This is a genomic window from Flavobacterium lacus, assembly GCF_003268815.1.
Taxonomy (GTDB): domain Bacteria; phylum Bacteroidota; class Bacteroidia; order Flavobacteriales; family Flavobacteriaceae; genus Flavobacterium; species Flavobacterium lacus.
In genome coordinates, this window is record NZ_QLSV01000014.1 from 1 (window position 1) to 57671 (window position 57671).

At 35.9% G+C, this 57671-nt stretch carries 40 protein-coding genes; 15 read left to right on the top strand and 25 right to left on the bottom strand.

Annotated elements, in window-relative coordinates; translation table 11 throughout:
- A partial coding sequence (locus B0I10_RS12760; protein WP_181456952.1) for a putative metal-binding motif-containing protein occupies positions 1 to 4787 on the bottom strand: 4787 nt, incomplete at its 3' end.
- 554 nt (positions 4788 to 5341) lie between these two features.
- On the opposite strand from B0I10_RS12760, the gene B0I10_RS12765 reads away from it, so the two are divergent.
- On the top strand, positions 5342 to 6274 hold the full coding sequence (locus B0I10_RS12765) for an ABC transporter ATP-binding protein (RefSeq protein WP_112086902.1): 933 nt from the start codon (positions 5342 to 5344) through the stop codon (positions 6272 to 6274).
- Positions 6275 to 6500: 226 nt separating this feature from the next.
- Here the strand turns inward: B0I10_RS12765 and B0I10_RS12770 are convergent, their stop codons facing one another.
- Together B0I10_RS12770 and B0I10_RS12775 are read right to left on the bottom strand one after the other, a co-directional pair.
- Positions 6501 to 8903 (bottom strand): alpha/beta hydrolase family protein, encoded by a 2403-nt coding sequence (locus B0I10_RS12770; RefSeq protein ID WP_112086903.1) that lies wholly within the window; start codon positions 8901 to 8903, stop codon positions 6501 to 6503.
- Between the two features lie 102 nt (positions 8904 to 9005).
- On the bottom strand, positions 9006 to 9635 hold the full coding sequence (locus B0I10_RS12775; RefSeq protein ID WP_112086904.1) for a hypothetical protein: 630 nt from the start codon (positions 9633 to 9635) through the stop codon (positions 9006 to 9008).
- 187 nt (positions 9636 to 9822) lie between these two features.
- Between B0I10_RS12775 and B0I10_RS12780 the strand changes: the two genes are divergently transcribed.
- Complete coding sequence (locus B0I10_RS12780; RefSeq protein WP_112086905.1) at positions 9823 to 10833, top strand: 3-oxoacyl-ACP synthase III family protein; 1011 nt, start codon at positions 9823 to 9825, stop codon at positions 10831 to 10833.
- A gap of 304 nt (positions 10834 to 11137) precedes the next feature.
- Here the strand turns inward: B0I10_RS12780 and B0I10_RS12785 are convergent, their stop codons facing one another.
- Entirely contained in the window at positions 11138 to 13561 is a 2424-nt protein-coding gene (locus tag B0I10_RS12785; RefSeq protein ID WP_245942996.1) for an outer membrane beta-barrel family protein, read from the bottom strand.
- Positions 13562 to 13708: 147 nt separating this feature from the next.
- Positions 13709 to 18301, bottom strand: a complete 4593-nt coding sequence (locus B0I10_RS12790; protein WP_112086997.1) for a T9SS type B sorting domain-containing protein — start codon at positions 18299 to 18301, stop codon at positions 13709 to 13711.
- Between the two features lie 269 nt (positions 18302 to 18570).
- Here B0I10_RS12790 and argS point away from each other — a divergent pair, with 269 nt between their 5' ends.
- The 4 genes from argS to B0I10_RS12810 all read left to right on the top strand — a co-directional run bounded on the left by argS (position 18571) and on the right by B0I10_RS12810 (position 24832).
- Positions 18571 to 20349, top strand: a complete 1779-nt coding sequence (argS, locus tag B0I10_RS12795) for an arginine--tRNA ligase (protein ID WP_112086906.1) — start codon at positions 18571 to 18573, stop codon at positions 20347 to 20349.
- Positions 20350 to 20485: 136 nt separating this feature from the next.
- Entirely contained in the window at positions 20486 to 21925 is a 1440-nt protein-coding gene (locus B0I10_RS12800) for a GDSL-type esterase/lipase family protein (RefSeq protein WP_245942997.1), read from the top strand.
- On the top strand, positions 21915 to 23321 hold the full coding sequence (locus B0I10_RS12805) for a GDSL-type esterase/lipase family protein (RefSeq protein WP_112086908.1): 1407 nt from the start codon (positions 21915 to 21917) through the stop codon (positions 23319 to 23321). Before B0I10_RS12800 ends, B0I10_RS12805 begins: the two co-directional genes overlap by 11 nt.
- Positions 23322 to 23347: 26 nt before the next feature.
- Positions 23348 to 24832: an MBOAT family O-acyltransferase gene (locus B0I10_RS12810; RefSeq protein WP_112086909.1), complete on the top strand. Its 1485-nt coding sequence runs from the start codon at positions 23348 to 23350 to the stop codon at positions 24830 to 24832.
- A 208-nt stretch (positions 24833 to 25040) separates the two neighbouring features.
- Here the strand turns inward: B0I10_RS12810 and B0I10_RS12815 are convergent, their stop codons facing one another.
- Positions 25041 to 25232, bottom strand: a complete 192-nt coding sequence (locus B0I10_RS12815) for a cold-shock protein (protein ID WP_112086910.1) — start codon at positions 25230 to 25232, stop codon at positions 25041 to 25043.
- A 482-nt stretch (positions 25233 to 25714) separates the two neighbouring features.
- On the opposite strand from B0I10_RS12815, the gene B0I10_RS12820 reads away from it, so the two are divergent.
- Complete coding sequence (locus tag B0I10_RS12820; protein ID WP_112086911.1) at positions 25715 to 27556, top strand: SBBP repeat-containing protein; 1842 nt, start codon at positions 25715 to 25717, stop codon at positions 27554 to 27556.
- Positions 27557 to 27646: 90 nt separating this feature from the next.
- Here the strand turns inward: B0I10_RS12820 and B0I10_RS12825 are convergent, their stop codons facing one another.
- The 7 genes from B0I10_RS12825 to B0I10_RS12865 form a co-directional block, all read right to left on the bottom strand.
- A complete protein-coding gene (locus tag B0I10_RS12825) occupies positions 27647 to 28411 on the bottom strand; it encodes a peroxiredoxin-like family protein (RefSeq protein ID WP_245942998.1) in 765 nt (254 codons plus the stop codon).
- A gap of 309 nt (positions 28412 to 28720) precedes the next feature.
- A complete protein-coding gene (locus B0I10_RS12830; protein ID WP_146740356.1) occupies positions 28721 to 29125 on the bottom strand; it encodes a hypothetical protein in 405 nt (134 codons plus the stop codon).
- Between the two features lie 130 nt (positions 29126 to 29255).
- Complete coding sequence (locus B0I10_RS12835) at positions 29256 to 29630, bottom strand: hypothetical protein (protein ID WP_112086913.1); 375 nt, start codon at positions 29628 to 29630, stop codon at positions 29256 to 29258.
- Between the two features lie 916 nt (positions 29631 to 30546).
- Positions 30547 to 30996, bottom strand: a complete 450-nt coding sequence (locus B0I10_RS12845; protein WP_112086915.1) for an ankyrin repeat domain-containing protein — start codon at positions 30994 to 30996, stop codon at positions 30547 to 30549.
- A 184-nt stretch (positions 30997 to 31180) separates the two neighbouring features.
- Entirely contained in the window at positions 31181 to 31597 is a 417-nt protein-coding gene (locus B0I10_RS12850; protein WP_112086916.1) for a hypothetical protein, read from the bottom strand.
- A 692-nt stretch (positions 31598 to 32289) separates the two neighbouring features.
- Complete coding sequence (locus B0I10_RS12860) at positions 32290 to 33006, bottom strand: suppressor of fused domain protein (RefSeq protein ID WP_112086918.1); 717 nt, start codon at positions 33004 to 33006, stop codon at positions 32290 to 32292.
- A 368-nt stretch (positions 33007 to 33374) separates the two neighbouring features.
- Complete coding sequence (locus B0I10_RS12865; protein ID WP_146740357.1) at positions 33375 to 34082, bottom strand: hypothetical protein; 708 nt, start codon at positions 34080 to 34082, stop codon at positions 33375 to 33377.
- A 533-nt stretch (positions 34083 to 34615) separates the two neighbouring features.
- Between B0I10_RS12865 and B0I10_RS12870 the strand changes: the two genes are divergently transcribed.
- On the top strand, positions 34616 to 35575 hold the full coding sequence (locus B0I10_RS12870) for a hypothetical protein (RefSeq protein WP_112086920.1): 960 nt from the start codon (positions 34616 to 34618) through the stop codon (positions 35573 to 35575).
- Positions 35576 to 35964: 389 nt separating this feature from the next.
- On the opposite strand, the gene B0I10_RS12875 is transcribed toward B0I10_RS12870, so the two are convergent.
- The 5 genes from B0I10_RS12875 to B0I10_RS12895 all read right to left on the bottom strand — a co-directional run bounded on the left by B0I10_RS12875 (position 35965) and on the right by B0I10_RS12895 (position 40742).
- Positions 35965 to 36543: a hypothetical protein gene (locus tag B0I10_RS12875; protein WP_112086921.1), complete on the bottom strand. Its 579-nt coding sequence runs from the start codon at positions 36541 to 36543 to the stop codon at positions 35965 to 35967.
- Between the two features lie 77 nt (positions 36544 to 36620).
- Complete coding sequence (locus B0I10_RS12880; RefSeq protein WP_112086922.1) at positions 36621 to 38465, bottom strand: ATP-binding protein; 1845 nt, start codon at positions 38463 to 38465, stop codon at positions 36621 to 36623.
- Positions 38462 to 38932 (bottom strand): ABC-three component system middle component 2, encoded by a 471-nt coding sequence (locus B0I10_RS12885; protein ID WP_112086923.1) that lies wholly within the window; start codon positions 38930 to 38932, stop codon positions 38462 to 38464. Before B0I10_RS12885 ends, B0I10_RS12880 begins: the two co-directional genes overlap by 4 nt.
- Positions 38922 to 39983 carry an ABC-three component system protein gene (locus B0I10_RS12890; RefSeq protein WP_112086924.1) on the bottom strand — a complete coding sequence of 354 codons (1062 nt, stop codon included), beginning with the start codon at positions 39981 to 39983 and terminating at the stop codon, positions 38922 to 38924. Before B0I10_RS12890 ends, B0I10_RS12885 begins: the two co-directional genes overlap by 11 nt.
- A 351-nt stretch (positions 39984 to 40334) precedes the next feature.
- Positions 40335 to 40742, bottom strand: a complete 408-nt coding sequence (locus B0I10_RS12895; RefSeq protein WP_112086925.1) for a helix-turn-helix domain-containing protein — start codon at positions 40740 to 40742, stop codon at positions 40335 to 40337.
- A gap of 432 nt (positions 40743 to 41174) precedes the next feature.
- Here B0I10_RS12895 and B0I10_RS12900 point away from each other — a divergent pair, with 432 nt between their 5' ends.
- From B0I10_RS12900 to B0I10_RS12920, 4 genes are all read left to right on the top strand, one after another.
- The gene (locus B0I10_RS12900) at positions 41175 to 42743 is read left to right on the top strand and encodes a hypothetical protein (protein WP_112086926.1); all 1569 of its coding nucleotides are present in this window, start codon (positions 41175 to 41177) and stop codon (positions 42741 to 42743) included.
- A gap of 560 nt (positions 42744 to 43303) precedes the next feature.
- On the top strand, positions 43304 to 44644 hold the full coding sequence (ffh, locus tag B0I10_RS12910) for a signal recognition particle protein (RefSeq protein WP_112086928.1): 1341 nt from the start codon (positions 43304 to 43306) through the stop codon (positions 44642 to 44644).
- 73 nt (positions 44645 to 44717) lie between these two features.
- Entirely contained in the window at positions 44718 to 45605 is an 888-nt protein-coding gene (locus B0I10_RS12915; protein WP_112086929.1) for a bifunctional 5,10-methylenetetrahydrofolate dehydrogenase/5,10-methenyltetrahydrofolate cyclohydrolase, read from the top strand.
- 70 nt (positions 45606 to 45675) lie between these two features.
- A complete protein-coding gene (locus B0I10_RS12920; RefSeq protein WP_112086930.1) occupies positions 45676 to 45909 on the top strand; it encodes a hypothetical protein in 234 nt (77 codons plus the stop codon).
- Between the two features lie 340 nt (positions 45910 to 46249).
- Here the strand turns inward: B0I10_RS12920 and rluF are convergent, their stop codons facing one another.
- Positions 46250 to 47029 (bottom strand): 23S rRNA pseudouridine(2604) synthase RluF, encoded by a 780-nt coding sequence (gene rluF / locus B0I10_RS12930; protein WP_112086931.1) that lies wholly within the window; start codon positions 47027 to 47029, stop codon positions 46250 to 46252.
- Positions 47030 to 47140: 111 nt separating this feature from the next.
- On the opposite strand from rluF, the gene B0I10_RS12935 reads away from it, so the two are divergent.
- Complete coding sequence (locus B0I10_RS12935) at positions 47141 to 48808, top strand: S8 family peptidase (RefSeq protein ID WP_112086932.1); 1668 nt, start codon at positions 47141 to 47143, stop codon at positions 48806 to 48808.
- On the opposite strand, the gene B0I10_RS12940 is transcribed toward B0I10_RS12935, so the two are convergent.
- Genes B0I10_RS12940 through B0I10_RS12950 form a run of 3 tightly spaced genes read right to left on the bottom strand, consistent with a single transcriptional unit; the run spans position 48798 to position 51550 of the window.
- On the bottom strand, positions 48798 to 49643 hold the full coding sequence (locus tag B0I10_RS12940; RefSeq protein WP_112086933.1) for an alpha/beta fold hydrolase: 846 nt from the start codon (positions 49641 to 49643) through the stop codon (positions 48798 to 48800). The genes B0I10_RS12935 and B0I10_RS12940 overlap by 11 nt on opposite strands.
- Positions 49644 to 49672: 29 nt before the next feature.
- Positions 49673 to 50452 carry a zinc ribbon domain-containing protein gene (locus B0I10_RS12945; RefSeq protein WP_112086934.1) on the bottom strand — a complete coding sequence of 260 codons (780 nt, stop codon included), beginning with the start codon at positions 50450 to 50452 and terminating at the stop codon, positions 49673 to 49675.
- Between the two features lie 3 nt (positions 50453 to 50455).
- Entirely contained in the window at positions 50456 to 51550 is a 1095-nt protein-coding gene (locus B0I10_RS12950) for a Nif3-like dinuclear metal center hexameric protein (protein ID WP_112086935.1), read from the bottom strand.
- Between the two features lie 224 nt (positions 51551 to 51774).
- Here B0I10_RS12950 and lpxK point away from each other — a divergent pair, with 224 nt between their 5' ends.
- Positions 51775 to 52809, top strand: coding sequence for a tetraacyldisaccharide 4'-kinase (lpxK, locus tag B0I10_RS12955; protein ID WP_112086936.1), 1035 nt, complete (start codon positions 51775 to 51777; stop codon positions 52807 to 52809).
- Complete coding sequence (locus B0I10_RS12960) at positions 52772 to 53584, top strand: purine-nucleoside phosphorylase (RefSeq protein WP_112086937.1); 813 nt, start codon at positions 52772 to 52774, stop codon at positions 53582 to 53584. Before lpxK ends, B0I10_RS12960 begins: the two co-directional genes overlap by 38 nt.
- Before the next feature lie 268 nt (positions 53585 to 53852).
- Here B0I10_RS12960 and B0I10_RS12965 read toward each other — a convergent pair whose 3' ends face one another.
- From B0I10_RS12965 to gap, 3 genes are read right to left on the bottom strand one after another with little or no spacing between them, the layout of a single operon-like run.
- Positions 53853 to 54383, bottom strand: a complete 531-nt coding sequence (locus B0I10_RS12965; RefSeq protein ID WP_146740359.1) for a hypothetical protein — start codon at positions 54381 to 54383, stop codon at positions 53853 to 53855.
- Between the two features lie 27 nt (positions 54384 to 54410).
- Positions 54411 to 56591, bottom strand: coding sequence for a tetratricopeptide repeat-containing hybrid sensor histidine kinase/response regulator (locus B0I10_RS12970; protein WP_112086939.1), 2181 nt, complete (start codon positions 56589 to 56591; stop codon positions 54411 to 54413).
- A gap of 38 nt (positions 56592 to 56629) precedes the next feature.
- Complete coding sequence (gene gap / locus B0I10_RS12975; RefSeq protein ID WP_112086940.1) at positions 56630 to 57622, bottom strand: type I glyceraldehyde-3-phosphate dehydrogenase; 993 nt, start codon at positions 57620 to 57622, stop codon at positions 56630 to 56632.
- Positions 57623 to 57671 lie beyond the last annotated feature (49 nt).

The window sequence follows — 57671 nt, forward strand, 5'->3', positions numbered from 1 at the left end:
AAGTACGTACCATCTGTATTTCTAACCGCTACTTCCACATTATACGTCGTGTTGAACTGGATGTTGGACAACGAACTCATTCTGAAATCTCTAATCGGACGATCAATCGTTTGTACGTCAATTGGATTCAACGTATTCGTGATTCTGAATCGGTACCCGGTTGCAAACGGTACAATATTGGCAATAATTGAATTATTCAAATTACTCAACGTAGTGTTACACTGTGAAGCCTGAACTTGTGTAGTAGTATCCGGTGTGGAAACTGTACATGGGGTTCCGTAGAACGGTTGCCATACGTTGTTAATTCGCACTGAAACTTCTACGGAGTAGGTTGTGTTAAAGGCATAATTGGTCAATTGTGTAAAACGGAAACCTCGTAACAATTGATCGATGGTTTGCACATCATTCGTAGCAGTATTAGTTACTCTAAATCGGTAACCTTGAGCTCCGGGCACTAAAGCAGCATACACATAACTATTTACAAACTCCAAAGTAACTCCACACTGATTTGGTAATACCACTGAAACAATCGGCGTACAACCGTTATCGATGATACCATCACAATCGTTGTCTAAACCATCGTAGCAGATTTCTGCTGCTCCGGGATTGATTGCTGGATTGGTGTCGTTGCAGTCAACTTGAGCATTAATTGCAGGACTTAAACCAGGGAATTCAGGCAATACCGCTCCGTAACACACTGTTGTAACTATTGTGCTAGGGGTAGCTGAATAGCCATCACCATCTACATCTGCATAAAAATCAGTATTTCGGTATACCGTGGCATCAAAATCATTACAATCGATTCCTAGTGAAGTGGTGTTGTAAAATTCAGGGGTAGTTGCACCATAGCAAATTGGGTAGACTACACCATCGAAACTATAGCCATCTCCATCAATATCAATGTAGAAATCACCAATTTGCCAAACAAGTTCGTTTGTGTCATCACAATCGGTACTATTGGTTACATATCCCTCTGGTGCGGTTTCTGCCAATATAGTTGAAGCTAAATCACCAAAACCATCACCATCTGCATCAGCATAGAATGTGAATAGATCATTACTGAAATAGATATTATCAATAAACAAACGGAATGGTGCAGCATAATTCTGCTCAATTTTTAACCCGTAAATATCATTCAAAGCACCAGGATAGGCAGTCAGAGGAATTCTTAATCTGTTCCAACCTGCTGCAAGCGGACCTGTATTGTGAAGTCTATCCCCAGGGGCTAGTAAAACTACAAACAAATTAGGTCTTGGCGTGTCTAAATAGATATCAATATTTAAGTGTGACATTCCAGTTTCAACCAGGTTAATACGTCTTTCTCTGTTTACTGGTGGAGGATTACCTATATCGATTAATCCCATAAAACCAAGACCATCTATACGTAGAGCAGTGTTATCTCCATTAGGAACTGTTGTCAAAATTCTACCGCCACCTTCAGACCAAAATGCTTGCCCAAGGTTATAATTAGGTGCATTGGCATATACTGACGGAGTTCCTGTAAATAAAGAAATAACTCTTCCTGGTTCTCTTTCCGGAAGTGCCGGCGAAGGAGTAGGATCAGGAAAATTAACAACTAAAGTTGCACTTGTAGTTGCAGGTCCAAAAACACCGGGAACAGCTGCTTGCGTAGCCGTAATGGTTGTTGTACCGCCACCTACGATGGTTACAGTATTTCCACTAATAGTTACGACACCTGTAGGATTTGCACTGTATGTCCAAGCACCACTGCTATCAGAGGTAGGATTCGTTAGTGTAAAAGGAGCATTACCTAATACTTGAGGTGTTGGTAAAGTTAACGCACCTATAGTTGGTGGCTGATCGGTTGCTGGCCTGTAGAAATAGATATTATCTAAATAAACTACTTTAACCGGTGCCTGAGCCCCCGTAGGATTGTTTAAATCAAAAAAGCTGATGTTTGCTAAATTTAAGCCAGTGAAAACAGTTAATGGAATATCAAAGCTAACCCAGCCATTGAGAGGAATACTTGATTCCACTCTTCGATTACCTTGAACTTCGAACCATAACTGGTTTTGATTAACAGTATAAACATCAATATGCAATGTAGTCATTGCTGCTATGCTAGTAGGAGCAAAAGCCAAACGTGCTAATGTAAAACCGTTAAATAATCTTGTATTATTTCCGGCAATGTCTACATTCGTACCAGCTTGCCATGTTGCACCTGCTGTTGAGGCGTAGGAATCGCTATATAAAGAAACCACATCCCAAGCATTTCTGGTAGGAGGCGTTGGTGCAGCAGTTCCTAAACTTACTACCAACTGTGCAGTTGTTGTAGCAGAGCTAAACAAACCAGCTGCCGCTTGAGTTGCCGTAATAGTTGCTGTACCAGGACCCAAAATAGTTACAGTGGAACCACTTATAGTAGCAATACCAGCAGGTAAAATACTATAAGTAAACGTACCCGGGCTATCAGAGGTTGGTGCTGTCAATTCAAAAGGAGCATCACTCGTTACTTTTGCTGGTACTGTAAATCCTGTTATGGTTGGAGTTAAAAGTACATTAAAAGTGGCAGCAATACTTCCGCTGTTATATCCTGGAGCTGCAGCTTGTGTTGCAGTAATAGTACAAGATCCAGCAACGCCTACTTGTATTTCATTCCCATTCACAATAGTTCCAATAGTATCATCACTACTAGTATAACTCCAAGCACCCGGACTATTAGAAGTAGGTGGGGTTATTGTAAAAGTAGCATCCCCTGGCGCTTTAGTTGGTATTGTAAATCCAGAAATAGTTGGATTTATGGTTAAAGGAACATTACTAAAATAAATGTTATCCAAATAAAGAACTCCTCCTGCTGTCCAGCTTGGAGCAGTAAGCGAAGCTACATTTTCGTATTTAATTTCGGCTATGTTTGCTAAACTAAACCCACCTTGTGAAGACCAATCTGTCAATAAGATATCTACACTATTCCATGTATTTGGTGTAACAGGAATTGTTACTGGTCGTTCTCCTCCACCTGCAGCTCTAATAAGGGATATCCTCAAGAAAGAAACATTTGGTGTCCAAATATCTAAGTGCATAGAAGTGTAGGAAGTTAAATTTTGAGTAGACAATGCATTGCCTTGATAATTAAAGTTTGGATAAAATAAAGTACTATTTCCAGCAACTGTGAAACTAGAAACATTGGCAGAACCAAATCCTTGTTGACCCCAATTCGGATTTAAATTAGTTGCCACATTTGGTGTATAAGCATTACTATAATGCGAAATTACATTGGCAGAAGGTACCGTTGGTGTTGGCGCTGCAACAGTTGGTGCTTGAAAATTAACCACTAAAGGCGCAGAAACACTACCGGCACCAAAAACACCAGGTACGGCAGCCTGAGTTGCAGTAATAGTTGTGGTACCTCCACCTATTATGGTCACAGTATTACCACTAATAGTGACAACTCCTGCAGGACTAGCACTATAAGTAAAAGCACCTGAACTATTAGAGGTAGGATTGGTTAAAACAAAAGGAGCGTTACCTACTGTTTGAGGAGTTGGTACTGTCAAAGCACCAATGGTTGGTGGTGCATCGGTTGCTGGTCTATAAAAATAAATGTTATCTAAATAAACTACTTTAACAGGTGCGGCAGCTCCTGTAGGATTGTTTAAATCAAAGAAACTAACGTTACCCAAATTTAATCCAACATAATCGGACAATGGGATATCAAAACTTACCCAGCCATTTAAAGGAATACTAGAAACAACTTTTCGGTTGCCATTTATTTCAAACCATAACTGATTTTGATTGACAGTGTAAACATCAATATGCAAAGTTGTCATTGCAGATATACTTCTGGCTGCAAATGCCAATCGAGCTAAGGTAAAACCATTAAAAAGCCTTGTGTTATTACCATCTATAATTACATTTGTTCCTGCTTGCCAGGTTGCACCAGCGGTTGGAGTGTATGAGTCACTATATAGCGAAACCACATCAAACGAATTTCTTGCGGGTGGTATTGGTGCAGCAGGAGGTACTACATTAAAACTAGCGGTTGTAGATGTAGATGCAAATGTTCCATCAGAAACTTGTGCAGCAGTGATAGTAGCAGAACCTAGAGAACCAACTTGTATCTGATTGCCATTCACAATAGTACCTACAGAATTGTTATTACTAGTATAGGTAAAAGGACTAGTATTGTTAGAAGTAGGTGGTGTTATTGTAAAAGTAGCATCACCTTGAGATTTAGTCGGTATTGTAAAGGCACCAACTGTTGCACTAGGGAGTGCAAGAGGACCTACAATATTATCTACATAAAGCGTTCTTGCAGTTGCATTACCTGCAGGAAAAGTTGTAGCAGTTGCACTAGGCCAATAGGGATGTAAAACAAAATTAGTATAGGTGCCATTCGCCTCAGGTGCCTTGCCATCACGTACTGAATTGAATGTAAAACTACATGTTTGCCAAGTATTAGTACCAGTGTACTCAACTACTGCTGCGGCTTCTTGAGCACCAGAAATGCCCCCGTTTACCTTAACTAAAAAAAACAGTGGTCCTGAAGCATAGACATCAATGGTCATAGTTCTTGTAGTTGCAGGTGTTAAATTCACATTAGTTGTTAATGGAATATTTACACCTTGCCAAAGTGCTGATCCTGTATTACCAACAAATTTAAGTACTTGGGTTGTGTTTGTACCAGTACCAGCTTCTCGTGTAACTGTGGGCAAACCAGAACTAGCAAATATACCCCCGATTCCGCCAGTCTCAAAACCTTGCGAAAGTCCTTGCGATTGTCCCAACGAAATAGTCATCAGGAAAAGTAATAATAAAATTTTCTTCATAAACGTTAAATTTATAGTGTTAAAATGTTTTGTGTTTAGTAGGATTTCAAAAATAAGAACAATTGTGTCTTAAATGCTTTTTGGAGAAGGCTACAAATACTATACAAAAAAAAATAAAAATATGAAAGTGGTTTTTAAACAATAATCGCTTTATCTACGGTGTTTAACAAGGGTAAAAGAACGCCACAACGAGGCAGTAAACTCAATTGCACATACAAATGTTGTAGTAATGTTGTGTTGTCGTAGACCTAAATTAGAAGATTTTAGAAAAATTACATCGTTGTAGTTGTCAATAGTATAGCATAAATGCATTAAAATTATGAGTATCTAAAAATTTTATAATTCTTTTTGAGAATTAAATAAAATAATTTTCCACAATATTTCATTTAATTTCTATCGATTTTAATAATAATACTGAAAATTTTTTGATAATAGTTTAATACTTGAATTTTTGATTCATCATTTTTTATAATTCACTAAAGCAATTAAGTTTAAGTAAACGAATCAAAACACAAATCAGTAAATTAGCCTAAATTTGTTTTTTATTAAATTATATGCTTCAAGTTCAAAACATATCTTTTTCGTATCACGACAACACTACTATTTCTTCGCTTTCTTTTTCCCTCCAAAAAGGAAAAAATCTTGCCATTATTGGCGAAAGCGGTTGCGGAAAAAGCACCCTTTTAAAACTAATTTACGGTTTGTATGATGCAAAGGAAGGGCATATTTTTTGGAATAATCAGGAAGTACGCGGACCCAAATTTCACCTCATTCCCGGAATGCCTTATATGAAATACTTGGCTCAGGATTTCGATTTGATGCCATTTATAACCGTGGCAGAAAATGTGGGCAAGTACCTCTCCAACTTTTATCCCGAAGAAAAAAAGGAACGTATTGCCGAATTACTCGAAATCGTAGAAATGACCGAATTTGCAAACAGCAAAGCAAAATTTTTAAGTGGTGGACAAATGCAACGTGTAGCATTAGCAAGGGTTTTAGCACGCGAACCCGAAGTATTATTACTCGATGAACCCTTTAGCCACATTGATAATTTTAGAAAAAACAGTTTACGCAGAAAATTATTTTCTTACTTAAAAAGTAAAGACATAACCACAGTAGTCGCCACGCACGACAGTACCGATGTGCTTTCCTTTGCCGATAAAGTAATCGTAATGCAAACCGGTAAAATAGTTGCCGTAAATTCGCCAAAAGAACTGCATAACAACCCAACTTCAAAATATGTAGCCTCACTTTTTGGTGATGTCAACGAAATTCCTGGTCGCTATTTTAATCAAGAAAAAGCCATATTGCTCTACCCGCATCAACTCAAAATAGTTGAAAATTCCATGCTAAAAGTCACCGTTTCAAACGTCTATTTTCGTGGAAATCATTACCTAATCGAAGTAAATTATCCCGAAGGATCACTGTTCTTTGAAAATGAAAAGTACATTGAAATACAATCAATTTTGTTCTTATCCCAAAAATAAACCCCGAAATTTTTAAACTTCAGGGTTGTTATTATTTTTTTTCAGAAGCTGTTCCGGCTTTTCACTACAAGTTTTTTTTCAAAACAAAAGTTTTGTAAGGCTCGGCAATAGCTCCCAAGGTCGCTTTGCCAATCCAACAAAACTAATTTGTTTTTTCAAAAAAAGCTTTTCGTTGCAATCCGGGCTAGGAAATCCATTATAAATGTTCATTTCTTCCATCTCCAACCTACTTCAAATATTTCTCTAAAAACTGATCTTGTTCCCACAACAAATGCAAAATATTGTCTTTGGCAACATAACCATGGCTTTCTTTCGGTAAAATGACCATTCGTACCGGTGCACCTAAGTTTTTCAATGCTTGAAAATAACGTTCGGTTTGCAAGGTAAATGTACCCGGATTATTATCAGCTTCTCCATGGGTTAATAACAGAGGAGTTTTCATTTTATGAGCATTCATAAAAGGCGACATCGTGTTGTAAACCTCCGGAACATCCCAGTAATTGCGTTGCTCACTTTGAAAACCAAATGGTGTAAGTGTTCTGTTGTAGGCTCCGCTTCGGGCAATTCCACAAGCAAATAAATTAGAATGCGTCAACAAATTGGCCGTCATAAACGCACCATACGAATGTCCGCCAACACCCACTTTGGTTCGATCAATATAACCTAATTGATCCACCGCATCAATAGCAGCTTCAGCATTAGCAACCAATTGTTCAATAAAAGTGTCGTTTGGTTCCGTTGTTCCTTCGCCAATGATAGGGAACGATGCATCATCCAACACCACATAGCCTCTCGTTACCCAATAGACAAACGAACCGTAGTAGGGAAACGTAAAATCATTCGGGTTTTTGTCACTTTGACCGGCGGAGTTTTTATCTTTATATTCAGCAGGATAAGCCCAAATCAAAAGCGGCTTTTTCTCTTTCTTCGTTTTATCATAACCAACAGGAAGGTACAATGTTCCCGATAATTCTACCCCGTCTTTTCGTTTGTATTTAATCACTTCTTTGTGCACGTTTTTGATGCTTTCAAATGGATTTTTAAAGTTCGTTAATTGGGTTAATTTTCCTTTGGATTTAAAATTTCTGTAGTAATAATTCGGATATTCATTTTTCGATTGAATCATTACTAAAGCTTCCCCTTTTTTCACATCTTCTACCGACATGATATCTTCTTTTTTGTCTTTGTAAGTCGATTGATATAAACGTTTGGTTTTTGATGTTGCTAAATTAAATTCATCAATAAAAGGAAATTGTCCTTCTTTCGTAAATCCATCACCAATTAAATAGGCCTTGTCGTTATCCAAGGTCAGAACCATTCTCCCGTACTCATTTTTCTTGGTTTCAAAATTCCCCGGATCGGAGTAAATATCTTGGTAGTTTCTATCCGAAATCACTTTGGGTGCTTGAGCAGGATTAGCAGGATTAATCAAATAGGTCTTCATGTTCCGGGTGTCATACCATTGATCCATCACAATGGCCGTGTTGTCATTGCCCCAAATCATTCCGGCATAACGTTGTTGCGTTTTTACCAAAGAAGTTGGGTTGGACGTAAAAGGAGCATCCCATAAAAATACTTCATCTCTAAAGTCAACTTTGTTAGCTTGATCGCCTTCATCCAACGCTTCTACAAAGGATAGGGTAGCAGGTTTGTCTGATCGCCACCCCATGCTTCGTTTTCCTTTTCTAACCGAAGAAAAACCTTTGGACATGATTTCCGTCAACGGGACTTCGTTCACCACTTTTACCGCTTTGCCGGATTTGTCATACACCACTGATTGCTGCGGAAAACGACTCAACGGGACTATATAGGAAAACGGTTTTTGAATAGTGGTAATCATCACATAATTACCATCCGGAGAAATACTCTCACCGGCATACATATCCGCATTTTTAAACAATACTGCTTTTCCGTCTAACGTAACTTTGTATAATTCTGATGTAACTAACGTTTCAAAATTTTGTTCGTCCAAAGGATTTTTCAATAAGTCTTGATAGGTTCTGTTTTGCGAAACACTTCCGTCTCCTGTTGATACGATTGGTCCTGTTGGCAAATCTTTCTTTAAATCGATTAAAGCCGGACGGTTTTTAACCAACATTCTAACCAAAATGGTTTCATTATCGGCAAACCAACTAAACGGATTCCCCATGTTGGCATTCACCGTAGCATCAGTTAATTTGGTGGCTTGAGCTGATGCTATATCCAAAACCCAAAGTTCTACACCGGTGTTTGTGGTGTGTGAAAAAGAAAGTTTCTTCTCGTTAGGCGACATGCCTAAATTGCTAATCCTAGGATTTTCCGGTAGTCCTTTTACTTGCACTTCATTTTTATCAGCAACTTTTCTAACTTTAAGATTTGTAATGTAAGTAACTGTGCTCGAAATGTTAGTCACCGGATTAATCCGAAGTCCGCCCAAACGCATTTCTTCTTGATTTAAATCGTCTAATGTTTTGTAAGTACTGCGGTAGGATAACAGCATATATTCTTTTTTGCTGTCCATGTTCACCGATGGAGCTCTTTCATAATCAGCCAATTCCAAAATTTCTTTGGGTGGCTTTTGAAAGGATAAGTTTTCTTGGGCCGAAGCAAAATAGCCCATACATAAAAGTAATAAGAAGTTGATTTTCATAAAGTCGATGATTGTTTTATTGAGCCTCTAAAATAAGACTAATAAAAATCAAACTTCTAAAAAATCTGTTAAAATAAATAAAGGAGAAAGAGTGGTCGTGTATTATTCTCTAAAAATACTCATTGTCGCTTTAGCCCCTGTAGCTAAATTCCAAATGTTTGACATGATGGTAGCATCGAATTCATCCAAAACTGCAAATTGTGCCGTGTTCGGACCCGAAGCACCTTGATTGAGTGCAACAAATTCTAAATTATTAAATCCGGCAGCTAATTCAATATAAAAAACGGAAAATTCAGCGTCGAGAAAAATATTGGATTCTACCACTTTACCGTTCAAAATGATGCTCACCCGATCACCATCGATGGCCTGATGATCCCGACATAAAACTTTAATAAACTTTGATTTACTAATAAAACTGCCGTAATTTTTACCGCGTTTAAATTCTTCCATCATTTCACTTTCACCATTCAAATTGGGTTGAAGTTTGTGTTCCGGTTTACTAAATCCGTAATTTTTGGTCAAATCAATCTCTTTCTCTTTTCGAAATGGGGCATAATACGAATCCGATTTTTTTTCTTCTTTCGCTTTAGGAGTAATGATGGAAGTGCCCGAAGTGCTGGGAGTAATGCCAAAATTTCCACTAGGGGTAATCGATTTTCCACCCGTGTCAAATTGTGCCATTCCAACCAGGGAAAAGCAAAAGGTGAGGAGAATGGAAAAAATGTTTTTCATACTTCAAATATACTATTTTAATCAAAAAAGTGTCTTAACAAAAAGCTAATTTTAAAAGTAGACAGCAACAACAATGCCAACTTTGAACACATAGTTTTTAGCAATTCACAAAAAAAACGTTAACAATAGTGGCTGTTTTTAAAAGATTGCTAAATTTGTTAGACTAAATTTATTAAAACAGCAGACTATGTATCATTCAAAAATAGCCGGATTAGGATTTTATGTTCCTGAAAATGTGGTGACTAATGACGATTTGTCCAAACTTATCGAAACCAATGACGAATGGATTCAGGAGCGAACCGGGATAAAAGAACGACGACATGTGCAAAAAGGGGACGGAAATACCACCACCACCATGGGGGTCAAAGCCGCCAAAATTGCCATCGAACGTTCGGGATTATCCAATGATGACATCGATTTTGTTGTTTTCGCCACCTTAAGTCCCGATTATTATTTTCCTGGTCCCGGTGTCTTGGTTCAAAAAGAATTAGGACTGCGAACCGTTGGTGCATTAGATATCAGAAACCAATGTTCCGGTTTTGTGTATGCTCTTTCCATTGCCGATCAATACATTAAGACCGGTATGTATAAAAACATTTTAATCATCGGTTCCGAGCTGCATTCATACGGTTTAGACATGACTACGCGTGGTCGTGGCGTATCGGTGATTTTTGGCGATGGTGCCGGAGCTGCCGTAATTTCAAGAGAAGAGGATACAACCAAGGGAATTCTCTCCACGCACCTTCACTCCGAAGGACAACATGCCGAAGAATTAGCCGTTATCGCACCCGGAATGGGCAAACGATGGGTAACCGATATCCTTAAAGACAACGACCCAAACGACGAAAGTTTCTTTCCTTACATGAACGGACAATTTGTGTTTAAAAACGCCGTAGTTCGCTTTAGCGAGGTAATTAACGAAGGGTTGCAAGCCAATAACCTTTCCGTTTCTGACATCAATATGTTGATTCCACACCAAGCCAATTTGCGTATTTCGCAATTCATTCAGCAAAAATTCAAATTAGCAGATGAACAAGTGTACAATAACATTCAAAAATACGGAAACACTACCGCCGCTTCCATTCCAATCGCCCTCACCGAAGCGTGGGAGCAAGGTAAAATTAAATCAGGTGATTTAGTCGTGTTGGCTGCCTTTGGTAGTGGTTTCACGTGGGGAAGTGTGATTATCCGTTGGTAATTTTTTGAACCTTTTTCCAGCTTCCTGCCTGCCGGTAGGCACGGTTCACTACAAGATTTTGGGCAAAAAAGCAGCATGCTAAAAAACCAAAAAGAGCTTCCGTTGGTCGCTTTTTTGCTTTAAGAAGGCTAAACTTTTTTGCCCAAAATGCTTTCCGTTGCAAGCTGGGGTAGGGTGGGTGCAATCAATCCTTATTTAAAAATCAAATGCAATCCGTTGATGCCATGCTACTAAAAACACAAAACCAGAAGTAGTACTACTCCTGGCTTGCTGATTAACTAAAGCAATATATAAAAACCAATTTTTAAAATAATCCACCCCCTTGGGTTTCGTTTTGGTCACGTTGTTTGCGTTGCAACGCTCTGTTTTTTCCGGACCCGAAACGATAATTAAAGTTCACGTTGACCATTCTGCTTTCCCAACGGAATTGTCCAAAGGTTACTTCAGGAATTTCACCATAAAAACGAGCTCGCATCGTATTAAAAATATCATTTACCCGCACACTAATCGAACCTTGGTCTTTTAAAATAGAATAACGGACGCCTAAATCGGTTCGCCACATTTCTTTATTGCTAAATTGAATATCATCAACACCAGCTCTGTACAAAGTAAACCATGTTAGTTTTAGTTTCTTTGAAAGCGTTAAATTGTGATTCATTCGAGCATTAAAAGGAACCGCTAAAACCGATTTTTCCGTTAAATCACCTTCCGCATTTTCAACTACTCCGTTGGCATTTCTAAAATAAACATCAGCACCAAAATTAACGCTCCACCATTTTTTAAAATTCAAGTTACCGGATGTTTCAATTCCGTACTCCGTGGTGCTTTCAAAGTTGCCATAGGTCATTAGTTTTTTGTTCTCGTCATACGGACTTTGGATGAAAACCTGACTAATCGGATCGTTAATGTACCTGAAAAATACACCGGATGTGATGGCTCCAATTTTGGTTGTGCGGGTATAGTTTACTTCAAATGAATTGGTAAACTGCGGATTCAAATTTGGGTTGCCTTCTTGATCAATGGTTGGACTGCTCCAATCTCTTATCGGGTTAACTTGTCCTAAACTCGGACGATCAACACGTCGGGAATAACTAAAATTAAAGTTGTCTTTTTCAGTGGCCACATACGACACAAAAGCAGAAGGATAGACCGTGAAAATAGCATCTTTGAATTGTCCGGGTTCAGAATCTATTCTTCTGAAATTAGCCTCTACCTGAAAATTTTCTAAACGAGCACCTAGCTGATAACTCCATTTTTCAAACTGCTTGCCGTAATTAGCATAGGCACTTTGAATAGTTCGCTTATAATCAAAGTCTGAAAAATAAGTGTTATCAAGATCAAACGTGTTGTCGGTTCCATCAAATCTGCTTTCTAAACCTAGCTCTAATTTTGTTTTTTCGTCTAAAGGATTCACAAAATCTACGTTCATAATTACATTTTCCCCGATCGTTTCAATGAGATTGGATTGCAATAAATTGTTATTTCCATCTAAAAATACACTGTCTTCCGGTCTGTCATTTCGGTTGTAATTGATTTCAATATCCAATTTTTTATCAGCTTTGTCAAATTCGTGACGATAACCTAAATTATAGACTTGGTTTTGACCAACATTTTTGCTTTTATTAAGTTGAATAACGTTTGGATTGATACCGTTTTTGTAAATGACTTCATTAAAAAATTCGCCACGAGTAGTGTTGAAATTTTGATTGGTAAAGAAGGAGAGTGTGCTTTTTTCATTCATATAAAAATCAACGCCGGCTTTTAAAAAATGATTTTGATTAAAATTATCAATCACAAAATTCGCTCGATTGGAATTATTTGGACGTAATTCATCTTCGGTATCAACAAAACCGCGATTGTTCCATTTGCCGTTGTTGATAGAGTAGGTAGAGTAAAAATTAAATTTATTGACGCGGTAATTCAAATCCAAAGAAGTGTTTCCTTTTGGCGTTATACCAAAATTTGTTCCGGCATTAACACTACCATTAAAACCTAAATTTGAATTTTTCTTAAGAATGATATTGATGATACCACTCATTCCCTCCGGATTATACTTGGCCGAGGGATTGGTAATCAATTCAACTTGTTTTATCGAAGTAGAAGGAATCTGTTGCAATGCTTGCGAAGCCGACATTTGCGAAGGTTTACCGTCGATAAAAATCTGTACGTTCGGATTTCCACGCAACGTAACCGAATTATTTTGAGTATCAACACTCACCGATGGGATGTTATTCAAAATATCGGAGGCCGTTGGCCCTGAATTAATTAAGTCGGGCCCCACATTCACTACTTTTCTATCTATTTTTTGTTCAATGGTTGTGCGTTCGCCCACAACTTCTACTTCTGCCAACGACAGGGCATCTTCTGATAAATAAATTGTTCCTGCATTTAAATTTTTGGAATGCACACTTATTTGAGAAGAGTGCGATTTGTAGCCAATAAATTGTACTTCCAAATCATAAGTTCCCAAGGCAATTTTATCAAGGGTAAACTCGCCTTTTTCATCGGTAATTCCTCCTGTTATAATTTTGTCTCCCAGTTTAATGACAATAGTAGCATAGGGAATAGAGGAGTTGTTGGATTTGTCTAAAATTTTTCCACTAACGGTTGCCGATTGTGCAAAAGACATAGCAATAGACGACAAAAGCAACAGTAGAGTAGCTTTGATTTTCATGTTGATTGATTTTTTGATTGATGATGTCACGACAAGCGTTTGATTTTCTTTCATACAAAGGACTAACCTTGTTGAAATTTAACAAACGTTTATCAGCTATAGATAGTAGACTGTAAACAGTAATTTTTGTTACAGTTTTTAACAAAAAAAAAGACCTTCACGTGGAAGGTCTGGTTCTCTAAACAACAAAACAATATAAAACTATCTCTTTAATGAAAAGTGAGATTTAAACTCTTTGGTTTGATTATTTTCTTCATAAGTTACCGTAAACCAGTAATCAGTTGAAGGCATTGCAGCGCCATTATAAAATCCATCCCAACCATTCTTAGAAGGGTAGATTTGCGAAAGTAATTTTCCGTAACGGTCATAAATAAAGATGACAGCATTTAATTGTGAATCTAAATCAGTAATGTTCCATGTGTCATTAAAGCCATCGCCATTTGGGGTGAAGAATTTAGGATAGTTTATAACTAATACTTCATCAGATACGCTGCCACAGCCATTTTTATCACGTACAGTAACCAGGTGAGTTCCGGAAGAAACATTATCAAAGGTTGGGCTATCTTGAAACGGACCGCCATCTAATGAATATTCATAATTTCCACCAACACCTATTGCGTTAATTGTGATTGAATTGGTAGAGCTAAACGCCATACTAACCGTAAAATCAATGGCAGCAGGTTCTGACGCCAAGACTTCTACTTCCGTTGGTTCAGACGAACAGCCGGTAGCGTTACTGGTAGCAATCACACTATAAATGCCCGGTGCAGCAACTTGAAGCGTACTTCCTGTTGCACCTGCAATCAAAGTAGTATCCAAATACCATTCGAACGTGTGGGTTGAGGAAGATAAGCCACTCACAATAGTAAAAGGATTTAATAAATTTCCGGTTTCACTTTCCACACAAACAATTCCTCCTATCGGTGTTGGTTCCGGAATTTTATGGACAATAATTGAGATAGGAAGTAAGGCAAAACAGTCGGGAGCAAGTGTGTTGTTTACGCGTACATAAACGTTTTGTAAGGTTGTATCGGTGATTGGATTAGTGCCTGCCGTTGCATCAGCTAAGGTTGCGTAATAAGCAACGGTAAATGCTGTACCGGTTTGAGCTCCTAAAACGATACTGTTTAAGTTAGTAAGGACAAAACTGGTAACGCCATCATTGGTTCCATCTTCATCACAAACGGTTCTGTTGACAGCCGGAACCGAATTGGCAACCGGAGTGGGAATAATGGTTACTTCAAAAGAAGTTTCATCAGAACAAGCAGGAGAAAATCCGGATTGAGCATAAATGTAGACTGTTTGAGAAGTGGTTAATGTACTTCCAAAAGCAATTTGTCCACCTGTTCCGTTCGGACCATTGTAATATCTTCCAATAGTTAAGGTTGGTAAAACATAGTTCGAACAGATAGTTACATCATCTCGTTCATCCACATTAAAAATGGTAACCGTGAAACTTTCTTGGTCAAAACAATTTGGAGTTGTACCTGTTTCGGCATAAACATACAAAGTTTGTGTTTCAGTTAATGCTGTACCGGCAGCAAGTTGTGTTCCGCCTCCATTCGGTTCAGTGAAATAATTTCCAACGGTAAGGGTTGGTAAAATATAAGAATTACAAACGTTACTATTTGGAATTGGCAATACATCCGGTGTTTCATAAACTGTAACAGTAAAGGAAGTTTGATCAATACATGAAAAGGCCGGACGAATTTGATTCTCTTTATAAATGTAAATAGTTTGAGTTGTAGTAATTGCTGATCCAGGTGCCAAAAGTGTTCCAAATCCATTTGGACCATCAATTGCTGTGTAATATAAATTACCGGCAGTTAAGGATGGAAGAGTATAACTATCACATACTTGTACATCTGACAATGAATCTGCTTGAATTTCGAAAACATTAATTTGGAAACTTGTCTCAGCAGAACAGCCATTTTCTTCCGCATAAATATAAATTTGTTGAGAAGTCGTAATTACAGTGCCACCTTCTAACATTGTTCCTGTTCCATTTGGTCCGGTAAAATAATTACCTAATTCCAAGTTGGTAAGCACATAATTATTACATCCATCAATATCTGACCTTGAATCAATTTGTGGAGGTGATAAGACCGTTACTTCAAAACTGACAGAATTCTGACAGCCTTGACCATCGTTAAGATAGATGTAAACGGTTTGCGATGCTGTTAATTCTGTCCCTGGGAAGAGCTGATTTCCTGTACCATTCGCACCGGTGAAATAATTACCTAAAGGAATGGAAGGTAAAGTATAGACTTCACAAGCAGAAGTGACATTCGGAGTCGCAATGACCGGTAAAGATATGGTAATCGTAAAGTTTAAATTATCTGTACAATTTGGTGAAGATTGACTTTGAGCATAAACATAAATCGTTTGCGTTGAATTAATTACTGTTCCTGCAGGAATTTGCTGTCCACCTCCGTTTGGTTCAGTAAAATAGCCACCAATGGATAAAGATGGAAGTGTAAAATTAACACACTCCGTTGTTGAGGCAGGTGCTTCTAAACCAATATACACTGTAAAACTGGATTGATTAGTACAAATTCCATTTTCAGCATAAATATAAATTGTTTGTGTTTCGGTAATAGCTGTCCCGGGATCTATCACATTACCCATGCCATTGGCTGCATCAAAATACTCTCCAATTGTTAAAGCAGGAAGTATGTAAGACGTGCAATCAAAAACGGTTGGTAAAGACTGAACTTCAGGAGCAGGAATAATTTCAATGTCAAACCCCATGTCGATTGCACAAAATGGTGGCTCAGGTGACAAATAATATAAATGTACTGTTTGAGTAGTGGTGATCGACATGCCCGGAAACAGTTCAGTTCCACTTCCATTTGCTTCGCTAAAATACTGCCCAAAAGTAAGTGCAGGCAATGTATAACTACTGCAATATTGCCCTCCACTGATCGAAATATCATCGGGGTCAATAATAGTCACTAAAAAACTACTCTGATTTGGACATGACGGGGTGGTTGGTAATGTATTGTAAATATAGATACGTTGGGTCTCCGTAATAACATCACCGGCAAATTTTTGTTCGCCGGTTCCATTCGGACCGGTATAATATTCTCCATTGGTAATTTCCTCCAATGTATAACTAACACAAACAATAACATCTTCAAAGCTATCAACAAGAGGCAATTGTTGAACTACAAGATTGATAGGAGCAATAGAAAAACAGTTGGTATCCGTTGCGTTTTGAACGCGAACATAAATGGTTGTACTAACAGTGAATAATTGTAAGTTAGAAATAGCATTAGTGTTATTCGTAGCCTGATCTAATGTTCGATGGTAAGAGACATTAAAATTAGACGGATTTTGACCACCTAAAACCGCTGAGGTTACCGGTGCTCCAAAACCAAACCATGCTCTGTCTTCTAATGTTAAATGTTCACAGGATATAATATCATCAATTTGATTTGCAATCGGCGGATCAGTAACTAAAAGCTGAAATGACTTTACCACATAACAATCGCTATCGTGCTTTTTAATTCTTACGTAGATAGTTTGATTACCGGCACTGTTAATTACATTAGCCAAAGGATTTGTATTCGAATTAGCTTGTGCCTCTGTAGAATGATAAGAAACTACGGTATTTGCATTTAATCCGGCAGTAACAATAGGCGTATTGATAGCTAAATTAAATGGATAGGAGGAAGCACCCGTATCACATTTCAAAATATCTCTTGGATTAGGAGTGCTAAAAACACCATTAAATTCAATAAGAACAGAATCTGTTACGGTTTGACACGGAAATGCCATATTTGAATAGGTAAGCTCGTAGGTGCCGGATTGAGTTACAGTTAAATTTGCACCGGTTTCAGTTGGTAAAATAACCCCATTTCTTTTCCAAACAAAAGTAAATTCACTTGGATTTAAACCACTGCTTATCACGTGTGATTCTCCATTACAGCGTGCGGTATTCGTAGCTACAGTTAAATCAGTTCCCAAAACATTTTGGCCAATATTAAAACTATTCGCCGACAAAAAGATGGCAGAGTCGGATTGCGGGTCAATTCTGTCTGCAACAACTAATTTAATCTTATAGGGCGTGTTTGGTGTTAAAATTGCCGAGGCATTCATCACAACCGTTTGCCCATTAAAATTAGTAGGCGATAAACTTGCATTTGCCCCGCCGTTAAATGAACCAAAGTAAGTGGAATTTGCAGACGGACAAGATGAATTATACAAAAAGTCTCTTACCGTAACAACGGATATCGGAGTTGTCGTTCCGGGAACAACTGCTAAATTTGTGGTTACTCCGGTAGTTAGATTGGTCAATAAAAATGCAAAGGCATCAGAAAACTGACATTGAAAATTTCCATATTCTTCAGAAGCAAATAAAAAGTCAAAGTCAAAATGCGGCGATAAAGCCGTGAAGTTGAACTCTAAAACAGTGGCATTAATTGAAGTCATAGAAATACCTGCATTCGCTAATATCGATTCCAAATCATCATCACCTGGCCAAGTGTTTAATCCATCATTCAACATAGAATTATTTGGTCCGGGTGCATTAGCAACATTACCGGTACTCAAAATAACCCCACTTTGCATCGGAAAATTAGGATTCGTGTTTTCAAAATAGCCAATACCGTTGGATGACCCAAAGTTGGTTCCCGTTCGCCAATTCACATTGGTTACCGATAAACAAGGTGAGTTCACAAGTACGTTCGTTACTAATTCCGGAACCGTGTAAGTTGTTGTGTTTACTGTAATGGCCTGAGAAAATCCCACTAATGGAATTAGCAACAGTAAATAAAGTAATTTCGTTTTCATGTTGTTAAATTTGGGTGAACAAGAATTAATTGAATTTTGACACTGCAAATAAAAAGATATATATCGATTAAAAGCAAATAAAATCGATAAAATGCACACATTTGTAAATTATCAATGATAATTCTTACGATATTGTATGCTGAATTTTATTGTGTAATCCCGTTTAGTATCAAATCATTACATAAATGGATATTTTCCAAAGTTTGAAATGCTTTTAAGTTGTCTTGTTTTTACTTTTATATATCTTTGCACCCTTAAAATAGACAATCATGAACGTTGCAAAAATCCTTAACGAGCCCATCAAACAGGCTGTTTTAAATGTGTTTGAAATAACTGTCGAAAAGATAGAATTTCAAGCAACCCGCAGGGATTTTGAAGGAGACATCACCGTGGTTATTTTTCCGCTAGTAAAATTGATCAAAGGAAACCCAATAGAAATTGGAAATAAAATTGGAACCTATTTAGTTGAAAATGTAGCCATTGTAGAAAAATTCAACGTGGTTTCCGGTTTTTTAAATATTGTGATTTCCGATGACTATTACATCAAGTTCTTTTCATCAATAAAAAATGAGGCGGCTTTCGGATTTGTTCCACTAAATAATGAGGAAAAGGCTGTGATGGTGGAATATTCATCGCCAAACACCAACAAACCTTTACATTTAGGACACATCCGAAATAATTTATTAGGATTTTCAGTAGCCGAAATCATCAAAGCGTCCGGTAAAAAAGTATATAAAACTCAAATCATTAACGATCGCGGAATTCATATTTGTAAATCAATGTTGGCTTGGCAAAAATTCGGAAACGGAGAAACGCCTGAATCAACCGGTTTAAAAGGGGATAAGTTGGTTGGGAATTATTACGTAGCTTTTGATAAACAATATAAAGTAGAAATCAACGAGTTAATAACCAAAGGGCAATCGGAAGAAGAAGCTAAGAAAAATGCACCAATCATCCTCGAAGCCCAACAAATGCTCCTCGATTGGGAAGCCGGTAAACCCGAAGTCATCGAACTTTGGAAAACCATGAACCATTGGGTGTATGCCGGTTTTAATGAAACCTACAAAAGCTTAGGAGTCGATTTTGATAGTTATTACTACGAATCAAATACCTATTTATTAGGAAAAGAAGTCGTTCAATTGGGTTTGGAAAAAGGAATTTTTGAAAAAGACTCTGACGGTTCGGTTTGGATCGATTTAACCGAAGACGGTTTAGACCGAAAAATCGTGCTTCGTTCAGACGGAACAGCCGTGTATATGACGCAAGATATCGGTACCGCCATTCAACGGGTCAAAGATTTTCCGGATGTGGGCGGAATGGTGTACACCGTTGGAAATGAGCAAGATTATCACTTTAAAGTGCTCTTTCTTATCCTGAAAAAATTGGGTTTCGATTGGGCAGAAAACCTCTATCATTTGTCCTATGGAATGGTGGAATTACCGTCCGGAAAAATGAAATCCCGAGAAGGAACTGTCGTAGATGCCGATGATTTAATGGTGGAAATGACCGAAACCGCTGCTAAAATTTCACAAGAACTAGGAAAATTAGACGGTTATTCGGAAGAAGAAAAACAACGTTTATACAAGATTATCGGATTAGGTGCTTTAAAATATTTTATGTTGAAAGTGGATCCTAAAAAATCAATGCTTTTCAACCCGGAAGAATCAGTTGATTTCGCAGGAAACACCGGTCCGTTTATTCAGTATACGTATGCTCGAATTCAATCGATTTTGCGAAAAGCTAATTTCGATTTTTCTGCCGAAGTAAACGAAATTGCTTTACATCCAAAAGAAAAAGAACTGATCAAAGTGTTGGAATCATATCCGGAACTCATTCAAAATGCAGCGCAAGCTTATAGTCCGGCTTTAGTAGCGAATTATACGTATGAATTGGTAAAAGAATATAATTCATTCTACCAAGCCGTGCCCATTTTACCGGAAACCAATGAAAACCTGAAAAAATTCAGAGTGCAATTGTCTAAAAAAGTAGGCGAAACGATTAAGTCGGCCTTTTCTTTACTCGGAATTGAAGTGCCCGAACGCATGTAAAAAAATAGAATGTTTGATATAAAAAGACAGTCAAAGATAGGCTGTCTTTTTTATTCTTTTTTGTTAAGAATTTAATACATTTGCACTCTATTTTTAGGCAGCGGTGAGCAACAAAATTTCTTATTTTTTTCAAACGGTGGCAGTGATTGTTATCTCTGCCGTATGCTTTCTTTTTTTTAAAGAAGTATTACCCAAACGCATTTTTTCCGAAGCAAAACCATCAGCCAAAAATGTAGTGGTCGATAGCATTTTATTAGAAGCAGTAGCCTTAGATGAAAAAAGCGACAGTAAAGCTGAAAAAGGTGTTGATACCTTCCGAAGAAAAAAAATCGTTTTTGAACAAATCGATGGCATCACTTTTCCACCCGAAGAATACGAACAATACAAAGGATTTCAGTTTTTAATTCCGTTCTTCGAAAAACTTTATTTATTAGAAACGGAACAAAAAGGCGATATCAGAATTGCCTATTTTGGCGATTCCATGACCGATGGCGATTTAATTGTGCAGGATTTTAGAAATGCTCTTCAAGCAAAATACGGTGGAAAAGGAGTGGGGTTTGTTTCCATCACTTCCGAATCAGCAGGGTCAAGAAGCTCGATTTCACATCAATATTCAAGCAACTGGAAAACGCAGTCCTACCTCAATGTCAAACGGCCGCTCAAACCTTTTGGTGTAAACGGACATGTGTTTTTTGCCAATGACACGCTTTCCAAACCATGGGTAAACTACAAAGCAGGTAACGGAGTGCACACTTCCGAATTGAACAATCCAACCTTGTTTTATGGAAATTCAGCCAATCATGAAGGGGAACTCATTGTGAAAATAGGAAAAGATACCCTAGTAAAAAAATTGAATCCGGACAAACTGCTCAATACAGTAGCGATTTCAAATACTGCACTCAAAAGTTTTAAAGCCTCTTTTCACAAAGCCGATTCTATACCGATTTACGGATTTAATTTTGATGATGGGAAAGGCGTGCACGTCGATAATTTTTCTAACCGAGGAAATTCAGGTTTGCCCATTTCAACGTTTAATGCAAAGTTGATGAATCAGTTTCAAGAACGTTTTGACTACGATTTAATCATTTTGCATTATGGAACCAATGTGTTGAATTATGGTTCACTCAATTATGATTGGTATGAAAAAAGCATGACACGAGTAGTGAATCATTTGAAAGCTTGTTTTCCGGGCGTAACCGTTTTGGTGATTTCTACTGCCGACAAAGCCACCAAATATGATTTGGAAATGAAAACCGATTCGGCAGTTGTTCCACTTACCTTGGCTCAACGAAAATATGCTGTGCAAGCCAAAGCAGGCTATTTTAATTTGTTTGAAGCCATGGGTGGCGAAGGTTCAATGACTAAATGGGTAGAAGAAGAAGTGCCGACATTAGCGGCCAAAGATTACACGCATTTTAATTATAAAGGAGCACAAAAAGTGGCCGGTTTACTGTACCAGCAAATTCAAACCGGATACGCGCAATACAAAGAAATGCGAAAAAATAGAAAAATAACACCCAATAAAGCGGCTGTAGATTCCGTTTCATCTAAAACGACCACGGCTAATGCTCAATAAATTCCTTTGTTTTCTTTTTGTGTGTCTAATGAATTCGAGCGTTTTTGCTCAAACCGATTCGTTGTATGTTGAGGTAGATACGACACAAGTTGTTATCGCTGTAAACGAGATTACAAACCAAAAAGCATTACATCCAATATTCGAAAAAATTAAAAAAATCCAAGCCGACAAAAAGGGAAAAATAAATATCGTTCACCTGGGTGATTCACACATTCAAGCCGATTTTTTCTCCGGTAAATTTCGTCAAAACCTACAGCAAAATTTTGGGGATGGCGGTCGCGGATTTGTTTTTCCTTACAGTTTAGCCAAAACAAACGGACCAAGTGATATGCGGTTTTCCTCCAATGAATCATGGGAAAGTCAGCGAAACATTTATCCCGATAACGGAAATCCTGTAGGGTTGAGCGGTTTTGCTTTGTTTACCAAAAACAAAGAGTTCGCCATCGAAATGAATGTGAAATCCAAAGAAAGTGGTTTTTCTAAACTAAAAATTTTCACGCCCAACAATCAAAAAATGTTTGAAGTAGCCTTGGCTTCCAAAATCATTAAATTAGAATCGGATATTCCTAAAAATATCGTTCATAAAATCAAAAATGGGGAGAGTCTGTCGGTGATTGCCGATAAATATAATGTATCAATCAAATCCATCAAATCCACAAACGGATTAAAAAACAATAACATCAGAGCCGGAAAAACACTCAAAATTCCTTCCAATCAAATGGAAAAAAGAGTAGTGGAGCGATCCGAATTTATTCCGCTGGAAACAAAAATGGAAGAAGGTTTTCATTCCTATGAATCCGATTCGCTTTTACATAAAATTTACTTAATCCCAGCGTTGGAACAAACCGATTTTGCCTTAAACGGATTGGTGTTGGAAAATAATAATCCCGGAATCGTGTACCATACCATTGGTGTAAACGGAGCAAAAGGTTCCGATTTTAATAAATTTCCGCTATTCTTTGAGCAAACAAAAGCGTTAAATCCCGATTTGGTAATTATTTCCTTAGGGACTAATGAAAGTTTTGATAAATTGGTCACAGCCGAGTTTTTTTTTCAATTGAATGGGATGATGGAATCGATGTTAGCCAAAAATCCAAAGGTCACTTTTTTAGTAACAACACCACCACCATCGCAGTTTAAACGAAAATTCCCGAATACATTTGTCGCGGAGTATACCAAAGAAATTTTGACTCAAGCTGAAGTAAAAAACTACGCCGTGTGGGATTTATTTTCCAATTTTGGTGGCCTTTTTGGGATTAATCAACTGGCAAAAGAAGGGTTGATTGGAGCCGATAGAGTGCACTACACCAAAGCCGGTTACGAAAAACAAGGACAATTGTTAACCGAAGCTTTTTTACAAGCTTTACATAATTATAACACCGAACCAGGCAAGTGATACCGCTTTTTAATTTCAATCAATGGATGGATCAGAACATAGGAACGATCACTTGGGAACAAGTGCAAAGTTGGTTTGTATTTGATTCGCAAAAACCGTTGTTGTTCAACAGTGCGTTGTTTTTGGGATTGTTTTTGGTTTTTTATTTCTTTTATATTCTTACCCAAAAAACACACCGACTTCGGATTGCGTATGTGGTGGCATTTTCACTTTTCTTCTACTATAAATCAAGCGGAATTTTCTTTTTACTGATTATTTTTTCGTCAGTGTTAGATTATGCCATTGCGAAATTGATCTATGATGAACAGAATAAATTTTACCGAAAATTCTATTTAATCGTCAGTTTGGTCGTGAATTTGGGATTGTTGGGATATTTTAAATACACCAACTTCTTTATTGATAATACCAACTTACTGTTCGACAGAAATTTTGAATTCAAAGACATTATTCTTCCGGTCGGAATTTCATTCTACACGTTTCAAACCCTGAGTTATACGATTGATGTGTATCGAAAGCAACTCGAACCTACAAAAAGTTTCATGGACTTTCTGTTTTTCGTTTCCTTTTTTCCGCAATTGGTGGCAGGACCGATTGTGCGGGCAAGCGATTTTATTCCGCAAATATACAAGCGACTTAATCTTACGAAAGAAGAATTTAATGCGGCGTTGTTCTTGATTATTGGTGGTTTATTAAAGAAAGCAGTCATATCCGATTACATTTCCATCAATTTTGTCGATCGGGTTTTTGATGCACCCAACAGTTATACCGCTTTTGAAAATTTAATGGCTTCGTATGGGTACGCAATCCAAATTTATTGCGATTTCTCCGGTTATTCCGATATGGCAATCGGATTGGCGTTGCTGATGGGATTTTGGCTTCCGCCGAATTTTAGAACACCTTACAAATCCGCCTCGGTGACAGAATTTTGGCGACGTTGGCACATTTCACTTTCCACTTGGCTACGGGATTATTTATACATATCGCTGGGCGGAAACCGCAAAGGAAAATACAGAACGTATATCAATTTATTCCTCACAATGTTGTTAGGCGGTTTGTGGCACGGAGCTTCGTGGAAGTTCGTGTTTTGGGGCGTTTTGCATGGTTTAGCCTTAGCCGTAGAACGCTTTTTTGGCAATTTCATCAAACTACCCAAAAACTATTTTGTGAGAACGATTCAAATCTTTTTGACCTTCCACTTTGTAGCGTTTTGTTGGTTGTTTTTTAGAGCAAGAGATTTTCAAACGGCGTTTCAAATCATGCAAAACATTGGCGAAATCACCTTTAACCCACAGCAGTGGTTGATTATTGCACAAGGCTATCAAAATGTTTTTTTATTGATTGCCATTGGTTTTGTATGGCATTTTCTGCCGAACAACTTCATCAAATTACTTCAGAAAGGTTTTGATGCTACCCCTTTGGTGGGTAAAGCTGTTGTAGTAGCTTTTGTGTATTGGATTGTGTATGCCACAGCCTCTGCCGGACCGCAACCGTTTATTTACTTTCAGTTTTAGGGTTTTTGGGGAGAGGTAGTTCCACATTTCTCAAACGAGGCATCCCAAAAGAGCACAATGTTCTTCAATGGGCTTTTAGTAATGTGCTGATGAACAGAAAGCGTTGACTAGCGATTTTTATAAGGTCATTGTAGTGGAATACGTTGCGACATAAGCAAAAAAAAACCAATCTAAAAAGATTGGCTTCATGCTTAAAGTAAAATATATCTTAGATAACGTTTACGTCTACTGCTGTTGGTCCTTTTTGTCCGTTTTCAACGGAATAAGTAACTTGGTCGTTCTCACGCACTACGCCATTAAGGCCAGTTGCATGAACAAACACATCTTGTCCACCATCTTTTGGAGTAATGAATCCGAAGCCTTTTGCTTCATTGTAAAATTTAATTGTTCCTTCGTTCATAATATGAAATAGTTTATAAGTCGCAAAGATAGGTTAAATTATTGATTTTTAATATTTTGTTTTAAAAAAATAAAATTTTTTTAAAAATAGTCCGATTTTGTTGCACATTTTTTACAAATAATGGTTCGCTAAACGTCATTCTCAACGAAAAAAACGGTTTAAGCTTCAAATAAAAATAGTTTATTTTAGAGGCCGATGAAGCGGTGTCGAGAGAAGGAAAAATTAAATCCACGTCCAAAAAAAGCCTAAACTCTTTGCGTCTTTGCGTCGTAGCGAAAAACAAAAAAGCATAGCTTCTTCATGCCCTTTGTAACCCCGACCTATCGACATCAAACGGCATAGTAGTAGTAAGTATTTGTCTGTAAGCGATTTGTGATACTGGTTTTCAACTCCTTCAAATCTGCCTTATTTTGGCTGTATGTTAGTAGTTAATTTTTTTTTGTATGTTTGATAAGTACTTTTTATCATTTATTTGATTCAATATGAAAAAAAATTATTTATTGGCATTTCTGTTTGTTCAATGTTTTTCCGGTATGGGTCAGACACCGGATTTTGTATGGGCAAAACAAGCTGGAGGTACAAGTTCGGATTATGCAAATAGTAGTGCCTGTGATTGGATGGGAAACACCTACGTAACCGGAATTTTTCGAGGAACGGCTACTTTTGGAGATTTTGAACTTACGGCAGATGGACTTGCCGACATTTTTATTGCAAAACTAAATCAAGCGGGTGATTTTCTTTGGGTAAAACAAGCCGGCTCAACAAACGTTGACTACGGAAATAGTATAAAGGTGGATTCATTCGGCAATAGCTATATTACAGGAAGTTTTGTTGGTGTTGCAACATTTGGAGCCATTGAACTAACCTCGTCAACACCAGGTAGTGGCGATTTATTTGTTTGTAAATTAGATACTGAGGGTAATTTTATTTGGGCGAAGAGTGCAGGAGGATCAGGTAATGAAAACGGCAATTGTATAGCCTTGGATTCCACAGGAAACACATATGTAGTTGGTACATTTCAACAAACAGCAAACTTCGGCACTATTCAACTTACAGCTTCTGGTGACGAATTTTTTATCGCAAAGTTAAATCCATCTGGTGATTTTTTGTGGGTAAAAAAGGCGGGAGGACTGCGAGGCAATACGTTTGGCTCTAAAGATTCTGCAATCGCCGTAGACAGTTTTGGTAACGCTTATGTAACAGGAGCTTTTAAAGGCTTAGCCACTTTTGGGAATGTGACATTGACTGCTGATAATAACGGGGATGTTTTTATCTCAAAAGTAGACACCGAGGGCAATTTTCTCTGGACAAAACAAGCGGGAGGTCTCGCTTCTGATAAAGGTTTTGACATTGAGGTGGACAGTTCCGGAAACGCATTTGTGACTGGATATTTTAGTGGTACCGCTAACTTCGGTGCCGCAACAATTAATGCTAGTGGGAGTGTGGATATATTTATAACGAAAGTAGATACACAAGGAAATTTTATTTGGACAAGTAAAGCAGGAGGAGCCCATTCGGAAATTGCTTATGCCATTGCGTTAGATGCTGCCGGTCATGTTTATATAACCGGACATTTTTGGGGAACATCCTCTTTTGGTACAATAGTTCTTTCCTCCTCTAATAATTTTGATTCGTTTATCGCCGCACTAAATCCGCAAGGTAATTTTATTTGGGCCCGGAAAGCAGGAGGGATTGGAGTAGATCAATTTAATAGCATCGCTGTTGATGCGTATCAAAATGTTTTTGTTACCGGTCAATTTAACTTTGCGGCTACCTTTGGTGCCATTCAACTGGCCCCGTACGGCGATGCGGATATCGTTATTGCAAAAGTTGGTAATCCTTGCTCACCTCCTCCATTTGAAGTTGATATTCTACTAAATGAAACTATACTCAGCACATCGTCGACCGATGCAACCTACCAATGGATTGATTGCGATAATCAAAATGAACCGATTGAGGGGGAAACTAATCAACACTTTATACCCACCCTAAACGGAAACTATGCAGTTGAGGTTACCCGGAATGAGTGTACACTAACTTCTGACTGTTTGCTTGTAACGCAGTTGAATCTTCTTGATAGCCATTTTTCGGCAGTGACGTTATTTCCAAATCCAGGTACGGGAAGATTTACATTAAAAGGGGCTGCATTAAATGAAACGACCAACATGAAAGTAATGAACACAGTCGGGCAAATGCTTCAGATGAATGCCCAAATAGCTAATCATACCATTGAAATTGATTTAACAAAAGAAGCAAGTGGAGTCTATTTTTTATGGATACAAAATGCGCAATCTACTAAAGTGATTCAGCTGATAAAACGGTAACGGATACAGCTTTTTAATGAAGTGCATAATCAGAATTCAAATGCGCGCTTCGAGTTGCAGCCGATGATTATTTCTCTTCTTATACTACTACTATTTTGTAGTCTTCAAAAATGCTGTCAATTCAGAAGGTTCTGCTCTATTGCGATAATCGGCATCTAAAAAGGAATAGATAATTTTACCATTCTCGTCAATAATATACGTTGCCGCCAAGGGTAGTTGATTGGACGCATCACCATTGTGTTTGTTTAGGGCAAACGAATCATTATACATTTCTGCCACTACATCGGTAAGTTGAAACACAATGCCGTATTGATTGGCAACTTTATTCCCCAAGTCACTCAACACTTCAAACTGCAGGTTGTTCTTTTCGGAAGTACTGATAGATTCATCCGGTAATTCGGGTGTTAAGGCAATTAAATTGGCTCCTTGTTTTTTAAAATTCGCCAACTCTTCCTGCAAGGCGTTAAGCGTTAAATTGCAGTACGGACACCATCCACCGCGGTACCACGTGAGCACCACTTTGCCTTTCTTTAAATACTCCGATAATTGAACCGGTTCCCCTAACGCATTGTTTAAGGTGAAATCAGGGGCAACATCGCCGTTTTGTTTGGCATTTTCCAGTATTCCGCTTTCTTTTACAAACGTGATACCTTCTTCATAAGCTTTCTTTTTAGCATCGTCTGCCTTCAGTGAAAAATTTCTTTTCTTTTCTTCTAATTTTGACTTTAATAAAGCGTTGTTTTCTTCTTCCATCGTATTTTTTTCTATCTCGGTTTCTTGAACTTTTGCTTCTTTTCCTTTGTTACAGGATAGCAAAAGGCTAAAAAGAAGGACTGCTGCAATTGTATTTTTCATATTGATTTTAATTTTTACAGAAAGGACGCTTTTAGACTAAAACAGGAAGTAGCCCAAAGCGAAGTAAAGTTGCTTTTCGTTTTGGTTAAAGGTATTTCTACAAAAGTAAAGATATAACGTAAAATAGACCAAAAAGAAGGCTTTTTTGGCTTAAATTTAGGACTAGGAAGGCGTGAGTTTGGGAGTTTATAGTTGGTATTTAGTTGATTGGAGACGAGAAATTTCTATGATTGTGATAAAAAAATCTGCAAAGTAGTGAGACATTTGCGAAGCGTTCTATGAACTTTTTGCGGAGTTGTGAACTAGTTTTTAGTAAGGTTCATAAACCAATTTGGTAATTCCATCCGGATATTCTTCCACTAAATTTTCACCTACTTTATATATTTTGATTGTATATTCTGTACCAGTAGTTGTTTTGAATTTATAATTACTGTTTCCTGTATTTTCCCAAATAAGTCCAAAGTCTGTATACTCTTGGTTGCATGGATCTGGAAATGTGTTTGGCGTTACAATAAATCCGGCAACAGTGTTATTGGATCTAAATTCTTTGTAATATTCTAATGTACAAGGCAGAATTTCTTGCGGTTCATTCGATTCATAACGCTCAATCGTTCGCCATTTGCCAATGATGATATCGTTATTACTATCGTCATTAGTATTAGAGCAAGAAGACAAAAGCAAAAAACCGACTAATAACACATAAAGTAATCTCATTTTTTTCATTTGTAGAGTGTAGTTTTATTTGTTTAAAAAATAGTTATCTGGTGGCTGTAGAATTAAGTGTTTTACCAATTTGCATATCCATTTCATTATGGCTAAAGTTTCAAACAGTTGCTAAGTGTGGTTATTTTTTCAGTTCGTTAAATACTATCTCATCCTTAAATTCAACTTTAGAAATATGTCTAACGCTATTATTCCAGTCGAGTGGTGTCCAATAGTTAGGATATTTCACCACAATTGCATTTCCGATTAATTTTTCTTTCAGATTGTTTAATTCTAACCCATTCTCCAATCCTCTATTAATGTAAAATCTACGTTCAGTATTTTCCATGACGAAAATAACATCATTTCCTTTATTGCTATAAATCTGCTTTACAATTCCGCTTTCAGAAATAGCTTTATTTTCAGATACGATGGGTACAGGTCTAAAAATTAGGACTGCCATTATAAAAATAAGTAAACTGAAACTAACTAAAACAATCTTCGCAATCTTCTTCATAATCGTGATTTTTAAATTGGCTACAACTTGTTCCTAAACGCTGAAAAAATTCGTATTTATACTTGATTTTGCATGTAGAACCGAAAGTTTCTCTTGTGTTAACTAATCCCAAATATACCTTTTTTTCCCTTTCATTTGAAACTAGTTAGATTTTATTTTTTGAAAAATCACTTGCTAAAAATGCAATAGTAATTTGCTTCGAAGTCATGTCCCAATAGCTATCTGTATTCAAAGAGCAACATAGTCAAGAGGTCAAAACCCCAAAACCAAACAAAAAATCAGCGAATCAGTGGCTAACTACTTTCCCATCAAAACTACAAAAGTGCACTAAATCCTCAACGCAACGTCTCCCTCTCCTTTGGAGAGGGCTGGGGTGAGGTTAAACCCAAATATATTCTTTTTCCCTTTGATTTAAAAGTAGTATATACTGAAATACGTTTACACAAAAAAATAGGATAAAATCAGATCAAAAATAATTATCACCCCAATCCAACCCCCAATCTTGTCATGCTGAGGCACGAAGCATCTCTTTAATAGCTCCATTGTCACATTGCCCAATCGACACATTACCACAACGCCTAGTTTCCGTCTCGTCTCCCCTCTCCTTTGGAGAGGGGTCGGGGGTGAGGTTAAACCCAAACATATCCTTTTTCCCATTAATTTAAAACTACTTAGTTTTGATTTTTCAAAAAGCACTTCTTCAAAAAGTAATGCTAATTTGCATCCAAGATGCCGCCACAAGCTAACCTCCATTGTCCAATAAAAAAAAAACACATCCTTAAAAGACACCTTTTTAACCCATCTGATTTTTAGAAACACCAACGATCTCCCAAAAACAAACCTCGCTTAGAAAGCACTAAACGAGGTTATTTTGAATATTTGTTTTTTTTACGAGGTTGTGCAGCGGTTCCCCTTGTTAGCGGTTCGTTATTTTTTCTGTCAATTTATTTATTAATATTTTGTCATCTATAGAATTTGCAAATTTTATTGGAGTACTGCCTACATTATTTATCGAATCAGGATTTGCATTGTATGACAAAAGCAAATCCACTATTTCATATTTTCCTTTTGAATTGAAAACTGCTGTCCACAAAGGCGTGTTGCCGTAAATATTCTTTTCCTCAATGTTTATACTTCTTTCAAGTAGTTCTTTCGCTAATTGAATAGTATTGTATTCACAAGCAAAATGAAGAAGATTTAGTCCATTTTGATATTTCTTATTTATGTCTTTTATTTCTCTCACTTTTTGTAAAAAGATTTCACTACGAATATCGTTTTCAAAGAAGTTAATCTCTTTCTCATCGTCTAACAAAGGTCTCGTTTCTGTCTTTGCTTTGCCTTTTGTAAAATAGTCGAATAGTTTCATAAATTAATATTTTTTGTTTGTATCGTGTCAGTTTTACAATGACTGCTAACGTCCGGTAGCTGCCCGAAGGGCGAGACTTTCGCTACAAAATTTGTTTTGAAAAACGAATATTTGAATAACCGAAAAACTGTCTTTGGAACACGAAACCCCGCCTTTTTGGTAGGTGCTGTTATGCCTCGTTTTTCTATTCAAATTTTGCACATTTAGCAATTTTAAAAATCCGTTCTATTCCTGTCGAGTCGGTTAATTTAAAAGTATCTTCTCCTTTCATTTTAACCGCTTGTTGTCCGACTTTTGCAAAGTCAAGAATTTCTTTGTTCGGCTTTAAGTTATAATGATAATCTATATATTCTTTAGTACTATCATTGATTCTTATATGAAGATTAAAAAATCGACCTTCCATAAAATCAGAATAATCGAAGGTATTGATGTCGATGATTCGTCCAACAAATTCTTTTTCTATATTTTCTTTGCATGACATTTCTAATCCTTCTTTGTTCGCCTTCTCCATTGCGAAGTAATATGTCACCCATACACCTGCATAACCAAGGATACAAAGAAGTCCAACTACCAAAATTATTTTCCATGCTCTTTTAGTCATTTGTCATACTGGATTTACCACTGTGTCTTTTTAAAATGAGCCATCACTTATCGCTAACCCCTACAACCATCCGCACATACACCTCCTTATAGCCGTATAACCAAAAGTTCATCTTGTGTTAACCAAACCCAAATATATCCTTTTTCCCTTTGATTTGAAAGTAGCATATACTGAAATACGTTTACACAAAAAAATAGTATAAAATCAGAACAAAAATAATTATCACCCCAATCCAACCCCCAATCTTGTCATGCTGAGGCACGAAGCATCTCTTTAATAGCTCCATTGTCACATTGCCCAATTGATACATTACCACAACGCCTAGTTTCCGTCTCGTCTCCCCTCTCCTTTGGAGAGGGGTCGGGGGTGAGGTTAAATACATCCTTTCTCCCTTAAATTTAAAACTAGTTACTTTTGATTTTTCAAAAAGCACTTCTTCAAAAAGTAATGCTAATTTGCATCAAACACACAGCACCAAGCAAACTTCCATCATCCGGTAAAAGAAAGCACTTCTTTTAAAAGACACCTTTTTAACCCGTCTGACTTTTAGAAACACTAACGTTCTCCCAAAAACAAACCTCGCTTAAAATACAGGTAGCAAGGTTGTTTTTTGTGGTTATTGTAATCCCGAAGCTTCGGGATAGTTTTTTAAAAGGGTTGCGCAAAGGTTACGGCTGTTGCCAGTAGTATTTTTATTTACAAACATTTTTTCTACCAATTTTCACAATTTCTTCAATACCGAATTTGTCAAATTTTTCAAGTAAAGCACTTGCACCATTTTTTTTCTTGAATTCAAGTTCTTCTTTATACAATGGAATAAGAGTATAGATTTCAACCACTTTTCCATTATCTAATTCAATTTGAGTAAATTCGTCTGATAATTCCATTGAACTAGCCAACATTATCGAATTAAATCCAATGCCTTCTGCAAGTTCTTCATCTTCCTCGTGTCCGTAAGTGTGACCAAATCCAAACCAAGTTTCATTTTCGTGTGGCAACATCATTATTTCTTTCATTATTCTGATTGGCCAATAATTCTTCTCTTCACTAAAAGATTCATATTCTAAATTCCATTCTTTAGGGAGTAAAATCATTATTTCAATAAACTCCGATGATGCAATATCTTTTGGAACGGTCATTGGTAATGCACTCATACCACAACTTAATAAAATGTGATACTGTCTTTCTTCAGTTGCTTTTATAAAGTATACATCACGATGAATTAATTCAGATTCAATTTCGTCAAATACTTTTATATCAGAATCCTCATCAAAAAATTGGTCTAAATGATTATCAATAATTTCTACACTATTTGGTACATTTTTACTCATTTTTATATCGGTATTCTGTCCATAAGTTGTAGTTGAAAATAAAATGAATAAAATAGTAGTATAGTTGATTGTTTTCATTCGATGCCGTTTTTTAATAGTACTGCCAACTTATCGCTAACACGCTCCGCAAAAGTCTCTGACTTTGCGGAATACAATAACTTACACCTCCTTTTACCTGTACAACCAAAAGTTCACCTCCTGTTAACCAAACCCAAATATATCCTTTTTTCCTTTGATTTGAAAGTAGTTAGTTTTGATTTTTCAAAAATCACTTGTTGAGATTGGAATTGTAATTTGCAGCGAAGTCACTCCCGATAACTATCGGGATTCCCAGAGCAACATGCCATTAATTAGACTTCGGGCAGCTAGGCGTGGAAAAAGCCAATACCAGAATCACGATACCGATACAAATCAAGTTTTTCATACTAGTCAAACATTTTTTAACGTCAATACCTATACAACGAAATGGGCATCGTCATTATTGCTTTTTCATATTTACCATTCAATTTGGCCGGAACCCAATTATCCATTTTTTCAAAAAAAGTAATAACATGATTGTTGATTGCTTCACTTTCAGTTGGATTGCGTATTTTATCCACAACAACTTTTCCATTTTCATCAATAGAAAAACTAACCCTTAACGTTAAATTGTTTAGTTTTTTCATTTTCAAATAGTCTGTAATTTCATCGATGTACTGGAACCTTGTTTGAACATACTTTCTAAAATCACCATCATAATAGGGTTTGTAATCCGTACCATCTTCATTTGATGAAGATTCAAGTAATGATCCATCTTTTAACACGATATATAACGAACTTTGTTTGGTAGTTATTTTTTTTTCATCGTGAATAAAATTATTGACTCTATTGAATAATAGTCCTTTTTCACTTATTTTAAACGTATGTTCCATAAAAAAATCTTCTTTAGGTACATTTTTTTTATATTCTACTTTTGGAATTTGTTCTAGTTTTTTCTTGGTACCATTATACTTATTAATCAAATAAATAGCATAGATTTCTTTATAGTTTATGTCATCTTCTTCTACAGTAGTTTCCAGTATATACTTGAAATTTTTAATGTTGATAGTATCTGCTTGTTGTGCAAAACAATTGAGCGTAAAAAGTAAACCTATTATAAATTGAATATTTCTCATGTTCATTTTATTTATTGTATAAAAACTAATTTTAACTAGTATTATAAAGTTTACTATTACTCAGAAAACTTTATTTCGTATCACAAGAGTTAAGTTATGCTCTACTATTCAAAAGTAAAGAGATATATTTAATTCAGAAAAAAGAATTGTACTAAAATACCAAAGTCAAATCGAGTGGGGTATTGTGCTTGAAAAAGTAGTATAGCTGCGAAGTCAAAGACATTCGCAGAGCAACGTGCTGATAATGAGACTTCGGATAGCTGATAGACTTCGGGCATCTGGGAGTTGTTAGATTTGATTTTGAAAAATCACTTGCGAAAAATGTAATTGTAATTTGATTTGAAGTCGTGAGACTTGGAAGAGCAACGTGCTAGACTTCGAGCAGCAGAAGTTGAAAAGTAACGTGGCAATAAGCAAACTTCGGGCTGCAGGAAAATTTTAGTAGAACACTTTTGCGGATGTGGGGCAAAACTAATAAAAAAACGAAAATAAAAAGAAAATCTTTACTAAATTTGTGAACAAAATCAAATAAAATGGTAAAAATCAACCAGGATGACGACAAATTAAATAAAGTAAAAAAATGGTTTAAAAGGAATTTAACTTGGGTTTATTTTACTATCGCAATAATTTTTATTCTATTTCCAAATACAAGCTATTCTCCATTTACTACAGTATGGAATAACATACTACAAAAGATCGGTTTTGTTGGATTAACATCTGGAATTTTTGCTAGTGTACTAAAGTCAATACAATTTACAGGATTATTTCAAGAAGAATTAACCAAGATCATCTCTGGAACAGAATTTCTAAATAATAGAAAAGATTTACCTGACTTATGGAAAAAAATTTCCAAATCCATTTATGCTCAAAAATTTCCAGAAATAAGTGATTTGCTTGAGGACAGAATATTGACAACGTATTTCCCTATGGATAAAAATCATTACAATGAAGATATGGTTGTTTCGATAGTTATTCACGAAATCAGTGACGATTTTATAATAAATTACACACAAACTATAGAGTATAATGCAATATTAGATTATGAAAAAAATGAGTCTAATATTGTATACACAGATACCATAACCGATGATGAAGGCGTAGATGAAAAAAACGAATTAATATCATTTAAGATTGACAGCAATGAAATAGAATTGGAAAAATGTAGAGAGGTAAAAAAGGAAGAAGGGAAAATAAAATATATTCATAAAGTTCCGATAAGCGGTAAAAAGAAATTTAAAGTTTTTTTAAAAGTAAAAAATACCTATTCATTAAAAGGTGAAAATGTCAAGTTATTAAGATTTAATACTATAACTAGAAATGTAGATTTAACGGTTTCTTTTACTAAAGATATTAAGGTTTCATTTTTCAATGTAGGGCTTGTAAATGATTTTGAACCAATACATACTGACATAGAAAATACGTTAAGTAGAAGACATCGTGATGATTTAATATTACCGAGACAAGGTTTTGGTTTAAGTTTTAACAAAATATAAGCATTCGGTATATTATAATATTATATATTTGTCTAACACAATCATTTAATTAATCAAATAAATAAAACATTATGAAAACAAATAACGGAATCATTAATGGTAGTGACGGATTAGTAGGTTAGATTTTTTAACAATTTAAATATAATAAAAAAGCTGAATAAATTATTTTATTGAGCTTTTTTTATTTTAAAAAAAATCTAAATAACACCTAGAGAGATTGAAATTTTATTAAAGACCATGAGACCACCGAAGATCATCACAGCATAAACGAGCAGTAGGGTTATAAAAACAGGATGTTTGGATTCGAGGTAAAAACCATCGAATACTGATTTGAAATATAAAAATAACTTGCGGATTTAGTTGAGATGGTTTGTAATTATATTTACTGCCTACTTTTTATTAATCTCAAAATCAAATCTTCTTTTGGAGCGACTAAATGAAAATGCATCCCAAGATGAATCAAAAGAATTCCAAAAAAGTCTAATCTGATATGCTGTTTGTGATGAGGAAGTTATTATAATCGCAATATCATCATAGTGCAAAGCAATATTATTATCAGATTTTTCTTTAATATATTTAGAGTTATTATCAATTGCTAATTGTATTTTCTGCAAAAATTCTAAAGCTTGTTTTTTATCAAAATTCTTAAAACCATATCCGGTATGAACGACACCGGCATCATTCCAATAAGTTCCGAAGAACGAAAGAAGCAAGCCTTCCTTATTTTGTTCTGAGCATTTATAATATAGCGTAGTTAGTTGACCTGATTCAGCACCGGACAGGGCATCAACTTCGAATCTTACTATTTCATCATGGGTTTGAAGAATGTTTTTTAATATATATTTTTTAGCCTGAAATTCAGCTATTTCTTTATTGTATTCACTTTTCTGTATAAAATTTAGTACTTCCCCAAGTTGTGAAAAAGCGGAAAAAGGTACTAATAATACTATAAGTAATTTTAATTTCATATTATTGTTTTTAAAGTGTCTTTTTTTACAATTGATTGAATAGCTAGACTTCGAGAAGCCTGGTATTGCGAGGTGTTCTAAGAATTTTTCATGGAGCTTAGGTTGTCTGGTATAAATCCATATCTTCCAGACCCCACAACACCAGTAAATATTATGTGATTTACTTCGTTTTCTATATCCAATGGAGGTTCTTCGTTTTCAATTATTATAAATTGAGTTGAAACTGATTTGGCTGCATATCTGTAAAAATCCATTGCCAAGTCTACCGAAATTGCTTCATCGCCGGCTTTTGGTTTTCTGTAAGTTACAAACGGGGAATCTAAGACAGGCACTCCCATTCCATAATCCTTTGACTTGATATGTTCTTGTAAACCAAGTATAAAAGCAGCAAATGTAATTGCTCTGTAACCTTTCCCAGATAAACCTCTTTCTTCGCCATCGAATACAAAATCTTCAGTAAACTCACTATATTCTACGGATTTACAATGATAATTTATTTGGTTCAAAACGTTTTTTATGTTTTTACAGAGAGATGTAGCGGTAGAAGTTGTAAATTTTTCGAAATCTATTTTATCTTTCTTTTTAGGAATCGATTGTTCTATTAATGATTTTTGATTTTTATAATTTAGTACTTTTTCAGTATTGTCTTTTAAACCAAGTAGATAACTTCTTCTATCGCTAATCTCTCTAAGAATTTCAATAATATCTTGTATTTCTTTACCTATGCCATTATTTAGATTAGACTTGATTTTCTCGATTTCTAATTCAGCTTTTAAAATTTTTATTTCAATTTCTTCGATTTCTTCTCTAATAAGTTTACTTGATTGATTAAGTTCTTTTTGTAATTTTTCAATTTTTATAATTTCCGCTTCACATGATTTGATAATCTCTAGAATCTCTTGTTCGTTACATTCATGTTTGACTTCATTTTCACATAACGGGCATTTAGAAATTTGAGTAGAATTATTTCCTAACAATACACTTGCTTCAATCGTTGCTTTTAATCGTTCAGTATCAATTCTATATTGCTGTTCTAGAATATGCGACCGTTTCAATAATTCATCTAATATAGAAAATGAACCTTGTAATTCTTGTATGTAAAATAATTTGTCTGAATGAACATTTTCGATTTCAAGGTATTCATTTTTTAATTTTGTAAATTTTTCACTAATACTATCGCTAGTCTCTTTAAGACTTTTTAATGATATATTGATTTCATCTAAACTTGTTTTATCTTGATAGGTATTTTCTGAATCTCTAATCAATTCACTTAACAACTCTATTTTTCCTTTTCTATGAGTAATTTCATTAGCTGTCAATAACATTTCAATCTGACTATCATCTTTGCCTGTAATTAAAAATTTAAGAGTGTTTAATTCTTCTGTACGATTTGTAAAATGACTTACAATGGGTGATTGTTGAGTAATTATTCTTTCCTCGTTTACCATCAAAAACCTTTTCACATCTCTATAAGAAAGATTTCGTTTTTTACCTTGTGCATTAAGCCGTATTTGTTTTTCTTGAATATTATTTAATGATAATAAAAAAGCTGATATATTGTCTTGGTTGAGTGAACTATGTTTTCGGTCTAAAAATCTAGATTGAATATCGGGTGTAATTTTGTCAATTTTGCAATTGTATAATTGAAAATTTCCACCTACTAAATCACTTTTTAAAGTGTAATATTGATTTTGATAATCTTGTATTTCTAAAAAAATATGTTTGTATCTTTTAGCTTGAGTTATATTTTTTGGACGTTCAGTTGAGCCAAGCATATAATTTATACACTGAAATATATAACTTTTCCCAGTATTGGTTGGACCTGTTATAATGTTTAGTCCCGAGTTAAATTGTATTGAAGCATTATTGATACCTTCACCTGTAAGGCGAAGTTCTGAGAAAATAAAACTTGAATTGCTCATCTTAATAGGCCTATTTTAAACTCGTGATTAATTTTTTCTGTTTGACTTTCAATTATATTTTTTAATGTGTTTTTATCGATTCCACTTAGATATTTCGATAACCAATTTGTACGTTTTAATAGTTCAACAGTATATTCCTCTTGCAAAGTTTCAATAAAATGGTTGGAGTTTTCAGAAGCCAAATAGATTAATCCATCAGATTGATAAGAAATTTGAATTAAACCTTTAGCGTGATACAAATCTAATCCTTGTTTTATTGAAGTTCTACGGACAAAAATTTCGCCTGTTCTATATGGGACGTTTGGATGTAAACTTAACAGTTCAGATCCAAAATCTTCTGAATGTATAGCAATGTAATCTAAATATATTAAAGTCTGCAAATCAAAACCTGTTGGATAAAATTCATTAAGAATACATAGTATTCTTAATCCTGAATCTACACTATTATTAAATGCGTTATTTTTCATCATCTATCCATTTTATTCGTTCATTATTTACTAGCTGATGACATATTCCTGAGCGGTCATTTACAATACTTACATCTTTTAAAGGGTTAGCAGTGATTTGAAGTCTTTTGGCTTCTTCTTCAACTTTTTTAACCTTAAGATATCCATTTTCATGATTTTCTTCAACTGTGTCAATAATTCCTGCATATATTTCATTTTGAAAATCATTAAATGTTTCTGGTGGCAGACTATCACGTGAAAAATTTCTTAACTGTTCAGCATAATGAAAATTAATTCGACTCCTTTTGAAATGATTTAAATAGTTAGCATCTGATGGTATTTCTTCGGGATTGCTAAAGTTAATTTTGCTTTCAGAAGAATATGCTAATAATAATTGTTTAATGTAGATTGTTTCACTTGCTTGAACGCTAGCTGGAATATCGCCTTCGTTTAATTTTGGTCGTTCTGGTAATCCGCCACCAAACCATGTCAAATGATTGGGATGAGAACGATGTTCTTCAATTATATCTTTCACATGAATTTTTGAAAAGATTGAAAAGTCGAATTTATTGATATAATCCAAAAAGTCTTTGTCAAGTACAACTGGAATATTTGTTATCGTATTTTTGCAATAACTATCCCAATTATCAATGATTTTATTTTTTAAAGTTTCAGGTTCTTGTAAGTATTTCGACAAAGTTGTACCACAGCCTTTTGGAGCTACAAAAAAATATTTTTTTGGAATGGGAAATTCTTTATTAAACGTATAATATAATATTTTAGCAAACTCACTATATACTTGAGTCGGCTGTAATGATTTATCATAGTGTTTACACTGAAAGCATTCCCACTGATAATTTTTCAACGTTTTATTATTGATGTAAGCTATAACATCTCTGCCTTTATCACCAGCTCCACCCAATCTTTCGATTTCAACATAGTTTTTTTTCTTTAAATCTAGCCATTCTTCAATAAAAGTTTCCCAATCTTCAGCTGAAAATATTTCAACCATTTTAATCGGTAAAATTCTCTTTCCAAAATTTACAGTATGTGATGATATAAATGTTGTCATAAGTTGAATTTCTTTAAAATTTCGGCTAAAATATCGCTGAGCGATAAAAACATTCGGTTATAAGCCTCAATTTGAATGCAAAAGCGAAAGTTTATTATTTTTTATTATATTTCTTTATTTTTATTTTTAACCCCAAACCTAATCCATCCCCACCAAACCATCTTATGGATTTCCGTAAATCACTAAAAAAATAAATAGGAGTATCCTTGCCACTCGGCAAATTCGTTTTTGGAATCACTAAGATATACAAAAAGCAATTAGTCGCACAAAAAAGTTAATTATTTTTTATATCCATAAAAAAATGCCTTCCATAAAGAAAGGCATTAATGGGCATCTGTAAATAATTGGAAATTATTTATTCAGTAACTTTTCTAAATAAGTAACTTTATCTTTTTCTGCTTGAAGCAATGCTTTATAAAGTTCTTTGTTTTCTTCAAAGACTTCTATTAATTTCTCTATTGGATTAAATGTCGGTTGATAATTAAATAAAGCCCCATTATCATGATTGTGAACAGTATTACCAATAATATTAAAAACCGCTTCTTCTGAAAAGTTCTTTAATACTTCGGTGTTTACATCCAACGCTTTCGCAATTTCTAGCAACTTATCATCCTCAATACTTTCACTATTCTCAATATTCGAAATCGTCTGTTGGCTCACACCAATAGCAAAGGCCAAAGCTTCTTGCTTCATACCTCTAAGTTCACGAATGCGGCTAATATTCCGCCCGATGTGTTTGGGTTTGGCTGTTGTATTCATAAGCCAAATATATAAAATTGTTTGCAATCATGCATGGCCAAAAACGAAAAAATGAGTGGTAAAAAACAAAAGTAGGCTGGTAAATGACCAATCTACTTGGTTTTTTTTAAGAATAGGGCTTCCTAATTTTTAGCAAAAAACTACTTCAAAAGAAAATGTTCTTCAAAACGAATCCCTTTCAATCCAAATATAGCAAAGCTATCAGAATCCGCGAAAACCTTTTCCATCTGTCAAACCTGCCTGCCGGCAGGCAGGTCCGTGTCCCATTCAAAGCAAAGCGTCCTTTTTGCGTTTCAAAAACTTTGCGTCTCCGCGACTTTGCGAGAAACAAAGCCCCAACCCGTGCGTTACCAACCCCAAATAGTACAATACAACCCTACATAGTTCCCTACCGTACTTACCCTCCATAACTTAGCCAAAAAATCACAACCCATGAACACAAAACCAATCACATCAAAAAAAACTTCACTACCGCAACCGGTCATGGAGCAACTGCAGTACCTAACCACTCAACGAGCTGTGGCGGCTTTGTTTCTAAGCAGAATCATCGGAAGTACACACCCATGTGTAGTGGTATTGCTAAACAACGAAAGCAACGCAACGGAATGGCGAAAACAAAAATGGGTCCGGAATGCATTCCAAAACCACGAGGTAACATTTCTTATCCTGGGTAAAGGCGACGTGGCCGCACACACAAAAAACGGTACCTTGTTTGTAGAGTACCATTGCACAGCCGAAAAGGCAATGTATATCGCAGAAGATCGTGCGTTGGCTTTGCCTCCGTTTGCAGAATCCAAAAAGCGGTCAAAGCAACTAAAGAAACATTTTAATCGCGAAATTGATTTGCTTACTACACAAATCAACACCGCCAAAAACACCGAGGGGTATGTAACTGTTTTTTCGGTCTACACCACCTTGTATAATCAGTACTTTTTGTATTTTGAATGGTTGCTGTTCGGCACGGTATATAACGGTGACGATTTGCATTCCCGATTGCATCGCTTGTGTGTATTCATCCCGGCTTTTCAAAAAGCATTTGTAAAAACCTCCGCCAAAACCTATTTTTTACTGGAGGCGTTGGCAACGGCCGTAGAAGCGGAACAAGATGATCTTTCTAGTTTGGATATCGATTATTTACCGTCGATTACCGCCAACGCAGCAGTGTTCCATGCTTTTGCAGAGGAGCTTTTTAAGCAATTGAAAGCAGCGGCGAAACGGGAGCGAAGACCGCTGCAAGCCACTACCGCAAAGCAATACGACTGTCCGAAAGCATTGCATTTAGTCACAAAACACCAACAAGTAGAAGCAATCTATGAATACGAAAAGCGGCTACTGCCGGGTACAAACGAAGAAAAAAAGGAAATCCGCTACTGGCTGGTGATAGGAGAGGGCATTGCTAGTCAACAGTTAGCCAATTGGCACGAGGGCATTAAGCAAATTACAAAAGATACGGTAGAGGTAGTACCAATTGTCCATAGCCGGTCTTGGATTCAAAAACGCTTGTTCGAAAACCAACTTTTTTTTCAAAAAGTAATGCAGGTCGAGTTACTTATCTACGATAGAGAACCGAATTTACCCACTATTCATTGGCAAGTTCCGTACACGTTTTGCTCACCCGATTTAGCTTTTTACCGCAGTGGTTGTCTAGCCTTACAGGAAACCATAAAGCTACTCCGCACCGCCGATGCCACACTAGCCCATGAAGGCCTAGGCTTCTTATACAGCAGTTTGATTGCCCGAAGTTGCCAAGTGTTAATCTATGCCAAGCTGTCGTATTACCCCAATCAACTCCCAATTGCAATCCTATGGCGACTCGCAGAACTCGCCAGCGAACAAACAATACAACTCCGCTTTCTACACACCAAATTAACCGTTAACCTAATCAACTTCATCAACCACCACAACAACATCTACAAAAGAAACCAAAAAGTAACCCCCAACGACCTAACCCTCCTCGACACCCTCACCACAGAACTCATCAACCAGCTAAACCAAGAATAAGCCATCGCCAAACCAGCCCCAAACCCTCAACGTCCAATCCCACCTCTCCTTTAGAGAGGGGCCGGGGGTGAGGTTAAATTCAAAATCCGCATAAATCCGTCGTATCCGCACAATCCGTGGTCCAAAAAAAACCAAGCAAAGCGTCTTAGTGCCTTCTGCGACCTCCTTTGCGTTCTTCGCGGTTGAATACAAAGTTTCTACACCCAAAAAAATTATCCGGTAAGTGTAGCATTAAAAAGTATAGTTGTATAACTATAAAAGGATTTATTTATTAATTTGTAGAACTAAATCCAGACGAGTCAGTCAAACAAGAGACAACCATATAGATAAAGCATAGATAAAGCATAGATAAAGCATAGATAGTGTATGGATAAAGCACCAAATGTGACAGAAGAATTCCATCCAATCCTATTCTAATGATTATCAATAGCCTCGTAAATGAAGTAGATTATACAAAGCATAACGTATTTATTTTCACTTTTAAATTATTCTTCATAACTAGTACCAAACTTAAAATTCAAATTCTTAAATTTGCACTTCATTAAAAGAAAATCCTAATTATGTTCAGTAATTTAAGCGATAAACTCGAGAAAGCCCTCCATATATTAAAAGGTCACGGTAAAATTACCGAAGTAAACGTTGCCGATACCCTAAAAGAAGTCCGTCGTGCGTTGTTGGATGCCGACGTGAACTTTAAAATTGCCAAAGACTTTACTACTTCCGTTAAGGAAAAAGCAATGGGTCAAAACGTATTAACTTCGTTACAGCCTGGTCAGTTAATGGTGAAATTGGTGAAAGACGAGTTAACCGAATTAATGGGTGGCGAAGAAGTGGGAATCAACCTTTCCGGAAATCCATCAGTCATCTTAATGTCAGGTTTGCAAGGTTCGGGTAAAACCACTTTTTCCGGGAAGCTTGCTAATTTTCTAAAAACTAAAAAAGGAAAGAAACCGCTTTTGGTAGCGTGTGATATTTATCGTCCTGCTGCTATCAATCAGTTGCATGTGGTGGGTGATCAAATTGGTGTGGAAGTATATTCTGAACCTGAAAATAAAAATGCAGTTGACATTGCTCAAAATGCGATTAAATATGCTAAATCAAACGGATTTAATGTCGTAATTGTCGATACAGCCGGTCGTTTGGCCATCGATGAGCAAATGATGAACGAAATTGCGAACGTGCACAAAGCCATTCAACCACAAGAAACCTTGTTTGTGGTCGATGCAATGACGGGTCAAGATGCGGTGAATACTGCCAAAGCCTTTAATGATAGATTGAATTTTGACGGTGTAATTCTAACTAAATTAGACGGTGATACCCGCGGTGGAGCTGCCATTACGATTAAATCGGTGGTGAATAAACCAATTAAGTTCATCGGTACTGGCGAGAAAATGGAAGCCATTGACGTCTTCTATCCTTCCCGTATGGCCGACAGGATTTTGGGAATGGGAGACGTTGTGTCGTTGGTAGAAAGAGCACAAGAACAATACGATGAGGAAGAAGCCCGCAAATTACAGAAGAAGATTGCCAAAAACGAATTCGGTTTTGACGATTTCCTGACACAAATTCAACAAATCAAAAAAATGGGTAACATGAAAGATTTGGTGGGTATGATTCCCGGTGCCGGAAAAGCATTGAAAGATGTGGAAATTGAAGATGATGCATTCAAACACATTGAAGCCATCATTCATTCGATGACGCCATTAGAACGAACAAAACCTGCCGTCATTGACGGAAAAAGAAAAATAAGAATCGCCAAAGGTTCAGGAACCAAAGTGGAACAAGTGAATCAATTGATGAAACAGTTTGACCAAATGAGCAAAATGATGAAGATGATGCAAGGCGGCGGTGGAAAAAACCTCGCCCGTATGATGGGTGGAATGAAAGGAATGAAACCTTAAATAAATAGTATAAGACGCGGTAATTCGCGTCTTATTTTTTTGAAACAACGCAACGCAACTAAAAAAGTTAACTATGGAAATTTTAGATGGTAAAAAAGTCTCCGAAGACATCAAAAACGAAATTGCTGCCGAAGTGCAGAAAATGAAAGACAATGGCGAAAAAGTACCACACTTAGCAGCCATTATTGTCGGGAATGATGGAGCGAGTTTAACCTACGTGGGAAGCAAAGTAAAAGCCTGTGAACGAGTAGGATTTGAAAGTACACTGATTAAAATGCCCAATACTACTTCGGAAACAGAATTACTCAAAAAAATTAAAGAACTAAACGCAGACGATAACATTGACGGATTTATTGTGCAGTTGCCTTTACCGAAACAAATTGATACCCAAGAAGTATTGATGGCGATTGACCCCAACAAAGATGTAGATGGATTTCACCCGGAAAACTTCGGAAAAATGGCGTTGGATATGACTACTTTTATTCCGGCTACACCGTTTGGTATTTTAGAACTTTTAGAACGTTACGGCGTTGAAACCCAAGGGAAACATACCGTCGTAATCGGTCGAAGTCACATTGTAGGAAGACCAATGAGTATTTTGATGGGAAGAAAAGGTTTCCCGGGAAATTCCACCGTGACATTAACACATAGTTATACCAAAAATATCTCACAAATTACTACGCAAGCCGATATTATCATCACTGCTTTAGGTGTACCCAATTACCTGAAAGCAGAAATGGTGAAAGATGATGCGGTGGTTATTGACGTAGGTATCACCCGCGTTTCCGACGATTCGACCGAAAAAGGTTACCGAATTACCGGTGATGTAGATTTTGAAAATGTAAGTAAAAAAGCATCCTTTATTACTCCGGTTCCGGGTGGAGTAGGACCCATGACGATTGCGATGTTGTTGAAAAACACTTTATTGGCAAGAGAGCAGAAACGATTGAAGATGAGATAGATATGAAAACCCAAGTGATGAGCTTGGGTTTTTTAGTTTAAATGATTATCTTAGCTGTAAATTTTATAAAATGAATTTAGAAGCTCGAAAAATAGAATTTGTGCAGGAATTTTTAAAACTTCAAAGTGAAGAAGCTATTTCTCGTCTTGAAAAAATATTAAGGAATGAGAAGAAAATGTCAGAAAATCGACTGGTTGAACCAATGACTCAAGACGAGTTGAATAATCGAATTGACCAATTGGAATCGGATTTTCAAAACAATAGATTTAAAAGTAGTGCTGAACTTTTAGCTAAATACGAATAATGAAAATTATTTGGTCTGAATTTGCCGAAACTCAACTTGACGAAATCTATGCATAGTACGAAAAGGAAGTAAGTGCAAGAGTTGCTAAAAAAATTATAATTGGAATTATTAACGAATCCAAAAAGTTAATAAAGACTCCTTTAATTGGACAAGAAGAAGAATTGTTAAAAGATAGAGCAATTCATTATCGCTATTTTGTTTTTAAAAACTATAAACTGATTTATTCTGTTGACGATACAAATGGATTTATAAAAATTTCAGACGTTTTTGATACTCGTCAAAATCCACCGAAACTAAAACGAACAAAATAAAATCAGGATAGAATTACAATTGAATTCTTTTATTGTTTTTTTCTAATCACAATCGGTCTTCTAACCTCCACTTTCGGCAAACTCGCCTCTTCCGTTTTACTCGATGGTTCAATCAATTGATTTAATTCTTTGATTTCAGCTGGGGTTAAATCGCGGTATCTCCCCACTTGAATATCCAACGAAATATTGATAATTCGGATGCGTTTTAGTGCCGTTACTTCATACCCTAAATACTCACACATTCTACGAATTTGACGGTTTAAACCTTGTGTTAAGACTATTTTGAAAATGTATTTGCTGATTTGTTCCACTTTACATTTTCTCGTAATTGTATCTAAAATCGGAACACCATTGCTCATTTTTTCAATAAAACGATCGGTGATCGGTCGATCCACCGTAACAATATATTCTTTTTCGTGGTTGTTTCTGGCTCGAAGAATTTTATTCACGATATCGCCATCATTCGTCATAAAAATCAATCCCTCACTGGCTTTGTCTAATCGGCCAATCGGAAAAATTCGCTCCGGATAGTTGATGTAATCTACAATATTATTGCGTACACTTTGGTTGGTTGTACATTCAATTCCGGCAGGTTTATTGAACGCTAAATAAATGGGTTTACCTCTGTTTTCACGAATCAATTTACCATCGACACGAATTTCATCGGTTTCAAAAACTTTTGTGCCCATTTCCGGAACAGTTCCGTTAATTGTTACACGACCTTCTGTGATTAACCTGTCGGCCTCACGTCGCGAACAATAGCCAGACTCTGATAAAAATTTATTGATGCGTTTTCCTGTATCTTCCATAATACAAAAGTAATTTTATTTTATGGATTTCATAAAAATTGATTTTTTTTTCAATTTGACAGAAATTTATTAAATTGCACAAAAATTGCTCACTATAAACAAGTTAGGTTTATGATAAAAAAGTTACTAATTTTATTCAGTATTCTTTTTTCAATTTTGACGAATGGTCAAACTAGAAAAAATCAGTTTCATCTAAATTCAGAAAGCAATAAACACGAATTGCATTTATCATTTAAATCAGATTTAGTTTTAAATAATAAAGATGCAATTTTAAATCAGTTTTCTGAGTTGGAGGGAATCACTGCCATATTTCAACTTGATTTTATAAAATCCATTTCATTTTCAGATGAAAAATGGAATGAATTAGAACGAAATGCCATTCTATTAAACGGAAATGCGGTATCAATTGCAAAGTTGAAAAACATTTTTAAGGTAATAGTCGATAATCCAACTAATGACAGACTATTTTTCTTGGCTACTCAATTTGAGCAATTTGAATCGGTTGAATATGCAAGTTTAATTTCGTTAGAACCTATAAAACCACCTTTTGATATTCCACCCACGACGCCTGATTTTTTTGTTAATCAAACTTATGTTGGACCCAATCCCGGTTTAAACATGTCCTATGCTTGGGAGATGGGTTTAAAAGGTGCAGGAATTCGGGTGAGAGATGTGGAGTATGGATTTAATTCTAACCACGAAGATTTGAATGAAGTAAATGCTTTTATTGCTTCGGGTATGACTATTTCTTCGGACGCCACAGCAACTTATACTGAGCATGGTACAGCAGTTTTTGGAATTATTATTGCTGGTAATGACGGTTATGGTATAACTGGTTTGGCACATGATGCAACTGAAATGGTACTTTATCCAGAATGGCAAGAAATTGGTTATGATAGAATTTATGCCGTGAACCAATCCATTCAAAATTCAACTGTAGGAGACATAATCATTTATGAAATGCAAGATGGAGTAGGTGCTCCAGCTGAATCTAATAGTGTTATTTGGGATTTAACAAAAGCAGCTTCTGACGCCGGAATCGTGGTTGTAGCTGCAGCCGGGAATGGAAATCAAAATTTGGACGAAGCTATTTATGCCGATTATATGAGTCGAGGTAATAGTGGGGCAATTATTGTTGGTGCCGGTACTCCAGACCTAAATCATTTTCGATTTAATCAAATCAATTGGTGGGGAAGTACATATGGTTCTAGAGTGGATTTACAAGGTTGGGCACGCAATGTTTTTACGTGCGGATATGGCACTGCTATTATGATTAATAATGACATAAATCAAGGATATACTAATTTTTCAGGAACAAGTGCGGCAACGCCAATGGTTGCAGCTTGTGCCATAGTATTGCAATCGTATCACCATAGTTTAACTGGTAATTACTTAACCGGTACGCAATTGCGCACAATTTTAAAAGAAACCGGAATACCACAAGGTAATCCAGTAACGGGAAATGTTGGTCCTTTTCCAAATATGCAAACTGCTTTGCAACGGGTTTATGATGATTATCTTTTAGGTTTGGATAGTGTGAATGAAACTGAATTTACGGTTTTTCCTAATCCGGTACAAAATCAACTAAAGTTTTTAACGCAACAAGATTTGTCTGAGATGGCTGCTGTTGAGATTTTTAATGCTTTAGGGCAATCTGTTTTCCAATCGATGATGCCAAATGAAAAGCAAGTAGATGTTTCAAATTTATCAAGCGGAATGTATTTTGTAAAAGTGTCAGATGGTAATCAATCCGCTACCAAGAAAATTATTAAGAAGTAAATAAATACTTTTCAATGTCTTCATACAACGTCTTGTCATGCATGCTGTGACCCAAGCCTTTTGTTTCAATAAAAGTGGCTTTTTTCCAGCCCGAAGCAATTTTTTTGCTTTCTAAAAACAAAACGACATCATCATCAATGTCATGCGAAATTATTCCTTCAATAACCAAAGAAGAAGCCAATTTTTCTCCCAAAAACTCGTCGGTTTTTATATTAAAGCGTTCAAAAAAATAGGTGTTGAGTAATTGAACTACTTTAGTATTTAAACCCAATAATTGAGCATAGTTATTTAACAAAATTTCTAAATCGGAGGGAGCTCCTAATAGAATCATTTTCTCCAATGATATTGAAGAAAAATGATGCTGAAAATACAAACAAGCTGAACCACCAATGGAATGACCAATTAAAATTTGTGGTTCATACTTTTGGAAAACGGTATTAATAAATTCAGCGTAATAGGGAACATTAAATTCATCACCGGAGGATAATCCGTGGGCTGGGCCATCAATGGCCAAAATCGTGCAACCTGATTTTTGAAGGTAGGGAAACATTGGTTCCCACCGTGATGCGTTACTTTCCCACCCGTGTATCAATAAAATTTTAGTTTCATTTCCATCCCATTTGTAAATCGGGAAGTTGTAGTTTTTTAGCGAAACAGTTTCAATGGTTGCCTTTTCTAAAATTTCCGGCATGAATTCTGGCTTAAGTTTTCCAGCACGGGGTTCGCTAAAAAACTTATATGCTAATTTTGTTGCCATTTTAGGAAAAATATAGCTTAACACATTGATGTAGCAACCAATCGTTTTAATCAAAAATGTATTAAAAATTCTATTCATAAAAAAACCCCGATTGCGGGGTTTGTTATTTAGATGCTAGCAAATATGCTTTCCATTTTTTCTCTTTCTTCGGTTGATAAAACATTGTCAACCAAAATTCTTCCACTGTGCTCATCGGTTAAGATTTTTTTGCGGGCAGCAATTTCAACCTGAGTTTGTGGCGGAATAGTAAAGAACGACCCTGCAGATGCTCCTCTTTCGATAGAAACTACTGCTAAACCATTACGTACGCTATTTCGAATACGGTGATAAGCAGCTAATAAACGATCTTCAATTTTTGCAGCATATTCAGCAGAAAGTTTCGTTAAAAACTCTTCTTCTTTTTGTGTTTCCGACATAATATCGCCTAATTCAGCTTTTTTATGTTCCAAATGCGATTGTTTTGCATTTAATTTTTCCTGAGATTCAGCAACTTGTTGTTTTTTATATTCAATAGAAGCTTTCATTTCTTTGATGTGCTTCTCACTTAATTGAATTTCTAATTCTTGAAATTCGATTTCCTTGGTTAAAGAGTTAAATTCTCTATTGTTGCGAACATTTTTTTGTTGTTCAGTATATTTTTTAATTCCCTCTTTGTGAGCCTCTATTGCATTTTTCTTTCCTTTGATTTGATCATCAATTTGCTCTAAATCGGCTTTTAATTTTTCGTTGCGTGCTTTTAAACCTGCTACTTCATCTTCTAAATCTTGTACTTCAAGTGGCAATTCGCCTCTTACGTTTCTGATTTCATCAATTCTTGAGTCGATTAACTGCAAGTCATAGAGTGCTCTTAACTTCTCTTCTACACTCATTTCTTTTACGTTTGTCATAATCTAAAAGTACTTAACTGGATTTGTATTTTGTTCTGATAAAATGATTGCAAAATTAGGAAATTTTTTGATAAGAAAATCAACAATATAATTTTTTGTGTAACGTTCGCTTTCATAATGACCAATATCAGCCAAAAGCAACTGATTTTCAGCTTCATAAAATTGATGGTATTTTAAATCTGCGGTCAAAAAAGCATTGGCACCCAATCGTTTAGCATATCCGATTGCAAAACTGCCGGAACCTCCTAAAACAGCAACTTTTTTTATCTTTTTATTTAAAAAGACACTGTGTCTGATGCTTTCACACTGCATTTTATCTTTTACAAATTGTAAAAAATCACTTTCATTCATCTCATTTTCCAATTCACCAATCATTCCTAAACCGATATTTTGATGCTGGTTTTGCAATTCATAAATTTCATAAGCCACTTCTTCATAGACGTGATTTTTAAATAAAGCTTTCAAAATTTTTGATTCCAAATGTTTTTCAAAAGTGACTTCGATTTTAATTTCATCGTTTTCCACAAATTCAAAACGTTGACCAATTTCGGGGTTGCTGTTTTCGTTGCCCATATAGGTTCCAATTCCTTTAGAATTAAAACTGCAATCTTCATAATTACCAATGTTTCCGGCACCGGCTTCAAATAACGCATTTCGCAATTCTTGATGATTTTCAGGAATGGTATAGGTAATTAATTTACGAATAAATTTTTCCTTCGGAACCAAAATTTTAGTATTCACAAGTTTCAATTGATTGCAAATAATTTTGTTTACGCCATTTTGATGATTATCCAAAGCAGTGTGCACGGCATAAATGGCAATATCATTTTTGATGGCTTTTAACACCGCTCTTTCCACATACGTTTTTCCGGTAATTTTCTTTAAGCCTGAAAATAAAATTGGATGGAAGCAGACAATTAAATTGCAGTTTTTTTCAATAGCTTCGTCAACCACATTTTCCAAGGCATCGTGGCAAACTAATATACCACTAATTTCCTGTTCGGCATTTCCTAAAAGTAAGCCAACATTATCAAAATCTTCGGCATACTCCAAAGGAGCTAATTCTTCTAAAATGGGGAGAATGGATTGAAGTTTCATTGAAAATTTTTTAGATAACAAATTTAGGGAAGGTTTTTGATTATGAATGTGTTTTAGAGCTGTTTTTTGTTCGTACAATGCGTTTAATTCGATTCTAACGTAGCGTAAGTACTTTACATATGTGTGGACTATGGTTTAATATAGTTCAACATTGCTTGTATTTATTAGTAAAAAACCACTCCCAAAAAATGCTAAGTATTCTGCAAAATCGCTACCTTCGCAACATGATTCTTTTGCGAAAAATACTCTTTCCTTTTGCCATTCTTTATGGTTTGATTACCGCCATTCGCAATTGGTTTTATGACAATGGAATTCTAAAATCCAATTCATTTCCCATTCCAATTATTGCTGTAGGAAACCTCAGTGTAGGAGGAACAGGTAAAACCCCACAGATAGAATATTTAATTCGATTATTATCACCAACCTATAAAGTAGCGGTGTTAAGCAGAGGTTATAAACGCAAATCATCCGGTTTTTTGTTAGCAGACTATTCCTCTACTGCTGAATCGTTGGGCGACGAACCGTTTCAATTGCATCAAAAATTCCCAACTAGTCAAGTGGCTGTTGATGCTAACCGTAAAAACGGAATTGAACGGTTATTGGCTTTACAAAACAAACCGGATATTATTTTACTCGACGATGCTTTTCAACACCGCAAAGTGAAAGCGGGTTTCTATATTTTACTCACAGCCTACAACGATTTGTATGCAGATGATTATATTTTACCAACCGGAAATTTGCGAGAAAGTAGGAGTGGAGCCAAACGAGCCAATGTGGTCGTGGTGACCAAATGTCCGCCTACGCTTTCCGAAACAGAACAAACTAAAATTCGTCAAAAATTAAACCTTTTGGCACATCAAGAACTCTTTTTTTCTGCCATTCAATACGATGAAAATCTACATTCCGAAAATGAAAACCGTACTATCAATTCATTCAAAAATACCGATAAATTGTTAGTTGCCGGCATCGCCAAGCCCAAACCTTTTTTCAACCATTTGCAAGATGGCAACGATGAGGAATTAGAATTTCCCGATCACCACGATTTTACAGAAAATGACATCCAAACCATTCAAAAAAAATCAAAAAATAAACCGATTATTACCACCGAAAAAGATTTCGTTCGACTAAAGGGAAAAGTAAATCCGGCACAATTATTCTATTTGCCTATTCAAAGTGTATTTCTTTCCAATGGCGAAAATTTCAATAAAAAAATAAACAATTATGTGGAACAAAGTACAGGAAACCGTTCAGTTTCTTAAAGAAAAAACCAATTATACACCCGAATTCGGCATCATTCTTGGCTCCGGTTTAGGCTCATTTACGCAAGACATCGACATCGAATTTACCATTCCTTATTCCGAAATCCCCAATTTTCCTATTTCCACTGTGCAAGGTCACACAGGTGCGTTAGTTTTTGGGAAAATCGGAAATAAAAGCGTGGTTGCCATGCAAGGTCGTTTCCATTTTTATGAAGGCTACGACATGAAAACCGTGACTTTCCCCGTGCGTGTCATGAAGTATTTAGGCGTTCAAAAACTCATTGTTTCCAATGCTTCCGGCGGAGTAAATCCAAATTACAAAGTAGGCGATGTGGTCGTTATCAAAGACCATATTAATCTATTTCCCGATCATCCGTTGCGAGGAACAAACGATGAGCGTTTCGGACCACGATTCGTCAACATGAGCGAACCGTACTCCCGAACCATGATTCAAAAAGCCAAAGAAATTGCTCAACAACATACTATCGAACTCAAAGACGGCATCTATTTAGGGTTGCAAGGACCCACTTTTGAAACGTTGGCCGAATACAAAATGGTCAAAATTCTCGGTGCCGATTGCGTCGGAATGTCCACTGTGCCTGAAGTTATCGTTGCCCGTCACATGGAAGTCGATTGTCTCGGAATTTCAGTAATTACCGACATGGGTGATGAAGAAAACATCCACGAAGTGAACCACCAAGAAGTCCTTGAAGCCGCCAGAAAAGCAGAACCAAAAGTTCGAAAATTAATCAAAGAATTTATTCTGAATTATTAGGCAGCTTATCCGGTCATCCGTTGCAACTCCTCGGCCTTCAAGCTATTTTTCTACTGCTTTTTCGTGGCTTCTGTTGGTCGCCCCGAAAAGCAAAGAAAAATTAGCTTGAAGGCCTGCGGGGTTTTCACTGCTACCCGGGCTGGGGATTGTGCAAAAGTAATTCAGCTTTCCGTGACCACACAAATATTGCCAAAATTTTATTGCATCAGCTAACTTTGCTGATTAGCACAAGCCTCGCCATTGATGAAAACCAATGTTAGTTCCGTTTTTATTTAGTCGATTTAAAATAGAATTGAGATCTTCCACTTCCTCCCGCAGCCATTAAAAATATATTTCCACCTCTACTATAATAACTATCAATTATTAATTCATTTTCTTGCGTCAAACTTATTCGTATTCTATCTATGTCAACTTTACTGTAGAAGATTGGTAGTAAGGGTGGTATTTGAATATTCTTTTTACTAAAATAGATTTCGTAATATCCTTTTTCTGAAAACTTTCCATCAAAATAAGCTGCAGATTTTCCAAGTATATCATCATATTTAATTACTAATTTGTTTGATATAAAACTGACAGATACAGAGTCAGATTTTTTATTCAATATGTTTAATAATTCTAAAATGTCAGAATCCGAAGGGGTTCCTTTTTTAGATGCTTTTTTATGTGGGTTATTTTGAAATGTTCCCTTGAAATTAGAATTTATACCTGATAATTTGTCTGAGGAAATTTTTAAGCCAGTTCCACAAGAGGAAACCATAAACCATATCATTATTATTATAGAAAGAATTTGTCTATTCATTTTTTAAAATGGTTACCAACTTATTAATTAACCCAACTGTTGAGCAATCACCTTATAAAAATTATCCGGATTAAAAGGCTTGGTTACCACATCATTCATCCCAAAAGAAAGTAACATTTCACGGTTTTCGTTCAGCGAAATAGCTGTTAACGCTATAATCGGAATTGTTTTATTGAACGCTCTGATGCGTTCGGTAGCAATCGTTCCGTTTATGCCGGGAAGGTGAACATCCATCAAAACCAAGTCGTAACCGTTGTTGCGAATCATCTCGATGGCTTCTTCACCGTTGTCTATGAGTTCACAAATAATTTCTTTGTTTTCCAACATTTTTTTGGTAATCATCTGGTTGATTTTATTGTCTTCTACCACCAACACTTTTTTGTTGACAAAAACACTTTCGTCATATTGCTTTTTAACTTCTATAAACATTTGCTGACCCAATTCGAAATCAACATCAAACGAAAAAGTAGACCCAATTCCTTCGGCACTCGTGAGCTTGATTTCGCCACCTAATAAATTCACCAATCGTTTTACAATGGCTAAGCCCAAACCGGTGCCGCCATACTTTCGGTTAATTTCAACAGAACCTTGCGAAAAACTTTCAAAAATAGTCTGCTGTTTCTCTAACGGAATTCCGATACCCGTATCCGAAATTTCAAAACGAATAGAAGAAATATCATTTTCATTTTTCAGCATTTTAGCCGAAACATTTACTTTCCCGTTTTTGGTAAACTTCAACGCATTATTAATCAAATTGATGAAAATCTGAGAAAGTTTTGTGGGATCACCGATTAAATTATCCGGAATGTTTTCGTCTAATTCTAGCTCAAAATCATTGTTGTTTTTGCTAGCTAGTTCTTTAAAAGAATTGTGTAAATCACTCAACAATTGTTTCACATTTACATTAATACTTTCAATTTCAATATTTTCACTCTCTACGCGGTTAATTTCCAAAATATCATTGATAAAAGTCAGCAAATAATCGCCCGAAAATTTAAGGGAAGTAAGATACTGCAACTGTGATTTTTTTGGTTTTTCTTCGATTAATAAGTGTGTGATTCCGTTAATGGCATTCAGGGGCGTTCGCAATTCATGACTCACCGTCGATAAAAATTCAGCTCTGGCTTTTGATGCTTTTTCTGCTTTGTCTTTGGCTAATTGGAGTTCGCTATTTTTGTCTTGCAACAATTTGTTCGATTGACTTCGAATAATGTTATTTTTATACAACGACAAACTCAACAACGACAAAATTGAAATCAGCGCAATACTTAAAATACTAATCAATTTAGAAAATTTGTTGGCACGCTGCTGTTCTTTGTTTTCGCGATCCATTTGGTCAATCGATTTTAACCGTTCGGCTTCCTTAAAACTTAAAAAATCTTCCGTTCCTATTCTTTTACTGTTTAAATCCTGAATACTATCCCTGATTCTTAGATGTTGCTTCATGAACTTAAATGAATTGTCAACATCAATCATTTTTTCATAGACTTCACTTAGTGTTCGAGCAACATTGGCTTTTAGTTCTAAATTTTTATTTTTTGAACTTAAATCCAAGGCTTTATTTAAGTAATTCAAAGCTAGGTTATACCGATTATTCTCGGCTTCAATCAGACCAATTTGATATAATGCTTCTGCTTTTGTTTTAAAATGATCTTCTTCATCTGGATTAACGATAACGGTGTTTAAAATTGACAATGCTAATTGATTTTCACCTTTTGCACGATAAACGATACCTTTTTGCAGGTTAATCATCTCTTTGGCCTCAGGAATATCGATGGTTTCATATATTTTTTCAGCCTCTTTAAAATATAATTCAGCTTTAGAATATTCTTTTTTTTCAATGTAGCATAACCCTAAGTTATAGAAGGTATAAGCTTGATTGGATGATGGTTTTTGACTATTGTAGAGTGAGATGCTTTTGTTGTAGGTCTGAATGGCATCAGCATACTTCTTTAGTTCAAAGTAGACATTCCCTAAAAATGAGTAGGCATCAGCTTGTGCTTCATAAACTTTTTTAGTCTCTGCAAATTCGATTGCTTTCTGAATATAGTCTTGTGAACTTCTGTAGTTGTTGTTTTTTTTATGAAAATTGGCTAACTCAATAAAATAGTTAGTACTGTCTAACTCTTCCCCGTTAACCTTTGTAGGTTTTATTTGAGAATAAAAAGGTATGGTTAGGAAGAGCAAAACTAACGTATAGTATTTCATGCAGAAAAACGATTATTTTTTTTATGGTATAAAATTAACTATTTATTTGATATATACTTAATTAAGTCAATAATTCTTGAAGAATAACCAATTTCATTATCATACCATCCCACCACTTTGACCATTTTATCAATGACTGATGTGAGCTGAGCATCAAAGAGACAAGAATTCCGATTACCAATTACATCAACCGAAACAATCGGGTCTTCGGTATAGGCAAGAATTCCCTTGAGATTTGTTTGCGATGCCTTGTAAAAAGCAGCATTAATTTCTTCTATGGAAACGGCTCTCGAAACATAGCAAGTAATATCTGTTAAAGAACCATTGGGAACCGGAACGCGGATGCCACTGCCTCCTAATTTCCCATCTAACTTGGGAAAAATTTTCGTTAATGCTTTTGCCGCACCGGTTGTGGTTGGAACGATTGACTGGGCTGCACCACGAGCTCTTCTTAAATCTTTATGGGGTTGATCGTGCAAACTTTGATCGGTGGTGTAGGAGTGAACCGTGGTAATGTAGGCTTGCTCAATTCCGCATAATTCATCAATGATTTTAATCATCGGAGCTGCATTATTAGTCGTACAACTCGCGTTGGAAATAATCACTTCAGAACCGTCCAAAATTGTTTCATTTACACCTAAAACTACTGTTTTTATTAGATCATCTTCGGGTGGAGCGGAGAGAATTACCTTTTTGGCTCCGGCTGAAATATGTTGGTAGGCCTCTTTATAGGTTTTGAATTTTCCTGTACATTCAACGACAACATCAACAGAATGCCAATGTAAATCGGTGATATTTTTTTTTCTGAAAAAGGAATACGATTTTCCATCTACAAAAATGTGTTCCTCGTCAAAAGTAACTTCATTTGACAAAACTCCGTGAATGCTGTCGTATTTTAGCAGATGAGCCATTGTTCTTGTATCGGCAATGTCGTTAATGGCAACCACTTCAATTGAGGGATGATTGAGCAATAATCGAAATAAATTTCGTCCGATTCGACCAAATCCGTTAATGGCTATTTTTGTTTTCAAGTTTGAAGTTTCAGGTTTCAGGCTTCAGGTTTCGTAGTTAACTTGAAAC

Coding starts and splice junctions, on each gene's coding strand:
- B0I10_RS12765 (WP_112086902.1), top strand. CDS start 5,342: ATGCTTCAAGTTCAAAACATATCTTTTTCGTATCACGACAACACTACT.
- B0I10_RS12770 (WP_112086903.1), bottom strand. CDS start 8,903: ATGAAAATCAACTTCTTATTACTTTTATGTATGGGCTATTTTGCTTCG.
- B0I10_RS12775 (WP_112086904.1), bottom strand. CDS start 9,635: ATGAAAAACATTTTTTCCATTCTCCTCACCTTTTGCTTTTCCCTGGTT.
- B0I10_RS12780 (WP_112086905.1), top strand. CDS start 9,823: ATGTATCATTCAAAAATAGCCGGATTAGGATTTTATGTTCCTGAAAAT.
- B0I10_RS12785 (WP_245942996.1), bottom strand. CDS start 13,561: ATGAAAGAAAATCAAACGCTTGTCGTGACATCATCAATCAAAAAATCA.
- B0I10_RS12790 (WP_112086997.1), bottom strand. CDS start 18,301: ATGAAAACGAAATTACTTTATTTACTGTTGCTAATTCCATTAGTGGGA.
- argS (WP_112086906.1), top strand. CDS start 18,571: ATGAACGTTGCAAAAATCCTTAACGAGCCCATCAAACAGGCTGTTTTA.
- B0I10_RS12805 (WP_112086908.1), top strand. CDS start 21,915: ATGCTCAATAAATTCCTTTGTTTTCTTTTTGTGTGTCTAATGAATTCG.
- B0I10_RS12810 (WP_112086909.1), top strand. CDS start 23,348: ATGGATCAGAACATAGGAACGATCACTTGGGAACAAGTGCAAAGTTGG.
- B0I10_RS12815 (WP_112086910.1), bottom strand. CDS start 25,232: ATGAACGAAGGAACAATTAAATTTTACAATGAAGCAAAAGGCTTCGGA.
- B0I10_RS12820 (WP_112086911.1), top strand. CDS start 25,715: ATGAAAAAAAATTATTTATTGGCATTTCTGTTTGTTCAATGTTTTTCC.
- B0I10_RS12825 (WP_245942998.1), bottom strand. CDS start 28,411: ATGAAAAATACAATTGCAGCAGTCCTTCTTTTTAGCCTTTTGCTATCC.
- B0I10_RS12830 (WP_146740356.1), bottom strand. CDS start 29,125: ATGAGATTACTTTATGTGTTATTAGTCGGTTTTTTGCTTTTGTCTTCT.
- B0I10_RS12835 (WP_112086913.1), bottom strand. CDS start 29,630: ATGAAGAAGATTGCGAAGATTGTTTTAGTTAGTTTCAGTTTACTTATT.
- B0I10_RS12845 (WP_112086915.1), bottom strand. CDS start 30,996: ATGAAACTATTCGACTATTTTACAAAAGGCAAAGCAAAGACAGAAACG.
- B0I10_RS12850 (WP_112086916.1), bottom strand. CDS start 31,597: ATGACTAAAAGAGCATGGAAAATAATTTTGGTAGTTGGACTTCTTTGT.
- B0I10_RS12860 (WP_112086918.1), bottom strand. CDS start 33,006: ATGAAAACAATCAACTATACTACTATTTTATTCATTTTATTTTCAACT.
- B0I10_RS12865 (WP_146740357.1), bottom strand. CDS start 34,082: ATGAGAAATATTCAATTTATAATAGGTTTACTTTTTACGCTCAATTGT.
- B0I10_RS12870 (WP_112086920.1), top strand. CDS start 34,616: ATGGTAAAAATCAACCAGGATGACGACAAATTAAATAAAGTAAAAAAA.
- B0I10_RS12875 (WP_112086921.1), bottom strand. CDS start 36,543: ATGAAATTAAAATTACTTATAGTATTATTAGTACCTTTTTCCGCTTTT.
- B0I10_RS12880 (WP_112086922.1), bottom strand. CDS start 38,465: ATGAGCAATTCAAGTTTTATTTTCTCAGAACTTCGCCTTACAGGTGAA.
- B0I10_RS12885 (WP_112086923.1), bottom strand. CDS start 38,932: ATGAAAAATAACGCATTTAATAATAGTGTAGATTCAGGATTAAGAATA.
- B0I10_RS12890 (WP_112086924.1), bottom strand. CDS start 39,983: ATGACAACATTTATATCATCACATACTGTAAATTTTGGAAAGAGAATT.
- B0I10_RS12895 (WP_112086925.1), bottom strand. CDS start 40,742: ATGAATACAACAGCCAAACCCAAACACATCGGGCGGAATATTAGCCGC.
- B0I10_RS12900 (WP_112086926.1), top strand. CDS start 41,175: ATGAACACAAAACCAATCACATCAAAAAAAACTTCACTACCGCAACCG.
- ffh (WP_112086928.1), top strand. CDS start 43,304: ATGTTCAGTAATTTAAGCGATAAACTCGAGAAAGCCCTCCATATATTA.
- B0I10_RS12915 (WP_112086929.1), top strand. CDS start 44,718: ATGGAAATTTTAGATGGTAAAAAAGTCTCCGAAGACATCAAAAACGAA.
- B0I10_RS12920 (WP_112086930.1), top strand. CDS start 45,676: ATGAATTTAGAAGCTCGAAAAATAGAATTTGTGCAGGAATTTTTAAAA.
- rluF (WP_112086931.1), bottom strand. CDS start 47,029: ATGGAAGATACAGGAAAACGCATCAATAAATTTTTATCAGAGTCTGGC.
- B0I10_RS12935 (WP_112086932.1), top strand. CDS start 47,141: ATGATAAAAAAGTTACTAATTTTATTCAGTATTCTTTTTTCAATTTTG.
- B0I10_RS12940 (WP_112086933.1), bottom strand. CDS start 49,643: ATGAATAGAATTTTTAATACATTTTTGATTAAAACGATTGGTTGCTAC.
- B0I10_RS12945 (WP_112086934.1), bottom strand. CDS start 50,452: ATGACAAACGTAAAAGAAATGAGTGTAGAAGAGAAGTTAAGAGCACTC.
- B0I10_RS12950 (WP_112086935.1), bottom strand. CDS start 51,550: ATGAAACTTCAATCCATTCTCCCCATTTTAGAAGAATTAGCTCCTTTG.
- lpxK (WP_112086936.1), top strand. CDS start 51,775: ATGATTCTTTTGCGAAAAATACTCTTTCCTTTTGCCATTCTTTATGGT.
- B0I10_RS12960 (WP_112086937.1), top strand. CDS start 52,772: ATGTGGAACAAAGTACAGGAAACCGTTCAGTTTCTTAAAGAAAAAACC.
- B0I10_RS12965 (WP_146740359.1), bottom strand. CDS start 54,383: ATGAATAGACAAATTCTTTCTATAATAATAATGATATGGTTTATGGTT.
- B0I10_RS12970 (WP_112086939.1), bottom strand. CDS start 56,591: ATGAAATACTATACGTTAGTTTTGCTCTTCCTAACCATACCTTTTTAT.